The organism is Kluyvera genomosp. 3 (assembly GCF_011765685.1).
Taxonomy (GTDB): domain Bacteria; phylum Pseudomonadota; class Gammaproteobacteria; order Enterobacterales; family Enterobacteriaceae; genus Kluyvera; species Kluyvera georgiana_A.
Map to the genome: position 1 here is coordinate 3,659,030 of NZ_CP050321.1, position 57,671 is coordinate 3,716,700.

Annotated in this window: 49 protein-coding genes, 1 tRNA gene and 2 pseudogenes (2 of these 52 running past the window's edge); 23 read left to right on the forward strand and 29 right to left on the reverse strand. The window is 58.0% G+C overall.

The features are described from left to right. The 5 genes in view from entH to entC are tightly spaced (at most 13 nt apart) and all read right to left on the reverse strand, a layout consistent with a single transcriptional unit that may run on beyond the window. Positions 1-260, reverse strand: partial view of a proofreading thioesterase EntH gene (entH, locus tag GY169_RS17190; RefSeq protein WP_064548199.1) — the 5' portion only. 154 nt of this gene lie to the left of the window's left edge; only the first 260 of its 414 coding nucleotides appear in the window; it begins with the start codon at positions 258-260; its stop codon lies off the left edge, out of view. Between the two features lies 1 nt (position 261). Further along, the gene (gene entA / locus GY169_RS17195) at positions 262-1,017 is read right to left on the reverse strand and encodes a 2,3-dihydro-2,3-dihydroxybenzoate dehydrogenase EntA (RefSeq protein ID WP_167576416.1); all 756 of its coding nucleotides are present in this window, start codon (positions 1,015-1,017) and stop codon (positions 262-264) included. Next, positions 1,017-1,871: an isochorismatase gene (locus tag GY169_RS17200; protein WP_167576417.1), complete on the reverse strand. Its 855-nt coding sequence runs from the start codon at positions 1,869-1,871 to the stop codon at positions 1,017-1,019. Before GY169_RS17200 ends, entA begins: the two co-directional genes overlap by 1 nt. Positions 1,872-1,884: 13 nt before the next feature. Next, on the reverse strand, positions 1,885-3,495 hold the full coding sequence (gene entE, locus GY169_RS17205) for a (2,3-dihydroxybenzoyl)adenylate synthase EntE (protein ID WP_167576418.1): 1,611 nt from the start codon (positions 3,493-3,495) through the stop codon (positions 1,885-1,887). Positions 3,496-3,504: 9 nt separating this feature from the next. Next, positions 3,505-4,686, reverse strand: coding sequence for an isochorismate synthase EntC (gene entC, locus GY169_RS17210; protein ID WP_167576419.1), 1,182 nt, complete (start codon positions 4,684-4,686; stop codon positions 3,505-3,507). A 233-nt stretch (positions 4,687-4,919) separates the two neighbouring features. Between entC and fepB the strand changes: the two genes are divergently transcribed. Next, positions 4,920-5,879, forward strand: a complete 960-nt coding sequence (gene fepB / locus GY169_RS17215; RefSeq protein ID WP_167576420.1) for a Fe2+-enterobactin ABC transporter substrate-binding protein — start codon at positions 4,920-4,922, stop codon at positions 5,877-5,879. Between the two features lie 164 nt (positions 5,880-6,043). Then, complete coding sequence (locus GY169_RS17220) at positions 6,044-8,152, forward strand: glycosyl hydrolase family 18 protein (protein ID WP_167576421.1); 2,109 nt, start codon at positions 6,044-6,046, stop codon at positions 8,150-8,152. Positions 8,153-8,201: 49 nt separating this feature from the next. On the opposite strand, the gene entS is transcribed toward GY169_RS17220, so the two are convergent. Continuing rightward, positions 8,202-9,443 (reverse strand): enterobactin transporter EntS, encoded by a 1,242-nt coding sequence (gene entS, locus GY169_RS17225; RefSeq protein WP_167576422.1) that lies wholly within the window; start codon positions 9,441-9,443, stop codon positions 8,202-8,204. Positions 9,444-9,554: 111 nt separating this feature from the next. Here entS and fepD point away from each other — a divergent pair, with 111 nt between their 5' ends. The 3 genes from fepD to fepC are packed head-to-tail and all read left to right on the forward strand — an operon-like array spanning position 9,555 to position 12,342. Continuing rightward, positions 9,555-10,562, forward strand: a complete 1,008-nt coding sequence (fepD, locus tag GY169_RS17230; RefSeq protein WP_167576423.1) for a Fe(3+)-siderophore ABC transporter permease — start codon at positions 9,555-9,557, stop codon at positions 10,560-10,562. Then, positions 10,559-11,551: an iron-enterobactin ABC transporter permease gene (fepG, locus tag GY169_RS17235; RefSeq protein WP_167576424.1), complete on the forward strand. Its 993-nt coding sequence runs from the start codon at positions 10,559-10,561 to the stop codon at positions 11,549-11,551. The genes fepD and fepG overlap by 4 nt, the downstream gene beginning before the upstream one ends. Continuing rightward, positions 11,548-12,342 carry an iron-enterobactin ABC transporter ATP-binding protein gene (fepC, locus tag GY169_RS17240; RefSeq protein ID WP_065355488.1) on the forward strand — a complete coding sequence of 265 codons (795 nt, stop codon included), beginning with the start codon at positions 11,548-11,550 and terminating at the stop codon, positions 12,340-12,342. The genes fepG and fepC overlap by 4 nt, the downstream gene beginning before the upstream one ends. 138 nt (positions 12,343-12,480) lie before the next feature. Here the strand turns inward: fepC and entF are convergent, their stop codons facing one another. Genes entF through fes form a run of 3 tightly spaced genes read right to left on the reverse strand, consistent with a single transcriptional unit; the run spans position 12,481 to position 17,780 of the window. Then, the gene (entF, locus tag GY169_RS17245; RefSeq protein ID WP_167576425.1) at positions 12,481-16,344 is read right to left on the reverse strand and encodes an enterobactin non-ribosomal peptide synthetase EntF; all 3,864 of its coding nucleotides are present in this window, start codon (positions 16,342-16,344) and stop codon (positions 12,481-12,483) included. Beyond that, positions 16,341-16,559 carry an MbtH family protein gene (locus tag GY169_RS17250; RefSeq protein WP_163447694.1) on the reverse strand — a complete coding sequence of 73 codons (219 nt, stop codon included), beginning with the start codon at positions 16,557-16,559 and terminating at the stop codon, positions 16,341-16,343. The genes entF and GY169_RS17250 overlap by 4 nt, the downstream gene beginning before the upstream one ends. A 15-nt stretch (positions 16,560-16,574) precedes the next feature. Continuing rightward, on the reverse strand, positions 16,575-17,780 hold the full coding sequence (fes, locus tag GY169_RS17255; RefSeq protein ID WP_167577328.1) for an enterochelin esterase: 1,206 nt from the start codon (positions 17,778-17,780) through the stop codon (positions 16,575-16,577). A 195-nt stretch (positions 17,781-17,975) separates the two neighbouring features. Here fes and GY169_RS17260 point away from each other — a divergent pair, with 195 nt between their 5' ends. The 3 genes from GY169_RS17260 to GY169_RS17270 all read left to right on the forward strand — a co-directional run bounded on the left by GY169_RS17260 (position 17,976) and on the right by GY169_RS17270 (position 22,683). After that, the gene (locus GY169_RS17260; RefSeq protein ID WP_167576426.1) at positions 17,976-20,252 is read left to right on the forward strand and encodes a TonB-dependent siderophore receptor; all 2,277 of its coding nucleotides are present in this window, start codon (positions 17,976-17,978) and stop codon (positions 20,250-20,252) included. 52 nt (positions 20,253-20,304) lie between these two features. After that, the gene (entD, locus tag GY169_RS17265) at positions 20,305-20,928 is read left to right on the forward strand and encodes an enterobactin synthase subunit EntD (protein WP_167576427.1); all 624 of its coding nucleotides are present in this window, start codon (positions 20,305-20,307) and stop codon (positions 20,926-20,928) included. A 192-nt stretch (positions 20,929-21,120) separates the two neighbouring features. Next, positions 21,121-22,683 (forward strand): AbgT family transporter, encoded by a 1,563-nt coding sequence (locus GY169_RS17270; protein ID WP_167576428.1) that lies wholly within the window; start codon positions 21,121-21,123, stop codon positions 22,681-22,683. 78 nt (positions 22,684-22,761) lie between these two features. Here GY169_RS17270 and GY169_RS17275 read toward each other — a convergent pair whose 3' ends face one another. Continuing rightward, positions 22,762-24,078, reverse strand: a complete 1,317-nt coding sequence (locus GY169_RS17275; protein WP_411908100.1) for an aspartate aminotransferase family protein — start codon at positions 24,076-24,078, stop codon at positions 22,762-22,764. A 179-nt stretch (positions 24,079-24,257) separates the two neighbouring features. Here GY169_RS17275 and GY169_RS17280 point away from each other — a divergent pair, with 179 nt between their 5' ends. Continuing rightward, the gene (locus GY169_RS17280; protein WP_167576430.1) at positions 24,258-25,022 is read left to right on the forward strand and encodes an SDR family NAD(P)-dependent oxidoreductase; all 765 of its coding nucleotides are present in this window, start codon (positions 24,258-24,260) and stop codon (positions 25,020-25,022) included. Positions 25,023-25,242: 220 nt separating this feature from the next. On the opposite strand, the gene GY169_RS17285 is transcribed toward GY169_RS17280, so the two are convergent. From GY169_RS17285 to GY169_RS17300, 4 genes are all read right to left on the reverse strand, one after another. After that, the gene (locus GY169_RS17285) at positions 25,243-26,004 is read right to left on the reverse strand and encodes an amino acid ABC transporter ATP-binding protein (protein WP_163447700.1); all 762 of its coding nucleotides are present in this window, start codon (positions 26,002-26,004) and stop codon (positions 25,243-25,245) included. After that, positions 25,997-26,662, reverse strand: a complete 666-nt coding sequence (locus GY169_RS17290) for an amino acid ABC transporter permease (protein ID WP_167576431.1) — start codon at positions 26,660-26,662, stop codon at positions 25,997-25,999. Before GY169_RS17290 ends, GY169_RS17285 begins: the two co-directional genes overlap by 8 nt. Positions 26,663-26,676: 14 nt before the next feature. Then, on the reverse strand, positions 26,677-27,318 hold the full coding sequence (locus GY169_RS17295; protein WP_163447702.1) for an amino acid ABC transporter permease: 642 nt from the start codon (positions 27,316-27,318) through the stop codon (positions 26,677-26,679). 63 nt (positions 27,319-27,381) lie between these two features. After that, the gene (locus tag GY169_RS17300) at positions 27,382-28,233 is read right to left on the reverse strand and encodes a transporter substrate-binding domain-containing protein (protein ID WP_064548113.1); all 852 of its coding nucleotides are present in this window, start codon (positions 28,231-28,233) and stop codon (positions 27,382-27,384) included. Between the two features lie 221 nt (positions 28,234-28,454). On the opposite strand from GY169_RS17300, the gene GY169_RS17305 reads away from it, so the two are divergent. Beyond that, the gene (locus GY169_RS17305) at positions 28,455-29,918 is read left to right on the forward strand and encodes a PLP-dependent aminotransferase family protein (RefSeq protein WP_167576432.1); all 1,464 of its coding nucleotides are present in this window, start codon (positions 28,455-28,457) and stop codon (positions 29,916-29,918) included. Here GY169_RS17305 and GY169_RS17310 read toward each other — a convergent pair. The 3 genes from GY169_RS17310 to GY169_RS17320 are packed head-to-tail and all read right to left on the reverse strand — an operon-like array spanning position 29,915 to position 36,872. After that, positions 29,915-33,010, reverse strand: a complete 3,096-nt coding sequence (locus GY169_RS17310) for an efflux RND transporter permease subunit (protein ID WP_167576433.1) — start codon at positions 33,008-33,010, stop codon at positions 29,915-29,917. The genes GY169_RS17305 and GY169_RS17310 overlap by 4 nt on opposite strands. A 10-nt stretch (positions 33,011-33,020) precedes the next feature. Beyond that, on the reverse strand, positions 33,021-34,091 hold the full coding sequence (locus GY169_RS17315) for an efflux RND transporter periplasmic adaptor subunit (RefSeq protein WP_167576434.1): 1,071 nt from the start codon (positions 34,089-34,091) through the stop codon (positions 33,021-33,023). Positions 34,092-34,151: 60 nt separating this feature from the next. Further along, on the reverse strand, positions 34,152-36,872 hold the full coding sequence (locus tag GY169_RS17320; RefSeq protein WP_411908101.1) for a cation-transporting P-type ATPase: 2,721 nt from the start codon (positions 36,870-36,872) through the stop codon (positions 34,152-34,154). A gap of 504 nt (positions 36,873-37,376) precedes the next feature. Here GY169_RS17320 and GY169_RS17325 point away from each other — a divergent pair. Beyond that, positions 37,377-37,625, forward strand: coding sequence for a DUF1158 domain-containing protein (locus tag GY169_RS17325; protein WP_163447707.1), 249 nt, complete (start codon positions 37,377-37,379; stop codon positions 37,623-37,625). Positions 37,626-37,665: 40 nt separating this feature from the next. Here the strand turns inward: GY169_RS17325 and GY169_RS17330 are convergent, their stop codons facing one another. Both GY169_RS17330 and GY169_RS17335 read right to left on the reverse strand, forming a co-directional pair. Beyond that, the gene (locus GY169_RS17330) at positions 37,666-38,013 is read right to left on the reverse strand and encodes a RamA family antibiotic efflux transcriptional regulator (RefSeq protein WP_167576436.1); all 348 of its coding nucleotides are present in this window, start codon (positions 38,011-38,013) and stop codon (positions 37,666-37,668) included. A gap of 33 nt (positions 38,014-38,046) precedes the next feature. Continuing rightward, the gene (locus GY169_RS17335) at positions 38,047-39,147 is read right to left on the reverse strand and encodes an MBL fold metallo-hydrolase (RefSeq protein WP_411908102.1); all 1,101 of its coding nucleotides are present in this window, start codon (positions 39,145-39,147) and stop codon (positions 38,047-38,049) included. Positions 39,148-39,335: 188 nt separating this feature from the next. On the opposite strand from GY169_RS17335, the gene GY169_RS17340 reads away from it, so the two are divergent. The 3 genes from GY169_RS17340 (at position 39,336) to nfsB (ending at position 41,055) form a co-directional block, all read left to right on the forward strand. Then, on the forward strand, positions 39,336-39,911 hold the full coding sequence (locus tag GY169_RS17340; RefSeq protein ID WP_163447710.1) for a TetR/AcrR family transcriptional regulator: 576 nt from the start codon (positions 39,336-39,338) through the stop codon (positions 39,909-39,911). Continuing rightward, the gene (locus GY169_RS17345) at positions 39,911-40,279 is read left to right on the forward strand and encodes an MmcQ/YjbR family DNA-binding protein (RefSeq protein WP_167576438.1); all 369 of its coding nucleotides are present in this window, start codon (positions 39,911-39,913) and stop codon (positions 40,277-40,279) included. The genes GY169_RS17340 and GY169_RS17345 overlap by 1 nt, the downstream gene beginning before the upstream one ends. Before the next feature lie 122 nt (positions 40,280-40,401). Continuing rightward, a complete protein-coding gene (gene nfsB / locus GY169_RS17350) occupies positions 40,402-41,055 on the forward strand; it encodes an oxygen-insensitive NAD(P)H nitroreductase (protein ID WP_167576439.1) in 654 nt (217 codons plus the stop codon). A gap of 45 nt (positions 41,056-41,100) precedes the next feature. Here nfsB and GY169_RS17355 read toward each other — a convergent pair whose 3' ends face one another. Then, entirely contained in the window at positions 41,101-41,316 is a 216-nt protein-coding gene (locus GY169_RS17355) for an XRE family transcriptional regulator (RefSeq protein WP_191091030.1), read from the reverse strand. Positions 41,317-41,414: 98 nt separating this feature from the next. Between GY169_RS17355 and GY169_RS17360 the strand changes: the two genes are divergently transcribed. Beyond that, positions 41,415-41,879 carry a hypothetical protein gene (locus GY169_RS17360; RefSeq protein ID WP_167576440.1) on the forward strand — a complete coding sequence of 155 codons (465 nt, stop codon included), beginning with the start codon at positions 41,415-41,417 and terminating at the stop codon, positions 41,877-41,879. Between the two features lie 59 nt (positions 41,880-41,938). On the opposite strand, the pseudogene GY169_RS17365 reads toward GY169_RS17360, so the two are convergent. Next, positions 41,939-42,178, reverse strand: a pseudogene (locus tag GY169_RS17365) (recombinase family protein); the annotation flags it as partial. Between the two features lie 23 nt (positions 42,179-42,201). Between GY169_RS17365 and GY169_RS17370 the strand changes: the two are divergent. Next, positions 42,202-42,366 (forward strand): annotated as a pseudogene (locus GY169_RS17370) (Tn3 family transposase); the annotation flags it as partial. Between the two features lie 10 nt (positions 42,367-42,376). On the opposite strand, the gene GY169_RS17375 reads toward GY169_RS17370, so the two are convergent. Next, complete coding sequence (locus GY169_RS17375; protein WP_167577330.1) at positions 42,377-43,216, reverse strand: helix-turn-helix transcriptional regulator; 840 nt, start codon at positions 43,214-43,216, stop codon at positions 42,377-42,379. Between the two features lie 131 nt (positions 43,217-43,347). Between GY169_RS17375 and GY169_RS17380 the strand changes: the two genes are divergently transcribed. Further along, positions 43,348-44,775, forward strand: coding sequence for an MFS transporter (locus GY169_RS17380; protein ID WP_167576441.1), 1,428 nt, complete (start codon positions 43,348-43,350; stop codon positions 44,773-44,775). 77 nt (positions 44,776-44,852) lie between these two features. Beyond that, positions 44,853-46,100: a mechanosensitive ion channel family protein gene (locus GY169_RS17385; protein WP_163447715.1), complete on the forward strand. Its 1,248-nt coding sequence runs from the start codon at positions 44,853-44,855 to the stop codon at positions 46,098-46,100. On the opposite strand, the gene GY169_RS17390 is transcribed toward GY169_RS17385, so the two are convergent. The 5 genes from GY169_RS17390 to pheP all read right to left on the reverse strand — a co-directional run bounded on the left by GY169_RS17390 (position 46,101) and on the right by pheP (position 52,173). Further along, a complete protein-coding gene (locus tag GY169_RS17390; protein ID WP_163447716.1) occupies positions 46,101-47,081 on the reverse strand; it encodes a LacI family DNA-binding transcriptional regulator in 981 nt (326 codons plus the stop codon). Between the two features lie 76 nt (positions 47,082-47,157). Continuing rightward, on the reverse strand, positions 47,158-48,309 hold the full coding sequence (locus tag GY169_RS17395) for a Gfo/Idh/MocA family protein (protein ID WP_167576442.1): 1,152 nt from the start codon (positions 48,307-48,309) through the stop codon (positions 47,158-47,160). Then, positions 48,306-49,334, reverse strand: a complete 1,029-nt coding sequence (locus GY169_RS17400) for a sugar phosphate isomerase/epimerase family protein (protein ID WP_167576443.1) — start codon at positions 49,332-49,334, stop codon at positions 48,306-48,308. The genes GY169_RS17395 and GY169_RS17400 overlap by 4 nt, the downstream gene beginning before the upstream one ends. A gap of 17 nt (positions 49,335-49,351) precedes the next feature. Next, complete coding sequence (locus GY169_RS17405; RefSeq protein ID WP_167576444.1) at positions 49,352-50,593, reverse strand: MFS transporter; 1,242 nt, start codon at positions 50,591-50,593, stop codon at positions 49,352-49,354. A gap of 188 nt (positions 50,594-50,781) precedes the next feature. After that, positions 50,782-52,173, reverse strand: coding sequence for a phenylalanine transporter (gene pheP, locus GY169_RS17410; RefSeq protein ID WP_163447720.1), 1,392 nt, complete (start codon positions 52,171-52,173; stop codon positions 50,782-50,784). Positions 52,174-52,478: 305 nt separating this feature from the next. On the opposite strand from pheP, the gene GY169_RS17415 reads away from it, so the two are divergent. Further along, positions 52,479-53,312, forward strand: coding sequence for a DMT family transporter (locus GY169_RS17415; protein WP_223882114.1), 834 nt, complete (start codon positions 52,479-52,481; stop codon positions 53,310-53,312). Between the two features lie 52 nt (positions 53,313-53,364). Here GY169_RS17415 and sbmC read toward each other — a convergent pair whose 3' ends face one another. After that, on the reverse strand, positions 53,365-53,835 hold the full coding sequence (gene sbmC / locus GY169_RS17420; protein WP_163447721.1) for a DNA gyrase inhibitor SbmC: 471 nt from the start codon (positions 53,833-53,835) through the stop codon (positions 53,365-53,367). 134 nt (positions 53,836-53,969) lie between these two features. Then, positions 53,970-54,046, reverse strand: a tRNA-Arg gene (locus GY169_RS17425). Between the two features lie 253 nt (positions 54,047-54,299). Between GY169_RS17425 and folD the strand changes: the two genes are divergently transcribed. The 4 genes from folD to tsgA all read left to right on the forward strand — a co-directional run. Continuing rightward, positions 54,300-55,166 (forward strand): bifunctional methylenetetrahydrofolate dehydrogenase/methenyltetrahydrofolate cyclohydrolase FolD, encoded by an 867-nt coding sequence (gene folD / locus GY169_RS17430; RefSeq protein ID WP_163445986.1) that lies wholly within the window; start codon positions 54,300-54,302, stop codon positions 55,164-55,166. 1 nt (position 55,167) lies between these two features. Beyond that, complete coding sequence (gene ybcJ, locus GY169_RS17435; protein ID WP_004143016.1) at positions 55,168-55,380, forward strand: ribosome-associated protein YbcJ; 213 nt, start codon at positions 55,168-55,170, stop codon at positions 55,378-55,380. A 366-nt stretch (positions 55,381-55,746) separates the two neighbouring features. Then, positions 55,747-56,580, forward strand: coding sequence for a xanthosine phosphorylase (gene xapA, locus GY169_RS17440; protein ID WP_167576445.1), 834 nt, complete (start codon positions 55,747-55,749; stop codon positions 56,578-56,580). Between the two features lie 48 nt (positions 56,581-56,628). Next, positions 56,629-57,671, forward strand: the 5' portion of a protein-coding gene (tsgA, locus tag GY169_RS17445) for an MFS transporter TsgA (RefSeq protein WP_167576446.1). It continues 163 nt past the right edge of the window; only the first 1,043 of its 1,206 coding nucleotides appear in the window; the start codon lies at positions 56,629-56,631; its stop codon lies beyond the right edge, outside the window.

The window sequence follows — 57,671 nt, forward strand, 5'->3', positions numbered from 1 at the left end:
GCATTCAGCTCGGTGCCCACCACGCACTGACCCTCGCGAGTCATCAGAAAACCGGCCATCGAGCCTAGCGTCTCCGCCAGTGCCGCCGACGCGCCGCCGTGCAGCAGTCCAAAAGGCTGATGGGTACGGCTATCCACCGGCATCACCGCTTCCAGGCTATCGTCGCCGATATGGGTATAAATAATCCCTAAATGCGCCACCAGGGTGTTATCACTGGTCGCGTTCAGCTCATCAAGCGTTAAATGACGTTTCCAGATCATCCTATGCCCCCAGCGTCGAACCGCCGTCCACCACGATATCCTGCAACGTAATATGGCTGGCGCTGCGGGAGGCGAGGAACAGAATGGTACTGGCAATTTCCTGCGGGCGGGCAATTTTGCCCAGCGGAATGCCCAGCTTAAACTGCTCGGCAAACCCGCGGATACGTTGCTGCTCCGCATCGTCACTGACCCACAGCGTACGCTGCATGTCGGTATCAGTCGAACCCGGTGAGACGATATTACAGCGCACCCCCGCGCTCGCCAGCTCTAACCCCACGGTCAGCGCCAGGCTTTTCAGCGCCGCCTTGGAGGCACCGTAGGCGCTCATGCCGATGCGCGGCGTGTGTGCGGCGTCCGACGCCACGGTGACAATCGCCCCGCCCTGCTGACGGCGAAACTGCGCCATCGTATTCTGGAATAAATTAAACGCACCGCCGACGTTGACCGCAAAGGTCTGCTGCCAGTCAGCCAGACTAAGCGCATCCGTCGCCCCCATGCGCAAAATCCCCGCCGCGTTCACCAGCACATCCAGACGCTCAGTGCCAGCCAACAGGCGTTCACACACCTGCTCCACCTGCTGCGCATCGGCCACATCCAGCACCTCGGTCGCAAACGGGTAATCTGCGCCGTCGAAGGCTAAATCGAAGCCCGTCACCTGCGCGCCGGCTTCCACGAAGGCCAGCGCGGTGCTATAGCCAATGCCTTTCCCTGCCCCGGTCACCCACACGGTCTGGCCGCGAAAATCGAAGCCAACCATTATTTCACCTCACGGGAAAGCAGCGCCCACCAGGCGTCAATGCTCGGATTTTTCGCCAGCATCACGAAGTCGATGTCGCCGTGTACTTTACGCCAGCGTGCCGCCAGCGCCATCATGCGTACGGAGTCGAGCCCGTAATCAATCAGGTTATCGTCGTCGAACGGCTCGTCAGACTCATCCAGCAGCGGCAGCACCAACGCGCGTAGCGCCTCTTTGCTGACGGGAACCGAGGGCAGCAATTCGTCGGTCATCACCACGCGACCGCTGCGCCCGGCGACATATTTCAGCGACATCAGATGCTCATCGCGGCTGAAGTCCGCCAGCGCGTCGGCGACGAAGAAAGGCTTAATATCGCGCATAAAGGCGTCGGTGGCGGTGGTCATACAGCCGATGTGCGCGTACACGCCGGTGATGATCAACTGGTTACGGCCAGTCTCTTTGAGCATCTGCTCCAGCGGCGAGCGATGGAAAGCGCTGTAGCGCCACTTCACCAGCACGGTGTCCTGGTCGTCCGGCGCCAGCGCGGCAATCACTCGCTGCTGTTCCGGTGAGCGGGTCAGGCCCGGCCCCCACATGTCGTTAAGCAGCGCGCGGTCCTCGTCGCTCTGCTCTTTTGGCTGCGCAGTGTAATAGACCGGAATCCCGTTTTTCTTGCAGAAGTCGCGTAGCGCGGCGATGTTCGCCACCACCGTGTCCATCATTTCGCTGTCTTCACCCCAGAAGTTGAGGAAATACTCCTGCATATCGTGAATCAGCAGCGCCGCACGCGCGGGTTCAAACGCCCAGCTCACCTTGTTTTCAGGGATGTCCATCGCGGTTGGCAGCGCGTAGCCCTGCAGTTTTGGAATTGCCATGTTGTTCTCTCCTTCAGGCCTGCGAGCGGCTAGCCAGCCACTGACGCAATTGTTTTTTATCCACTTTGCCGACGTGGGTCAGCGGCAGTTCATCCACACACTCCACGCGATCCGGCAGCTTAAATTCAGCCACGCCCTGTTCGCGCAGGAAGCGACGGACCTGCACCGCGCGCAGCGGTTCTTTCACCACCAGATACGCGCAGCTTTTCTCGCCCAGCAGGGTGTCTTCCATGCTGACCAGCGCCGCATGGACCACCGCCTCATGACGCAGCAGCAGGTTTTCAATCTCTTCCGCGGCAATCTTCTCGCCGCCGCGGTTAATCTGATCTTTTTCACGCCCCTGCACGGTGATGTAGCCATCCTCATCAATCGAAATCAGGTCGCCGGAACAGTAGAAACCGTCGGCATCAAACGCGCTGGCGTTATGCTGAGGACTTTTGTAGTAGCCGCGGAAGGTGTAAGGGCCGCGCGTCATCAGGCGCCCCACTTCACCGCGCGGCAGCGGGTTACCCTCTTCGTCCGCCACCCACACTTCATCGTCAGGGCACATCGGGTACCCCTGGGTGTTGAGGATTTTTTCTGGCGTATCATCAAGACGGGTGTAGTTCACCAGCCCTTCCGCCATGCCGAACACCTGCTGGAGCTGGCAGCCAATCTCTGCCGGAATCCGCGCCGCCAGCGTGGCGGACAGGCGCGCACCGCCCACCTGCAGCAACGTCAGCGAACGTAGCTGAGCGTTACCGGCCCCCTCGGCAATCGCCTGTAGCCACAGGCTGACCGCCGGGGGTACCAGCGCCGCGACGTTCACCTGGTGTTTTTCAATCAGCGGGAAGCACAGCGTCGCGCTCGGGTCCGCCGCCAGCACCACCGTTCCTCCCGCCAGGAACACGCCCAGCGCGCCTGGTGAACTCATGGCGTAGTTGTGCGCCGACGGAATGGCGCACAGATAGCGCGTCGTGGCATCGAAGCGACACACTTCATTACTGCGGCGAATACTGTAGTAATAGTCGTTATGCGTGCGGGGGATAAGCTTCGGCGTGCCGGTACTGCCGCCGGAAAGCTGAAAAAAGGCCACCTCATCCGCGGCGGTTGGCGTCGGCGTGAAGCCCATCGCCGGGCGAGCCATCGCCGCTTCCAGCGCATGTTCACCTTCACCATTGCGTAGCAGTACGACGCGTAAAGCACGGTGCTGAGCGCAGAAATGATTGAGGAAGGTCTCATCAGCAAACAGCGCGTGACCGCGATCGGCAATCAGGGCTGCGGGGGATATCTGCTCGGCGTAGGCATTCAGCTCACTACGCTGATGGCTGAACAGCGCGTTGACTGGCGCAACGCCAATCTTCAGCAATGCGAAAAAGGTGATATAAAACTCGACGATATTGCCCAGCTGCACCAGCGCCGTTTCACCACGTTTCAGTCCCTGGCTTTGCAGCGTCGCGGCCAGATTGTCGATGGCCTGATTCAGCGCGCGATAGCTTATCTGACGTTCGCCGTCGATAACCGCAATCGCATCACTTTCGGCATGACGCGTCACCATGTCGGTGAGCAGCAGATCCTGCCAGTAGCCTTTTTCACGATAGCGCGCCGCAAGCGCATCCGGCCAGCGGGTAAATTCTACGGTCATTCTGATTCCTTAATGCAGGCCGAACACGTTCAGCATGGTCGAGAGTTTGACGCCGGTTTCGCGCCATTCGGACTCCGGCGATGAGGCGGGCACGATGCCCGCGCCGGCGAACAGGCGCACGCGGTTGGCCTTCACGCGCGCGCAGCGAATCGTCACCACCCACTCGCCGTTCCCTTCGGCATCACACCAGCCCACAATGCCGCCAAACAGCTCGCGGTCAAACGGTTCCAGTTCGGCAATCACCTGTTTCGCCGCCTGATGCGGGAAACCGCTCAACGCGGGCGTCGGGTGCAGCAGGCAAGCCAGCGTCAGGGCGTTTTCCGCCGCTTTCGCCTGCCCTTCAATCGGCGTCGCCAGATGCCACAGCGTCGGCGTGGTAATCAGCTGCGGCGTCTGCGGCAACGTCAGTTGCAGGCTGCGCGGCGCCAGCGTACGTTGCATCGACTGGGTCACCAGCTCGTGTTCATGACGGTCTTTTTCCGATGCCAGCAGACGGTTACCCGCTTCACGATCCAGCAGGTCATCCGGCTGACGACGCGCCGATCCCGCCAGCGGCAGCGAACTGAAACGATCGCCCTCTTTACGCAGCAGCAGTTCCGGGCTCGCCCCCAGCAGCACCCCGCCGTCCGGCAGCGGGACATGGAAGTTAAAGCTTGCCGGGTTTTGCGCGACCAGTCGTTCCAGCAGCACACCGCTGTCCAACGGCTGCCCGGCGGTAATATCAATCAGGCGGGAGAGCACCACCTTATCGACCTGCGGGGTCGCCGTCAGCGCCGCCGCGCGGGCAACCATATCGAGGAAAACGGGGTGTTGCGGAATTTCCTGACGCGCGGTCACTCGCATCGGTTCGCGAGACGCGTGGTAGCGCGAGGAGTGCTGTTTTGCAGTGCGTGAGAAGGACTCACAGCGCTCAGGAATGAACAACGCAGACGGCTGGCGGGTATCAAACGGAATCGCCCCCACCATCACCGGATTGGCGATCCCGGCGGCTTTGGCTGCAGCGAACGCCGAGGCTAAACCTTGCTGAAAGGCGCTATCGGGCGCATCGCCCCCTTCTGCGGGGCAGGTAAAGCGCTGGAAGCAACCCGAGGTCGTAAAACTGCGGAACGGCGACATAAAGAAAAAGCGGTCGGCCGAAAGCGTGGCCCGATGCTGCTGTTCTTGTTCATCCGCAGCCAGTGACGTTTCCATATCATCCTCCAAAAACGATAAAGATATTACGAATAATTATCATTTATATTTTGGTTTGGTAACCTAAAAGTAAACGCTTCATATGTCAACAGCGCAACGCAGCATCTTGTGCTTAATCGCGATGTCGCCGCCCCGATATGGCGCTTGCAACAGTTCAGCGCCGTGCTTGCATCCGGGGTGGACAATAGTTGAAAATGAGAAGCATTAACCAACTGCAACCGGGATGCATTTCTGTGAAACTCTCCGCTTTATGGCGCACAGCCGCGCTGATCGCTGGCTTCAGCGTTTTAGGACTCTCCTCAGCGCAGGCCGCCGACTGGCCGCGCCAGATTACCGACAGCCATGGCGTACACACGCTGGAACAAAAGCCCACGCGTATTGTATCCACCAGCGTCACCCTCACCGGCTCGCTGCTGGCCATTGACGCGCCGGTGATCGCCAGCGGCGCCACCACCCCCAATAACCGGGTAGCCGATGCTCAGGGTTTCCTGCGCCAATGGGGCGACGTCGCCAAAGCCCGTAAAGTGACCCGTCTGTATATCGGTGAACCCAGCGCTGAAGCGGTGGCTGCGCAGATGCCTGATCTGATTCTGATTAGCGCCACCGGCGGCGACTCGGCGCTGGCGCTGTACGATCAGCTATCCACCATCGCCCCCACGCTTATCATCAACTACGACGATAAAAGCTGGCAGGCGCTGCTGACCCAACTGGGCGGGATTACCGGCAACGAGCAGCAAGCGGCGGCGCGTATTGCCGAGTTTGATAAACAGCTGGCGACGGTGAAGCAGCAAATCAAACTGCCGCCGCAGCCGGTCAGCGCGCTGGTGTACACCGCAGCAGCCCATAGCGCTAACCTGTGGACCAGCGAATCCGCGCAGGGGCAGTTCCTGCAACAGCTCGGCTTTGCCCTCGCGACGTTGCCGTCTGGCTTGCATGCCAGCCAGAGTCAAGGTAAACGCCACGACATCATCCAGCTTGGCGGTGAGAGCCTGGCTTCCGGCCTGAACGGCGAAAGCCTGTTCCTGTTTGCCGGCGACGAGAAAGACGCCGACGCGATTTACGCCAACCCGCTGCTGGCGCATCTTCCGGCCGTCAAAAATAAACACGTTTATGCGCTGGGCAGCGAGACGTTCCGCCTTGATTACTACAGCGCGACGCGGGTATTAGCGCGCCTGTCGGCGCTGTTTGGCTAAACGCCACTCCGGCATCATCATCCGATGCCGGATTTTACCTCATCAACATCACGCCAAACCTCATCGCTCCTGATGTTGTGTTGTGATTAGCCATTGTCATTACGCTACCGGATTATTTGCTCACGCCACTTACGGCGACGCCTTTACACCGAGAGGAGATGAACATGGCGAAGAGTAAATTGATCCAAAACGATACACTGACCGAAACCAGTAATGCGGCCGATGGTTTTTACCCCGCAACCGAAGACAGCATGCTGAGCTACACCTCCGCGCGTGTGGCAAAACCGGTCTATAACGAATACAGTGCCAACGCGGCCAAACCGAAAGTCTTCGGCTACTTCACCGACTGGTCTCAGTATGATTCTCGTCTGCAGTCAATTGATACGCCCCTGGAGCGTGGCCGTGGCTATGATGTCACCAACGTCTCCCCGCTGGCCTATGACAAAATCATCGCGGGTTTTGTCGGTATCGTCGGTTTTCATAAAATGGACGGTCAGGAGCGTGATGTCGTGGCCGAAGCCGCGGAACTGTGCGGCAAAGTGAAATACGAACCGACCTTCCTCGACCCATGGGGCGATTTCCAGAGCTACATCAACGTGGGCTATGATGTGAGCGGTTGGGACGTTGACCCGAAAACCGTGACCCAGGCTAATACCAAAGGCTTCCTCGGCGCGCTGCGCGATCTGCAGGCCAAAGCAAAAGCTCTGGGCCATAACCTTGAGCTCTCCATGAGCATCGGCGGCTGGACCATGAGCAACGGCTTCCATGAAACCGCCGCCAGCGATGCCTCGCGTAAAATCTTCGCCAAAGGTCTGGTGAAGCTGTTCAAGCAGTTCCCGATGTTCAGCGGCGTCGATCTCGACTGGGAATACCCGAACGTTGAAGCGGCTGGCAACCCGTACGGCGAAGAAGACGGCGCGAACTTTGCGCTGCTGATTGCCGAAGTTCGCAAGCAGCTGGATGCCGCTAACCGCAAAGACGTCAAAATTTCGATTGCGGCTTCCGCCGTCGTTGAAAAACTGCAGTTTATCGACCTCAACACGATGATGAATGCCGGTATGGATTACATTAACGTCATGAGCTACGACTTCTTCGGCACCCCGTGGGCGGAAACGCTGGCGCACCACACTAACCTGAAGGCCACCACGCCGGGCGGCTGGTCAGTGGAAACCATCGTTGACTATCTGCTGGAGCAAGGCTTCCCGGCTGAACGTATCAACATCGGCTACGCGGGCTACACCCGAAACAGCCGGAATACCGAAATCACCAGTTTCTCACCGCTGGAAGGCTCCTACATGCCTGGCGGCGGCACCACGACCGGCACCTTTGAGTCCGGCACCAGCGAATGGTACGACGTGATGTACAACTACCTGGATCTGGAAAACCAGAAAGGTCGCAACGGCTTCAACGTCTATACCGACCAGGTTTCCAACGCGGATTATCTGTATAACCCGCAGTCCAAACTGTTTATGTCTCTGGATACCCCGCGCACCATTAAAGCCAAGGGCGAATATGCGGCAAAATTGGGACTAGGCGGCGTCTTTACCTGGACGGTGGACCATGATAACGGCGTGCTGGTTAACGCTGTACGCGAAGGTCTGGGTTATGAAATCAGCAAGCAAGTCATCGACATGGAACCGTTCTATTTCGAAGGCATCAACATCACTCAAGCGGATGAAGAAGCGCAGGACACACCGGTAAAACCGGAAATCAACCATGCGCCAAACGCGCTGATTGAACTGATGATCGTCGGCGGCTCGCGCATTCGTCTTTCCGGCGCAAAATCTTCTGATGAAGATAGCGACATGCTGAGCTACAGCTGGGGTGTGCCGTCGGATATTGTTGTCGATGATAAAACTACGGCTGACATTGAGTTTGATGTCCCCAAAGTGGAAACGGAGACAACATACACCTTCACGCTGTTTGTGCGTGATATCTGGGGCGAACCATCCAGCCAGCAGCGCTTTGTCCTCTCAGTCGTTCCCGCGCCGTCAAAAGCGCAGCCTGACGAAGAAGAAGAGGACGATGCCGGGTACGATTCTGACGATGATAACGCGGAGACGGACGAGACGCCGGAAGAGAAGATCGATGCCGATGAAAATGCGCCGTACCCGTGGTGGGACGCCAGTACCATTTATGGCGCAACCTGGGGCGCTTTCGAAACCGTGAGCTGGAAAGGACATAACTATCAGGTCAAGTGGTGGTGCTGCGGTCAGCAGCCGGATCTTAACTGTTCGCAGGGCGACGTCTGGATCGACCTTGGCGCTTATTAACGCTAACCAGCATGATAGCGGGCTCCGGAGCAATCCGGAGCCTTTACGCTTATGTTTTTTCTGCCGGGAGTGGTCGCTGGAAACAACGCAGTTCCCTCAACAATCCCAGTAGCATCACCCCGACAATCGCCAGCCCCCAGCCGCTTACGCTTGCCGACGCCACCGGCGTCAACACCGCCCCCAATCCACCGAGCAGCGCCGCGCCAATCGCGTCGCCAGTGACGTTCTGCGCAGTCCACAGCCCGTTAATCCGCCCCAGCATCGCCTCCGGCGTCTGGGTCTGAATCAAGGTATATTGCAGCAGCGAGCTGATCGCGCTCAGCCAGCCGAACAACGCCAGGCACACGAAGCCCAGCGTCCAGTGCGGCATCATGGCGAACAGGCCAATGGCGACAAATGCGCCGACGGTGGCCAACAGCATGATCCAGCCGGGTCGCTCGTTCTGCGCCAGCCTGCCGCTGGTTAATGCGCCGCAGGCCGCCCCCAGCGGGATCGCCGCGTACAACAAGCCAATCTGCGCTGCCGACATCTGCCAGCCCAGCGCCAGCGCCGGATAAAGCACGCGTACCGCGCTCGCCATGGTGAGCAACCCGCCCAGCAGCGCGATGCCGCCAATCAGCGGGCTACCGAGCAAGAAGCGGAACCCGGCCGCCAGAGACGACAATGGATGTTCGCGCGGTTGCGGTGGCGGTGGCAACTGCGGTAAACGCAGCAGCGTCAGCGTGGTGATAAAGGTGCCGAGCGCCGCCAGCAGGTAGTTCCACGACACGCCGCCGGAAGCCAGCAGCAGGCCGCCGACCATCGGTGAAATCACCGAGCCCAAGCGCACCGTCAGCATGGTAATCGCCCCGGCCTGCATCAGGTTTTCGCGCCCCACCAGCGCCGGCGTCGCCGCCAGCAGCGCCGTAACGCCAAGCGAGGCAAAGAAACCATCCCACAGCCCCAGCAGGTAGATAGCCAATAGCGACGGCTCCGGCAGCAGCGCGTTTAGCCACAGGCCGATAAAACCGACGCCGCAGGTGCCGCGCGCCAGCAAAATCAGTTTGCGGCGCTCATAGCGGTCAGCCAGCACGCCCCCCACCATCAGCCCAACGAACATCGCCCCGCCGGTGAGCGTCACCGACAGCCCCACCTGCCAGGTGGAGTGGGTCATCATCTGGATTTGCACCGGAACGGCGACCCCAAGCAGGCCAAGCGACAAAATGGAGATAAAGCGGGCAATAAAGACGGCGCGGAAGGCCGGATGTGTTTTTAGCAGGCTCAGATTCAGCAGCCAGGATTGTCGGTTCATTACAAGACCTTGAGCTTTTTTTTCGTACCCTTTTCGAGGTCGCTCATGCTAACATAAACGAATAAGATAGATAACGATAATCACTATCATTATCAAATCAGGGATGTTGCTATGTCGTTTTCCACCACCGCGTTGCGCGCCGTTGCGCTGCCCGGTCTGCTATTGCTGCTGGTTCTCGCCGCGACGCTAAGCTTGTTGATCGGCGCAACGCCACTGCCGGTTTCCGTTGTCGTCGATGCGCTGAGCGGCACCTGCCACAGCGCCGATTGCACTATCGTTCTCGATGCCCGTCTGCCGCGCACTCTCGCCGGCCTGCTGGCCGGTGGCGCGCTGGGCCTTGCCGGTGCGCTCATGCAAACCCTCACCCGCAACCCGCTGGCCGACCCCGGCATTCTTGGCGTTAACGCCGGCGCCAGCTTTGCCATCGTGCTGGGCGCGGCGCTGTTGGGTATTACCTCACCACAGGAACAGCTGGCGATGGCCTTTTGCGGCGCGCTGGTGGCGTCACTGATCGTGGCGTTCACCGGTAGCCAGGGCGGCGGCCAGCTCAGCCCGGTACGCTTAACGCTGGCGGGCGTTGCGCTGGCTGCGGTGCTGGAAGGGTTCTCCAGCGGTATCGCCCTGCTCAACCAGGACGTCTACGATCAGCTTCGCTTCTGGCAGGCCGGTTCACTGGATATCCGTACGCTGCAAACGCTCAAAACGGTGCTGATTCCGGTGCTGGTTGCCGGCGCGGTGGCGCTGATGATGAGCCGCTCGCTGAACAGTTTGAGCCTGGGCACCGATACCGCCACCGCGCTCGGCAGTAAAGTGGCGCGCACGCAAATTCTGGGGCTGCTGGTGATTACCATCCTCTGCGCCAGCGCGACCTCGGTGGTCGGCCCTATCGCCTTTATCGGTCTGATGATGCCGCACATCGCCCGCTGGTTGGTGGGCTCGGATCACCGCTGGTCGCTGCCGGTCACCCTACTGGCGACCCCGTCGCTGCTGCTGTTCGCCGATATTGCGGGCCGCCTGCTGGTTCCCGGCGAACTGCGCGTGTCGGTGGTCAGCGCTTTTATCGGCGCGCCGGTGCTGATTTTCCTCGTCCGCCGTAAATCTTCCGGAGGTGGCCGATGAACGCCCCTTCCCGTCGTCTGCTCGCCAGCTGCCTGCTGCTGGTCATTGGCTGTTTACTGCTAACGCTCCTGAGTCTACGCAGCGGCGCAGTGACGCTGGAATTTTCCCAGGTCTTCAGCGCGTTATTCGGCGATGCGCCGCGCGCCGTCACCATGGTGGTGACCGAATGGCGTCTGCCGCGGGTGCTGATGGCGCTGTTGATCGGCGCCGCGCTGGGCGTCAGCGGCGCGATTTTTCAGTCGTTGATGCGCAACCCGCTGGGTAGCCCGGACGTAATGGGCTTTAACACCGGGGCATGGAGCGGCGTGCTGGTGGCGCTGGTCTTCTTCGGCCAGAACCTGACCACCATTACCCTCGCCGCGATGGCGGGCGGCATTGCCACCTCACTGCTGGTGTGGGCGCTGGCGTGGCGCAATGGCATCGAAACCTTCCGCCTGATTATTATCGGCATCGGTATCCGCGCGATGCTGATGGCCTTCAACACCTGGCTGCTGCTGCGCGCCTCGCTGGAAACCGCCGTCTCTGCGGGGCTGTGGTTTGCCGGGTCACTCAACGGCCTGACCTGGGCCAAAATCTGGCCCGCCGCACCGCTGATGATTGTCGCGCTGGCCTGTGCGGCACTGCTGGTGCGCCGCCTGCGTCTGCTGGAGATGGGCGATGACAGCGCCTGCGCGTTGGGGGTGCGTGTCGAATATTCTCGCCTGCTGCTGATGCTGGTCGCCGTGGTGCTCACCGCCGCCGCCACCGCGCTGGCCGGGCCGATTTCCTTTATTGCGCTGGTCGCTCCGCATATCGCCCGCCGCCTGAGCGGCACCGTGCGCTGGGGATTGACCCAAGCCGCGCTCTGTGGGGCGCTGCTGCTCACCGCCGCCGATTTCTGCGCACAACAACTGTTCTTGCCTTACCAGCTTCAGGTGGGCGTGGTGACCGTCAGTCTTGGCGGTATCTATCTCATCGTGCTGCTTATTCAGGAGTCTCGTAAAAAATGACCGACACCGTCGCCCGTCTGCGCGGCGAGGCGTTAACCCTCGCCTACGGTAAAAAAACCATCGCCGAGTCGCTGAATGTCACCATTCCGGACGGTCATTTCACCGCCATTATCGGCCCTAACGGCTGCGGTAAATCGACGCTGCTGCGCACGCTCAGCCGCCTGATGACGCCGACTCACGGTCACGTCTATCTCGACGGCGAAGAGATTCAGCGCTATGCCAGTAAAGAGGTGGCGCGACGTATCGGTCTGCTGGCGCAAAACGCCACCACGCCCAGCGATATTTCAGTACAGGAACTGGTAGCGCGAGGGCGCTATCCGCACCAGCCGCTATTTACCCGCTGGCGTCAGGAAGATGAGGATGCCGTCCAGCGCGCGATGCAGGCGACCGGGATCGTTGAACTGGCGAATCAGAGCGTGGACACCCTCTCCGGCGGCCAGCGTCAGCGTGCATGGATTGCGATGGTGCTGGCGCAGGATACCGCCATCATGCTGCTCGACGAGCCGACGACCTGGTTGGATATCAGCCATCAAATTGATTTGCTGGAATTGTTAAGCGAACTGAACCGCGAACGCGGTTTTACGCTCGCTGCCGTGCTGCATGATTTAAACCAGGCATGCCGCTACGCCACGCATCTGATTGCGCTGCGCGAGGGGAAAATTGTCGCCGAGGGCGCGCCGCAAGAAATTGTGACAGCGGAATTGATTGAAGCGGTGTACGGGCTACGCTGCATGATCATTGACGATCCGGTGGCCCATACGCCGCTGGTGGTGCCGCTGGGTCGGCGGTAGCGCTTACTCCCTCTCCCTTCCAGGGAGAGGGCCGGGGTGAGGGTACATCGCGCACATTTCCCCTCACCCTAACCCTCTCCCCAAAGGGGCGAGGGGATCAAACCGAACGCGCTTTCCGGACAGAGAAAAACCGAATCCCTACCCCAATATCTCCCGAATCACCGGCCCTATCGTCTCAAACGCCGCGGGCGTGATGATATCCACGTGCGCGCAGTCCTGGCTGTAAACCTCCAGTTCCCCCACCCATGGCCCCCATGCCGTCTGCGGGTCCGCCTGCCGGGTTTTCTCCGCCACAAACAGCGTCGCTTTCCCGTCAAACGTGGCGCTGTGCGCGGTGGTCAGCAGCCGTACCGCATCGGCATAGTTGCCTTCAATCGCGCTGAACAGCGCGCTGGACCCTTGCCCCTGCTGCGCGGCGATAAATGCTTCGCGTTCGCGGTTTATCTCCGCTAACACTGCCGGGTCGAGGCCGTTAGCCTCTTTTTCCGCCCAGTTTTGTGTCTCCGGCGGCCAGGTATCCAGCAGGCCGAGGAACGCCACCGTTTCACCGCGCTGGCGTAACCGGGCGGCGATGCCCTGCGCCAGCGTCCCACCGAGGGAATAGCCCAGCAGATAGTACGGCCCGTGTGGCTGCTGTGCCAAAAGCGTCGCCAGATGCTGCTCGCAGACTTCGTCCAGCGTCTGCGCCGTTTGCATTGGCCCTTCCGGGCGTGGCGACTGAATGCCGGTGATTGACCAGCGCGGCGACAGATAGCGCGACAGCACGCTGAACTGCCAGGCGAAGCCCGATGCCGGATGGAAGCAGTACAACGTCGGACCGTCGCCAGTGCGCAGCGGCAGCAGCGGCTCATAGCCCAGACGCATTACCTGCTCCTCATCGTCGCTCTCCAGCAACGCACTCAGTTTAGCCACCGTCGAGGAGACCATCACCTGCCCCGGCGTCACCTGACGCCCGCTACGCTGGCTGAGTATTGCCGCCAGACGCATCGCCAGCAGCGAGTGTCCGCCGAGGGCGAAGAAGTCGGCGTCGATATCCTGGATCTCACAGCCTAACAGCTGGCTGAACGCCTCGGCCACCTGCGTCTCTGTCGCCGACTGCGGCGCACGCCCGGCGGTTTTCTGCGTCAGCGACGGCAACGGCAGCGCCTTGCGATCCAACTTACCGTTGGCGCTGAGCGGCAGCGCGCTAAGCTGCAGCAACACCACCGGCACCATATGCGGCGGCAGTCGATCGCGCAATTGCGCCAGCAGCGCATCGGTATCCAGCGGCAGACCCGAAGTCGAGACCACATAGCCCACCAGTTGACGCGCATCGCCGCCGGTGGCAGCGGCCTGGTTAATAACGCAGGCGTGAGTGACCGCTTGCTCCACGTCTTCCAGCGTCTGCATCACCCGATCGATTTCACCCAGCTCAATGCGCTGGCCGCGAATTTTCAGCTGATCGTCGCTGCGGCCTAAATACTCCACCGCACCGCTATCCAGCCAACGCGCCACATCGCCGGTGCGATACATACGCTCGCCGGGAGCAAACGGGTCGGCGATAAAGCGGCTGGCGGTCAGGTCCGGACGCCCCAGATAGCCCTGCGCCAGTTGAATGCCGGTGAGATAGAGATCGCCTGCGACGCCAAACGGCACCGGGCGCATCATCGCATCAAGGATCCGCAGCCCGGTATTCCATACCGGGAAACCAATCGGCACGCTGTTGCCCGTTACCGCCGCCAGCGCTTCGCCATAGGCCGGGTACCAGCTCACATCAACGGCGGCTTCCGTCGGCCCATAAAGGTTGTGCAGCGGCACGTGAGTGAGCACTTCCCATTCCCGGCACAGCGCGGTCGGCAGCGCTTCTCCGCTGCAAAAGACTCGTTGCAGCGAACAGCAGCTGGCCGCCGTTTCCGGCGTCAGTGAGGCGACAAACGCCGCCAGCATCGACGGCACGAAGTGGGTCGTGGTGACGCCATATTGCGCAAAGAAGCGCTGCATCGCCAGCGGGTCACGGTGCGCCTCCGGCTCGGCCATCACCAGGCTCGCCCCAGCGATAAACGGCCACCAGAACTCCCACACCGAGACATCAAAACTGCACGGCGTTTTCTGCGCCACCACGTCGGCGGCGGTCAGCGGATAGTGGTTCTGCATCCACAGCAGGCGGTTAACAATCGCCTCATGACCCACCATGACCCCTTTCGGGCGGCCGGTCGAGCCAGAGGTAAAGATGATATAAGCAGTCTGTTCCGGCATCGCCAGCGCTAACGGCTGGTCATCGCTCGTCGCCAGCGGCGCGTTCAGGCACAGGCTGGAGATATTCGGGAAACGGTGCAGCTGATCGTCGGCGGTGATCAGCAGCGATGGCCGAGCGTCTTCCAGCATCATCTGCAGGCGGTCGTCGGGGTAACCGGTGTCCAGCGGCAGCCAGGCGGCTCCGGCCTCAACGATGGCATGCAGCGCCAGCGTCAGGAAGACGGAACGCGGTAACGCCACGGCCACACTGTCGCCGGGCTTCACGCCGCGCTGACGCAACACGTTTGCCAGCGCCACTACCTGCTGGCGCATTTCGCGGTAGGTAAAGCGGTAATGGGCGTCAACCAGCGCCACGGCATCCGGCGTTTTTGCCGCCTGAGCGGCAACCAGCGAACTCAGCGTTTCACGCGGCAGCGTTTTGCCCGTAGCGTTAATCTGCGCCAGACGATGATATTCATCACCGGAAAGCAGCTCGGCGTCGGCACAGCTTAAGGCTGGATTATCAGCAAACTGCTGCAATAATGCGGTTAAACGCGCGATATGTTGCTGCAACGTCGCTTTATCATAACGTTGTTGATTCGCCAGCACTTCCAGCGTCAGGCCGCCCTCTTCATCCGGGAACAACGCCAGCTCCAGATCGTTCACCGGTCCGGTCGCCAGCGTATGGGTGATGGCCGTCACGTCGTCGAAAGCCAGACGATAATCGAACATTTTGACGTTAAATACCGGGCCGAACAGCGCTTCATCACCGGCGGCTTTACCCGCATCACGGACAATCTGCTCGGCGTCATAGCGCTGATGGCGACGCATTTTTTTCAGCTGTGCTGAGAGACGTATCGCCAGCTCGGCCAGCGTCTCCTGCCCATTGAGGGTGACCGCCAGCGGCAGCACGTTCAGCACCGGGCCGGTGGCAGTTAACGCCGCGGAACCCAGGCGGCGCATAAAAATAAATCCTGCGGCGTATTCACTGCGCCCGCACAGACGTCCCAGCCACAGCGCCGTTAGCGCCAGCGCCAGATCGGCTGGCTGGCAGTTCGGCGCAGCCGCGCTCAGGCGGCTAAACGCCCGACGATCGGCGGTCAGCTTTAATCGCCAGATGGCGCTGCTTTGCGCCCGCCCCGGCAGCGGCGCGGGTGAGAATGAAGCGGGAGACGGCAGCGCTTTTCGCTGCTCGGCCCAGAAGGTTTTATCGCGCAAGTACGCGTCGCTATCGCGATAGCGCTGATATTCCTCCACCACTTCCGCAAACGGCGTGAACGCCGGTTCGGGCATCGCGTCACCGCGCTGCCAGGCCTGGTAAATGAGGCTTATCTGGCGGGTAATGGCCGGGAAGCTGAAACCGTCGACCAGCAGGTGGTGATAACGCTGATACCAGAACCAGCGCTTGTCGCCCACCCGGTAAAGGCGGTGGCAAAACAGCGGATTGCCGCTGTCGACGCGGCTGTTTTGCGCCAGGTCGGCCTGCATCCGCGCCAGCGCTTCCTGCGGCGGGTCGTCAAACGTACGTAAATCGTCGATCGACGGTTCGGCGATAACCAGGCTGTCGTCAACCCACTGCCACACTTCACCGTTATCTTCGCCAAAGCGCAAACGCAGCGTATCGGCCTGCATCATGCCAGCAGCAATCGCCCGCGCCAACAGCTCACCGTCTATTTCACCTTGTAATTCAACGTAATGCGCCACGCTCCAGGCGTTTGGCAGCGTCGAGAGCGCCTCCGCCATCCAGATACCCGGCTGGGCGGCAATCAGCGGTAAACGCGGGCTCATGGGCGGCCTCCGGTGGTGGCAAAATGGTCGGGGGTTAGCGTGGTCCAGTGCGCGCTTAACCAGGCGTTGCACGCCTCAAGCGGCTGCGGTTGGCAGACCACCGTCCAGCCCGCGGGTAGCGTGCACTGCTGAGGCCAAAGGCTAAACTGTCGCTGCGGGTTTTGCAGAAGGTAAAACAGCCCTTGCGCCACATCGAAGGGGTTACTGACTTGCATACCAAACTCCTGTCGTTAATCGCGCTCGCGGCCCCATAGGGTCATCAGCCCGGCGGTCAGCCCGCCGCGCCAGCAAAGCGCATCATGTCCGCCGTCAACCTGACGCCAGAAAATCGGCAGCTGCGTGTGCTGTAATTGGGCAAAAAGCGCCTGATTGGCGCGAAAAATGAGCGGCTCACGAACACCGGCTTCGAGCACGATGCGTAACCCCTGAGGCTGAACTTCGCCGCGCTGAAGCTGTTCCAGAATCAGGCCGCACTGGTGTCCTCCGCGGTGCGGCCACCAGTAAGAACCGGACTGGCTTAGCACGCAGCCAAATCGCGCCGGCCAGTGTAAGGCGGCGTACAGCGCCGACAGGCCGCCAAAACTCTGGCCAGCCACCACGGTGCGATCGGCACGTTCGCTGAAGGGCGCAATCGCCTGCACCTGCGGTAGCAGCTCTTGCTGTACCGCCAGCCAGAAGTCAGGGTTACACGGCAGCTCAATGCTGCGATGGGCGTTGTCGATGACATCAATCAACAGGTACACCGCCGGAGGCAGTTTGCCTTCGTCGGTTAACGCGGTCAGCGCGGGCCATACCGGCATGCTTTCAGCCCAGAACTGGCCGTCAAGCAGCACCGCCAGCGGACGCTCTTCGTCGCCCGCATCGCCGGTGGAAAAAATCCATGCCCGGCGCCGGTTACCCAGCCGTTCGCTGTGCCAGGTGATGCACTGCGGCGGGTTCCAGCGCGCGGCGGGCGTTGACCAGCCAGGCTGTTCCGGCGCCTGCGGCATCTCCAGCGCCGACACTGCGTGCCCGCGCCCGCCCTTCCAGCTCTGCGGATTGAGCGGGTCGGCGATTGCCTGCGGCAGCACCTTGCGCCAGCCTTCACGCAGCAGCATGCGGTCCGGTTCGGGTGTCGTGAAAATATCCGGGGAAAAATCATCTTCGCGCGCTGACGGCGCGAAGCAATAGCTGCCGCGCCAGGTCGACGGCAGCGAGGTGGTCCAGCACCACGCATCGGTGTGGTCAATGCGTCGCAGGGTTTGCGGCACAGAATTGTGGTGGTGATCGGTGACGCCGGTAATGTAAATCCACACCCGCCGAATCGGCGAAGTAGCCTCGCTTCCCGCCGGATCGCGCCACCAGAACGTCACCTGACATTCACCGTTAACACATTGATACGTTGGCCCTTTTATCGTCGCCCACCAGGCATCACTTCCTGTCGCTAACTTCCCCACCACGTTAACCCCATGTTTATTGTGGAATTTATTGTTACAGACTAAAATTTATTGATAATATTATTGATAACTATTTGCATTTGCAATAGCGTATTGGCGCGCAACTTTCACATGCTTTACGCATATAACCATGCCGGGGCTTGCCCTTTGGGACGGAGCTGTACGAGCCCCCGGCGACGAAAAGCAGGATACAAAATGAATAATAAAATCAAATCCCTGACCTTCCTGGTCAATTTGGGTATCTATGGCATGGCCGCTCCGGCCTTCGCCGCAGAAACAGACAGCAGCAAAACCGACGTCAATGGCGAAACCATGGTGGTAACCGCCGCCGAGCAGAACCTGCAGGCACCGGGCGTTTCCACCATCACCGCCGATGAAATCCGCAAACGCCCGCCAGCGCGCGATGTTTCTGAGATCATCCGAACCATGCCTGGCGTGAACCTGACCGGCAACTCCACCAGCGGCCAGCGCGGTAACAACCGTCAGATCGACATTCGCGGGATGGGCCCGGAAAACACCCTGATTCTGATCGACGGTAAGCCGGTCACCAGCCGTAGTTCAGTACGTCAAGGCTGGCGAGGTGAGCGTGATACCCGCGGTGATACCGGCTGGGTTCCGCCGGAAATGATTGAGCGTATTGAAGTCCTGCGTGGCCCAGCGGCTGCCCGTTACGGTAATGGCGCTGCGGGTGGCGTGGTGAACATCATCACCAAGAAAGGTGGCGATGAGTGGCACGGCTCCTGGAACACCTATTTCAATGCTCCAGAACACAAAGAAGAAGGTTCCACCAAGCGTACTAACTTCAGCCTCACCGGCCCGATGGGCGATGGTTTCAGCTTCCGTCTGTACGGTAACCTGGATAAAACTCAGGCTGATGCCTGGAACATCAACGATGGACATCAGTCAACGCGTACTGGTACCTATGCCGATACCATGCCTGCCGGGCGTGAAGGGGTAGAAAATAAAGACATCAACGGTCAGCTCCGTTGGGACTTTGCCCCAATGCAGTCGTTGGAATTAGAAGCAGGCTACAGCCGCCAAGGCAACCTGTACGCCGGCGATACCCAGAATACCAACAATGATAACGCTGGTAGTGGTCTGGTGAAAAAATACTACGGTAAAGAAACCAACCGTATGTATCGCCAGAACTATGCACTCACCTGGAACGGCGGCTGGGATAATGGCATCACCACCAGCAACTGGGCACAGTACGAACACACCCGTAACTCTCGTCTGGGCGAAGGTCTGGCCGGGGGACTGGAAGGACTGTTTAACAGCAACCAGTTCAGCGATACAGATCTGGCTGATGTTACGCTGCACAGCGAAATCAACATTCCGTTGGATTTTGTCGTTAATCAGAATCTGACGCTGGGTACAGAATGGAACCAGCAGAAGATGAAGGACTCCAGCTCCAACACTCAGACGTTCCTCGGTGGTAATATTCCTGGCTATAGCAGCACGGACCGCAGTCCATATTCTCAGGCTGAGATCTTCTCACTGTTTGCTGAGAACAACATGGAAGTCACCGACAGCACGATGCTGACCCCAGCGCTACGCTTCGATCACCACAGCGTTGTTGGTGAAAACTGGAGCCCATCGCTAAACCTGTCCCAGGGCTTAGGCGATGACTTCACGCTGAAAATGGGCATTGCCCGCGCCTATAAAGCACCGAGTCTGTACCAGCTCAACCCGAACTACATTTTGTACAGTAAAGGTCAAGGCTGCTATGCCACCGGTTCAGCCTCCGGTATTGGTTGTTACATGATGGGTAATGACGATCTGAAAGCGGAGACCAGCATCAACAAAGAGATTGGTCTAGAGTTCAAGCATGAGGGCTGGCTCGCCGGTGTGACCTGGTTCCGCAACGATTACCGCAACAAGATTGAAGCAGGTACCGTGCCGCTGAGCAGAACGTCAATCACCAAAGGTAAGACCACCACCTACACCGATATCTACCAGTGGGAAAACATTCCTAAGGCCGTTGTCGAAGGGCTGGAAGGGACACTAAATGTTCCGGTCAGCGAGACGGTGAGCTGGACCAACAACATCACGTACATGTTACAGAGTAAGAACAAAGAGACTGGCGAACGTCTGTCTATCATTCCTGAATACACTCTGAATTCAACTCTGAGCTGGCAGGTTCGTCAGGATGTGTCAGTACAATCCACCTTTACCTGGTACGGCAAGCAGCAGCCGAAGAAGTACGATTACCAAGGTAAACCTGTTACCGGTACTTCAGCCGATGAAGTCAGCCCGTACAGCATCGTGGGCCTGAGCGCAACATGGGATGTCAACAAAAACGTTAGCCTGACCGGCGGCGTAGATAACGTCTTCGACAAACGCCTGTGGCGTGCGGGTAACGCCCAGACAACTGGTGATATCACCAGCGCCAACTACATGGCAGGCGCAGGGGCTAACACCTACAACGAGCCTGGTCGTACTTGGTACATGAGCATCAACACGCACTTCTGATAATCTATCCCCTCACCCTCTCCCACGCGGGAGAGGGTTTTTCAGGAGCCGCATGAAGACACATCACAGTACCCTTCATACCTTACAGCGTATCGATTTTGACCCCGACAGCTTCACCCCTGGTGATTTACTGTGGCTGCCCCATCACGCGAAGCTTGCCCGCTCGGGAAAAAAACGCCAGACCGAGCACCTCGCCGGACGGATTGCCGCCGTGCACGCGCTGCGTGCATTCGGTGAAAAATCGGTGCCGGGAATCGGCAAGCACCGTCAGCCGATTTGGCCTGAGGGTCTGTACGGCAGCATCAGCCACTGCGGTAACACAGCCATCGCCATCGTCGCTCGTACCCCGGTTGGTATTGATATTGAAGCGGTCTTTTCGCCTCAGCTTGCCGATGAGCTGGCGAGCCATATTGCAAGCGAAGAGGAACTTGCCGTCCTGCGCCACAGCACGCTGCCCTTCCCGTTGGCGTTGACGCTGGCGTTCTCGGCCAAGGAGAGTCTGTACAAAGCGTTCTCCTCACAGTGCCCCGAACTTCAGGGTTTTCATGATGCCGTTACCATCAGTCTTAACGCGGAAACACTCGCCGTTGAGCTTCCCGCCCTTTCCCTCACTGCGTCACTACGCTGGCACGCCGTTGATGCGCAGCGAATCATCACCCTCTTCTCTCAGCGATAAATATGACCGGAAATCGAAAATAACGAATCAATAACCAGATAAAAACTGATAAACAAAACAAAAAATCAATAAACAGGTCACATATCAGTTTTAATACCTGAAAACATATAGTTTCCTTGCGTAATTACCCCTATGATTCCTCCGAAACATTCACACAAACAATGAAACAATTGTGCGAAATTAAGGAATCCAATGAATACGCAAACACGGACACGGAAAGAAGTGAGCGAAAGCCGACTGATGAGCGGCTTTCTCAATGCCATTGAAAAAGCAGGCAACCGTCTGCCAGAACCGGCGCTGATCTTTTTCTACTTTTTACTGGCGGTCATGGGCCTCTCGGCGGTGCTGTCGATGATGACCTTTGACGTGATCAACCCGATGACCCAGGAAGCCGTCAAGGTCAACAACCTGCTCTCCGCCGAAGCGCTGACCAACACGCTGGCCAATATGGTCACCACCTTTACCGGCTTCGCGCCGCTGGGGATTGTGCTGGTCGCCATGCTCGGCGTGGGCGTGGCGGAAAGCTCCGGCTTTATCAACGTAGCGCTGAAAAAGATGCTGCGCGTGACGCCGAAAAAACTGCTGACGCCAATGCTGATTTTCGTCGCCATGTTCAGCCACGTGGCGGCGGATGCGGGCTATGTGCTGGTGATCCCGCTGGGGGCAATTATCTTTATGTCCGCCGGACGCCACCCGCTGGTGGGGATTGCCGCCGCATTCTCCGGCGTGTCCGGCGGTTTCGCCGCCAACATGGTGCCAACCGGTAACGACGCGCTGCTGCAAGGGTTTACTCAGGCCGCGGCCCAGCTGCTCGACAGCACCTACATCGTCAATACCCTGTGTAACCTGATCTTTGGCATCGCCTCGTCTATCGTCATTACGCTGGTCGGCTGGTGGGTCACCGAGCGCATCGTCGAACCGCGCGTCAGCAAAATGACCATTGACGGCGACTTTAAGCACGATGAAGACATGTCCAACGTCACGCCGCAGGAAAGCCGCGCCTTTAACCGCGCGTCGCTGGTGATGCTGCTGGGCCTCGCCGCGCTGGCCGCCGCCGCCTGGCCGGAGGGCTCAATGCTGCGTGGGAGCGACGGCTCTCTGACCTCGTATAGCGCGCCGATCATGAAATCTATCGTGCCGCTGATTTTCCTGATCTTTATCCTGCCAGGTATCGTATACGGCTTTGCCTCCAGCACCTTTAAAACCGGCAAAGACGTCATTGGCGCGATGAATGACTCGATGAGTAAAATGGGCTCATACATGGTGATGGCCTTCTTCTGCGCCATGTTTATCAAAGCGTTCAGCGACTCCAACATCGGCACGCTGGTGGCGCTGGTGGGCGCGGACGGCCTGAAAGCGCTGGCGCTGCCAGGGCAGGCAACCATTATCGGGATGATTGTCCTGACGGCAGTGGTCAACCTGCTGATTGGTTCAGCGTCGGCAAAATGGGCGCTGCTGTCGCCGATTATGGTGCCGATGCTGATGGCGGTAGGGATTTCGCCGGAGCTGACGCAGGCGGCGTTCCGTATCGGTGACTCCTGCACCAACATCATTACCCCGCTGATGGTCTTCTTCCCGCTGATTGTGATCTACTGCCAGCGCTACGTGAAAGGTGCGGGCGTAGGCACGCTGGTCTCGATGATGATGCCGTACTCCATCGCCTTCTTCGTGGCGTGGAGCGCGCTGCTACTGCTGTGGTGGGGACTGGGTCTGCCGTTAGGGATCGCGGCGCCATATACCTGGAGCCCGAGTTAAGCATCAGGTTCAACGCAGCCCCCTCACCCTAACCCTCTCCCCAATGGGGAGAGGGAACCGCTTGTAGCCCGAACGAGGCTACACGGCTAAATGGGCAAAACGGCCCAGCACATCCTGCAATATCCCCAGCCCTTTTTTCACCTGTTCAGCGCTGATGGTACACGGCGGCACCACGTGAATGCGGTTTTCCACCACGAAACTCAGCAGCCCCGCTTCGGTTAACGCGCCTTTAATCTCCGCCATGTTCCCCGCCGCCAGCGGCGTTTTCTTCACCCGATCGCTGACCAGTTCCAGCGCCTGGAAGACGCCACGACCGCGAACGTCGCCCACCAGCGGCGAGCGCTCCGCCAGCGCTTCCAGCCCCTGGCGCAGCACACCGTTGCCGATCAGCGCCGCGTTTTCCACAATCCCTTCGTCTTTCATCGCGTCCAGCGTCGCCACGATCGCCGCCATCGCCAGCGGGTGGCCGGAGTAGGTCAAGCCACCAGCAAAGAAGCGATCGTCAAAATAGTGGGCGATCCGATCGCTGATGATCACCCCGCCTGCTGGTACGTATCCGGCGTTCACCCCTTTGGCAAAGGTGATCAGATCCGGCACGATGCCGTCCTGCTCAAAGGCAAACCAGCTGCCGGTGCGGCCAAATCCCGCCATCACTTCGTCAAGAATCAGGATGATGTTGAACTCGTCCGCCAGCGCACGAACGCCTTTCATATAGCCTTCCGGCGGCACCAGAATGCCCGCCGTACCCGGAATCGACTCCAGCAAAATGGCCGCGATAGAGGATGGGCCTTCGCACTCGATCATCCGCCGCAGATGGGCCAGCGCGCGGCGGCACTCTTCCTGCTCGCTGGTGGCGTTAAATTCGCTGCGGTACAGATACGGGTTAAAGAAGTGAACGTGGCCGCGCGAATATTCGTTCGGCACCCGACGCCAGTCGCCGGTGGCAGCAATCGCGCTGCCGGTGTTGCCGTGATAGGACCGGTAGGCCGACAGCACTTTGTCACGTCCGGTATACATGCGCGCCATGCGGATGGCGTTCTCGTTAGCGTCGGCTCCGGCGTTGGTGAAGAACACTTTGCTAAACCCTTCCGGCGCGAGGCCAATAATACGCTTCGCCGCCTCGCCGCGCGCCAGGTTGGCGGTTGCGGGCGCAATCGTCACCAGCGTCTCCAGTTGCTCCTTCATCGCCGCCAGCACGCGGGGGTGCTGATAGCCCAGGTTAACGTTTACCAGCTGGCTGCTGAAATCCAGATAAGTTTTGCCGTCGTAATCCCACAACTCACAGCCTTTCGCCCCGGCAATCACCAGCGGGTTGAGGTTGCCCTGCATTGACCAGGAATGAAAAACATACTCTCTGTCCAGTTGGCGGACGGCCTGATTGTTTAACTCTGTCATCGTCGTTCCTCGCATAGCGTTGGCGTTGATTCATCATGTCGTCGACAGAAAAAAAAGTGATAGAGCCAGTGTAGACCGACGGCTGTGACAACGTGTCACATCGCCGCGCCGCGACTGTCTCTCGGCAGGTCTCGCCGGGGTTTTTATAGTGACCGGAACAACCTGCACAGGAGAGCACAATGCAACAACGTAACGTGGTGTTTATTACCGGGGCGACCTCCGGCTTTGGGCAAGCGGCAGCGCACGTGTTTGCGCGGGCGGGCTGGGCACTGGTATTAAGCGGCCGCCGACTGGCGCGGTTACAGGCGCTACAAAACGAACTGGCATCGCGGGTGCCGGTGCATGTTATCGAACTGGACGTGCGGGATAGCGCGGCGGTGGCGTCAGCCGTCGCCGCCCTGCCGCTCGAATTTGCCGACGTCACCACGCTCATCAACAATGCCGGTCTCGCGCTGTCGCCGCAGCCCGCGCAGAAGGTGGATCTCGCGGACTGGCACACCATGATTGATACCAATGTCACCGGGCTGGTCAACGTCACGCACGCGCTGCTGCCCACGCTGGTTCGCCACGGCGCAGGGGCAAGCATTATCAACATTGGTTCGATAGCCGGGCAGTGGCCGTATCCGGGTAGCCATGTGTATGGCGCCAGCAAGGCGTTTGTGAAGCAGTTCAGCTATAACCTGCGCTGTGATCTCTTAGGCACCGGCGTGCGCGTCACCGATCTGGCGCCGGGTATTGCGGAGACGGAGTTTACGCTGGTGCGCACTAAGGGCGACCAGGCGGCATCCGACGCGCTGTATCGCGGTACCACGCCGCTGTCGGCGCTGGATATCGCCGAGCAGATGTTGTACATCGCGACGCTGCCGGATCATATGAATATTAACCGCGTGGAGGTGATGCCGGTGCGTCAGGCCTGGCAGCCGTTTGCCATTGACCGGGATTAGCGCGGTGCACGTTCCCCCTCACCCTAACCCTCTCCCCCAATGGGGAGAGGGGACTGTGCGGTGCGGTTTATGGGTTAGTTGCAGGTTTGCAAGGGCCTGGTTTTCTCCCTCTCCCTTACAGGGAGAGGGGACTGTGCGGTGCGGTTTATCGGTTAGTTGCGGGTTTGCAAGGGCACGCTTTTCTCCCTCTCCCTTCCAGGGAGAGGGCCGGGGTGAGGGTTTAGCGGCTGCTTTGCAAAAATTGTCGCACACGCTCCGATTTTGGCTGGCTAAAGAAAACTTCCGGCGGCGCCTTCTCAATCAATATCCCCTTCTCCAGAAACACCACTTCATTCGATACCTGACGCGCAAACTCCATTTCATGCGTCACCACCACCATGGTGTAACCTTCCGCCGCCAGCGACTTCATGACGCTGAGTACTTCGTTAACGCGCTCCGGATCCAGCGCTGAAGTGGGTTCATCAAACAGCAGCACCTCCGGCGACATCGCCAGCGAGCGGGCGATGGCCACGCGCTGTTTCTGCCCACCGGAGAGCGTGATGGGGTAGGCATCCGCCTTATGATCCATACCCACCTTTTTAAGCTGTTGGTCGGCAATCGCGCGCGCTTCCTCGCGCTTCATCCCCTTCACGTGCAGCAGCGCCTCCATCACGTTTTGCTGCACGGTGAGATGCGGCCACAGGTTAAAGCTCTGAAAAACCATCCCCACCCGCTCGCGAATCTTCGACAGATCGCGGTGCGACATCGCTTTCCCGGTCTGTTCATTCACGCCGATGCGCTGACCGCCGATACGAATTTCACCGCGGTCCGGCTGTTCCAGCCAGTTCATACAGCGCAGCAGCGTGGATTTACCCGAACCGGACGAGCCGAGAATACTGACCACCGTCCCCTTCTCCACCGTCAGATTGATGTCGCGCAGCACCTCGACGTTATCAAACTGTTTGGAGACATTTTTGACGCTGACCGCCGTGGTATCAGACATGGCTCATTCCTCTTCTTTCGCTATAAACAGTCAACCGTTTCACCAGCAGCTCCAGCACGATACTGATGGCCCAATACAGGGCAATGGCCACAATAAAGGCATTAAACGGAATAAAATAGGTCGCCTGCACGCTATTGGCGGCAGCGGTAATCTCCTGAACGGTAATAATGCTGAGAAACGCGGTATCTTTCAGGCAAATAATGAGCTGATTACCCAGCAGCGGCAGTGCGGAGGAGAAAATGTTGGGCATCACGATGCGACGAAAGATCGTGTAGCGAGAGAATCCTTGCACCACGGCGGCTTCAATATAGCCATGGGAAAATACCCGTCTCTGGCTACGCAGAATCTCAAAAAAATAAGCACCGTGATAGATAATTAATGCCACTAACCCTGCCGTCCAGGCGTCAAGACTCAACCCCAGTTCTGGTAATCCGTAATACAGCAAATAGGCCAGAATCAGGAATGGAATCGCCCGCATCAGGTTTACAAACCCCATAATCACGTTGTTCAAAACCCGCTTCTGGTATTCCGTGACGTAGCACAGGACGGTACCAATCAATAATCCGCAGACGGCGGCGATAATAAACAGTTCCAGTGTCGCCAGTAGCCCGGTAATAAACTTGTCGTGCTCGGCCCAAATAATTGCCCATTGATTCATCAGTCCTCCCGGGCTTAGCGCGCCAGTCGTTTTGCTTTACGTTCTGCCAGGCTCTGGAGTTTCAGCAGCAGGCCAATAATCACCACATACAGCAGCCCGGCGGCCAGAATGGGGGAAAGCGGTTCATAGGTAACGGAAGCGATACGGTTAGTGACACGGGTGAGATCGACCACGCCAATCACCGCAATCGCCGGGCTGCCTTTGATTAAGAAAGACATTTCGTTGACCAGCGCAGGCAGGCTCTCCAGCCACATCTGCGGCAGCATGATGTAGCGAAAATAGGCCCAGCGGCGCATGCCCACCGACTCCGCCGCTTCACGCTGTTCACGCGGGAAGGTGCGAAAAGCGTTGCGCCAGATTTCCGCGTTAAACGCCGAGGTGTTCAGCGTCAACGCGACGATGGCGGCGAGCGTTTTATCGAGGTTAATCCCTACCGTCGGCAACGATAAAAACAGAAACAACACCAGCGTCACCAGCGGCGTCGCCCGCGCCAGGCTGATATAGATGACCAGGATCTGGTCTATGACCGGAATTTTCATCATGCGCACAAAGGCGATAACCAGCCCAATCGCCACCCCAAAGGCGATGGCGATGGCGGAAATCCAGAGGGTCGTCCATGCGCCTTCGATCAGTAACTGCCATGCTATTACGTCCATGGTGCCCTCCTGAAGTGAATCGGGTGTCGCTCCCGGCGTCGCGCGGCTTAGCCGGGTAGCGATTTACTGTCCGGCAAGTTTGTGGAACTGAGCGGCGCTGGTAATCGGTTCGGTCGGCAAATCATCGTAGGTTTCGCCAAACCATTTTTTCTGCAGTTCGGCCAGCTTGCCGGTCTCTCGCATATGATTGATAAATTTGGTCATATAGGCCAAAAGCTCCGGCGAGTTTTTCGGGATGGGCCACGCCATATAACCCGGGCCGGAGACCGCCAGTCCCTTAGCAAACACTTTCGGTTTGGCTTTCACCAGGTCATTGACGGAAATCACCACGTTAATCACGTAATCGAGACGCTTATTAGCTAAATCGGCGTACGCTTCCGGGTAAGACGGATATTCCACCACCGGCCCGAGTTTGCCGCCGCTTTTCTCAATCATCGCCTTCAGTTCCGGTAAACGCGCTAATAACGCGCTGCCTGCCTGGAGGCCCACTTTTTTCCCGCTCAGATCGGCAATGGTATTTAATGAATTATCACCCGCGCGCTTAACAAAATAGTGTTGCGCGGAGGCCCACGGCGGCGTGAAATTAAATACATTGAGGCGTTCATCGGTGACCACAGCGCCGGTTAACGCCATATCATATTGCCCGGTAGAAACCGCCGCTAATAACCCGGTCCACGGTAAAATACTTTGCGTAACATTAAATTTGGCGTATTCACGCAGCGCCGCCAGCATATCTTTATTAAATCCATCGGCATTGCCGTTATTCATAAAGTTAAACGGTGCGTAGTCATCCTCGGTCGCCACTTTTAACGTACCGGATTTTTCAATTTCCGGTAAATCAGCGGCGGCCACCTGCAAAGAAAAGGTCATCGCCATCATGGCGGCCAGATAATACGAACCCATCGTTTTTTTCATCGTGTGACCCCTACTCAAATATGCCAGAGACGTTTATTCCGGCGTTGCAAGATGTGTGCCGACAGCGGCATTTTCAGACGCTGGCTGAAGACGTTTTTACTGTAAGGAGACTTTTTGCATTCTGAATAGAGCCAGTTTTCGTGTGCGCTTGTGGCAGACGATTTCAGGCTGGTACAGAAATTGCTGCGCTGGAGGAAAGCGAACAATCGGGAGGGGAGCGCATGATTCGGCACTTATTGCATGTGGATTTTGAGGCGCAACGCGGGTTGCAGGAACAGGTTCGCGAATCACTGATCAACGCGATTCTCGGCGGCATTTTTGCCGCCGACACGCCCCTGCCCTCGTGTCGGCAACTGGCCCAGCAGCTACAGGTTTCCCGTAACACCACCGCGCTGGTGTTCGAAAGCCTGGTCAACGAGGGCTACCTGATAAGCCGCCCGCGCAGCGGCTATTACCTGCACCCGGACTACCATGCGCCGCGCCTTTCCGCACCGACGCCTGCACCCAGCGCCGCCGACAATGCACCATCATGGGGCAAACGGCTGAATATCACCCCCAGTCAGCAGGAGTCAATCCTTAAACCCGCCGGCTGGATGCACTACCGCTATCCGTTTATCTACGGCCAGCCGGACACCCGCCAGTTTCCGCTCGCCAGCTGGCGTTCAGCGGCCAACTGGCTGCACGGTGGCATGCGCGACCCGGCGTGGGTGGTGGACCATATCGACCAGGACGTACCGATGCTGATTGAGCAAATTCGCACCCGCGTGCTGCCCAAGCGCGGCATCGTTGCCGCGCCGGATGAAATACTGATTACCCTCGGCTCACAGAACGCGCTGTACCTGCTCACCCGGTTGCTGATGTCTCGCCAGACCCGCGTCGGCGTCGAGAATCCCGGCTTTCGCGAAGCAATTAACACCTTTTTACTCGGGGAAAGCCAGATTGTCCCGCACGCCGTCGATGCCGAAGGTATCGTGCTGAACGACACGCCGTGCGACTACTACTACGTCACGCCGGGACATCAGGTGCCCACCGGCGTCACCATGAGCAAGGCGCGGCGCAGCCAACTACTGGCGCACGCAACGCAGCACGATGCGGTGATTATTGAAGATGATTATGATTCAGAGAGTAACTTCCAGGCCAACCCGCTGCCGGCGCTGAAGGCCAGCGATCGCAGCGGGCGAGTCATTTACGTCAGCAGCCTGTCGAAGGCGCTGTCGCCGGGGCTGCGGCTAGGCTTTATGGTCGCCGACCCGGATTTGATCGATGAGGCCCGCGCGCTGCGCCGCCTGGTGTATCGTCATCCGCCCACCAACATTCAGTATCAGATGGCGCATTTTCTTGCCCAGGGTCATTACGAAACGCATCTGCGCCGCTATCGCGATGACTCCGCGCGGCGTTGGGAGATGCTCAACACGGCGCTATCAACCCTGCTACCGGAGTGCCAGCCGCTGCCCGGTAGTGAACATGCCAACGCCTTCTGGCTGCGCACGCCCGGCAATATCAGCACCCAGCAGTTGACCTGGCGTGCCGCGCATACTGGCGTATTGATTGAACCCGGCGCGCGCCATTTTCTCGACGCCGCGCCGCCGGATAACTTCTTCCGCATGGGATTTCACGCCATCAACCCCGACGCCATTGCGCCGGGGGTGGATGTGCTGCGCAGCCAACTGGCGCAGATGGGCTAGTCCGCCCGGCGATGCGCCCACTCGCGCAGGCGCTGGAACAGCACGTACAGCGACGGGATAAACAGAATGCCGATCACCGTCGCCACCAGCATACCGCTGAACACCGTGGTGCCGATGATCCGGCGGCTCTGCGCCCCTGCGCCAGTGGCGAACATCATCGGCATGATGCCGATAATAAACGACACCGCCGTCATCATCACCGCGCGGAAGCGGCGGGTTGCCCCCTCGCGGGCCGCCGCGACGATCGATAAACCGGACTGCCGCCGCTCGCGGGCAAATTCGACGATCAGTATCGCGTTCTTCGCCGCGAGGGCGATTAAGAGTACCAGCCCAATCTGCACGTACACATCGTTGGCGTAACCGGCGACCCAGAGCCACAGCAGCGCGCCGCCGATAGCAAACAATACCGACAGCATCACACTCGCCGGCAGCGTCCAGCTTTCGTACTGCGCCACCAGGAACAGCCACGCCATCGCCACCGCCGCCAGCACAATCCAGATGGCCTGGTTGCCGGTCTGCTGCTCCTGCCAGGACAGTCCGCTCCAGGCGTAGTCATATCCCTCCGGCAGGTGCATCGCCAGCAGCCTTTCCATTTCATTCATCGCCGTGCGGCTGCTGACCCCTTCCGCCGCCGAGCCGCTCACCGACACCGACGGGAACTGGTTAAACTGCTGGATAAACGGCGCGCCCACGGTTGGTGTGATGGTCACGAGGTTACTCAGGCGCACCCGCTCGCCGTGGTTGCTGCGCACGAACAGCTCGCTAATCTGCCCGGCGCGCTCACGCCACTGCATCTCGTTTTGCAGCACCACGTGATAAACGCGATTGTTGATGCTGAAATCACCGGCTCGCGTGCCGCCGAACGCGGTTTGCAGACTGTTAAAAATACGCGATACCGGCACATCGAGACGCGCGGCCTGGTCACGATCAACGGTTAACGTCAGCTGCGGGACGTTGCTGCTCCAGGTGGTGAATACGCGGTTCAGCTGCGGATGCTGGTTGGCTTTCATCAGGATCTGACGCGTGACCTGCTCCAGCTCGGCGGGCGTTTGCCCGGCCTGGGCCAGAATGCGCAGGTCGAAGCCCGCGGCGCTGCCGAGGCCCGGCAGCGTGGGCGGCGCAAACAGCATAATATTGGCTTCCGGTAGCGCATGCAGCTGGCGCTGAAGTTCGCCCATCACCGTATCCAGCGGCGCGCGCTGCGACCAGTCTTTGAGCATCAGCGAGATAAACCCGCCGTTAGAGGCGCTGGTGCCGCTGAGAATGCTGAAGCCGGAGACCTGAATCACATCCTCGACTGCCGGATGCGCCCCCAGCAATGCGCGAGCCTGCGCCATCACCGCTTCGGTCCGCTCCAGCGAGGCCGACTCCGGCAGCTGCACGTTGGCGAAGACATAACCCTGATCTTCCTGCGGCAGAAAGCCCTTCGGCATGGTGGAGAAGCTCAACGCCACCAGCAGCGCGGCGATTAGTGTAGCCCCCACCGCTACCAGCGGGCGACGGTTCATCCATGCCACCAGGCGACCGTAGCCATCGCGGGTGGTGTTCAGACCCAGGTTAAACCACTGGAATAAGCGGACGGGCTGCTTCAGACGCGGACGCAGCAGTAGCGCGCACAGCGCGGGCGTCAAGGTAAGCGCAACAATGCTCGACAGCGTGACCGCCGTGGAGAGCGTGACCGCAAACTGACGATACAATTCGCCGACAATTCCCGGCAGCATCGCCACCGGCACAAATACCGCCAGCAGCACCAGCGTGGTGGCGATGACCGGCCCGGCAATCTGTCGCAGCGCCAGCGCGGTCGCTTCTTTACGCCCCAGCCCTTCGGCCATATGCCCTTCCACGCTTTCCACCACGACGATGGCATCGTCAACCACCATGGTCAGCGCCAGAATAATGGCAAACAGGCTGAGGGTGTTGGCGCTGTAGCCCAGCAGGTAAAGCACCGCAAAGGTGCCAATCAGCGACACGGGGATCGCCAGCGCGACAATGAGCGTCGCGCGCAGGCTTTGCAGGAACAGCGAAACCACCGCGACAACCGCCAGCAGCGTCAGCGCCAGCGACGTACCAATCTCTTTGATGGTCGCGGCGACAAACCGGGTGGTATCAAACTTCACTTCCCATTTCAGGTCCGCCGGGAAGCGGTTTTGCAGGCGCGTCAATTCGCTACGCACCACGTTTGCAACCTGTAAGGCATTGGCGGTTGGCGTCGGGTAAATCCCCATATAGGCCGAGTCCACGCCGTTAAGCTGTGCGCTGGAGCTGTAGCTACGTGCGCCAAGCTCAATGTTGGCCACGTCCGCAAGGCGCACCAGTTGCCCCTGCTCGCCGCTGCGCACCACGATGTTGCGGAACTCATCGGCGTCGCTCAGTCGACCCAGACCGTTAATGGTCAGCGTTTGCTGCTGGCCGTTAAACACCGGCGGCGTACCAATTTGCCCGGCGGCCCCCTGCACGTGCTGCTCGTTCAGCGCCTGGGCGATATCTTCGCTGGTGATGTTCAGCGCGTTCATGCGGTCTGGCCGCAGCCAGATGCGCATGCTGTAATCGCGCGCACCGAACATTTGCACCTGGCCGACGCCGGGCAGACGCGCCAGCGCTTCGCGTACCTGGGTACTGGCGTAGTTACTGATCTGAAGCGGCGACAGGCTGCCGTTCGGAGAATAGAGGCTCACCCCCATCAGCAGGTTGCTGGCGCGCTTGCGCACCTGTACACCGTTCTGCTGCGCTTCCGTCGGCAGCTGCGCCACCGCCTGCGCCACGCGGTTTTGCACATCGATGGCCGCCATATCCGGATCGGTGCCCGCGGCAAAAGTCAGGTTCAGGCTATAGCCGCCGTCATCAGCGCTGGTCGACTCCATATAGAGCATGTGATCAACGCCGTTGAGCTGTGTCTCCAGCGGCGCGGCGATGGCCTCCGCCACATCCTGCGCGCTGGCGCCCGGCCAGCTGGCGCTGACGTTCACCACGGGCGGCGTGATTTGCGGGTACTGCTCCACCGGAATGAGCTTCAGCGCGACCGCACCGCCAAAGACCATCAGCAGAGCAATCACCATCGCGAAACGCGGACGACGGATAAAAAACGTCAGCATCCTGTACTCCTTAATTCAACAGCTGCACGGCCGCGCCGTCCGTCAGACGCTGCGCGCCATCGGTGACCACGCGCTCGCCTGGGTTAAGCCCCTTCGCCACGGCGAAGGACTGCCCCTGCTGGCCGCCTAACTCCAGACGGCGCTGCCCGGCTGTATTCTCTGCCGTCAGTACCCAACTGAAATAACCGTTGGCATCCTGCTGTACCGCCGCAGCGGGAATCATCACGCTCTCATTGAGCGTCTGCGGTCGCAGGGTTACGGTGACGTTGCCGCCGGGCAGCAATCGATGTTGCGGGTTGGCGAATTCGGCGCGAACCGCCACGCTGGCGGTGCGGGCGTCGATACGGTTATCCACCGAAGTCAGTACGCCATTTTCGCGTTTACCGTCGAGGGTAATCTGCGCTAGCCACGCGGCCTTCAACGCGCGGATATCCGCATGCTGCCCGGCTTTGCTGTAAAACGCGGCTTCATCGAGCGCAAAACTCACGCGGACAGGATCGAGCTGCGCAATATCCACCAGCACGCCGCTGGCGGCGTTCACCAACGTGCCTACATGAAAAGCGCTGTGGCCGACGCGGCCGCTGATTGGCGAGGTAATGCGGGTGTAATCGAGCGTAATTTGTTGCGCCGTCACTCGCGCCTTCGCCTGTTCCACGGCGGCGGCGGCGACGTCACGCTGCATCTGCGCGGTGTCGACATCATTACGGCTGATCGAGTGGTTGGTTTTAAGACTCTGGTAGCGCGTCAGCAGTTGCTGCGCCTGACGCAACGAGGCCTGCGCGCTTTTCAGCTCCGCCTGCGCCAGCGCTAACGCCGCGCGCGGCTGGGCGTCATCCAGCGTGAACAGCAGGTCGCCTTGCTTGACGTCCTGCCCGTCCTGAAAGTGGCGCTGCACGATAGTGCCCTCGGTACGTGCGCGAATTTCAACGGCGTGAATAGCCTCAACGCGCCCCGGCAGCTGGCGCTCAACCGCGTGCGGCGCGCGCTCGACGGTGGCGACGCGCACCGGTACCGAGGCAAACGCCAGCGTGCAGCTGGCCAGGCCACAGGCCAGCAGGGCGAGGCGGAAAGTGTTTTTCATGTCGGGGATCCTTGCGTGGCAAGCGCCCCTCTCCGACCGGAGAGGGGCAAGTCATCACGACTACGTGGTCTTGTGGAAACGGCGGGTCAGACGCTTTTCAACTTCCACCACCAGGAACATCGCGGCGCCAATCGCCAAAGTGATGCCCCAGTAGCGCAGCGGCAGCGCTTCGGTGCCGAACAGCGTCTGCATCAGCGGCAGGTAGATAATCGCCAGCTGTAGCAGAAGCAGCACGCCAGTCACCAGCCAGATGCCTTTGTTCTTCAGCAGCCCACGGTTCAGGGAGAAGCCATTGCTGCGGCAGTTAATCATGTAGACCCACTGCGCGGTTACCAGCATCTGCAACAGCACGGTGCGGGTAAACTCGGCGCTGTGGCCACGCGGCGCCAGCCATGCCTCAAGAATGAAGGCGGCGATGGCAATCATCGAGCCGACGAAGGCGACGCGCCACACGGCAAACGCATCCATCACATGCTGACCGGTTTTACGCGGCGGGCGGTTCATCACGTTACGCTCGGCGGCTTCAAACGCGAGGCCGAACGAGAGCGTGGCGGACGTCGCCATGTTCATCCACAAAATCAGCACCGGCGTCAGCGGAATAATATTCCCCGCCAGCAGCGCGATAATAATCAGCAGCCCCTGCGCCAGGTTGGTGGGCATGATGAACAGAATGGTTTTCTTCAGGTTGTCGTAAACGCGACGACCCTCTTTGACCGAACTGGCGATGGTGGCAAAGTTGTCATCGGTCAGCACCATGTCGGCGGCCTCTTTGGTCACCTCGGTGCCTTTGATACCCATGGCGATACCGACATCCGCCTGGCGCAGGGCCGGAGCGTCGTTGACGCCGTCGCCGGTCATGCCGACAATTTCACCGCTCTCCTGCAACGCTTTCACCAGGCGCAGCTTATGCTCCGGGCTGGTACGGGCGAAGATGTCATACTCCACCGCCGCTTTCGCCAGTTCTGCGTCATCCATGTGCTCCAGCTGGTAGCCGGTCATTGCTTCGCTGCTGTTGCGGATCCCCAGCATCTGGCCAATACTCATCGCCGTTTGCGGGTGATCGCCGGTGATCATCTTCACGCGGATCCCCGCGTTCTGGCAGGTGTGAATCGCATCGACCGCTTCCGGGCGCGGCGGGTCCATCATCCCGGCAATACCGAGGAACACCAGGCCGTCCTGCAGGTCGCTGTGGTCGAGGGTTTTCTGCCCGACATTGGCGGGCTTGGTCGCCGCCGCCACCATACGCAGACCCTGGCTGGCGAAACGCGCCATTTCTGCTTCCCAGTAGCTACGCACGAACGGCTCCACGCCGCGCGCGGTCTGCTGCTGCTGACACAGGGCGAAGAGGACGTCCGGCGCACCGGTTACCATCACAATCTCTTCGTCCGCCAGCTGGAAGTGGGTGGCCATGTACTTATACTGCGAGTCAAACGGGATCTTGGCGATCAGCTGCGTGTGTACCGGCTCCAGGCTGACTTTCGCCGCCAGCACCTTCAGCGCCCCCTCGGTTGGGCCACCGGTAATGCCCCAATGCCCCTGCGCGTCTTTTACCAGCTGGCTGTCGTTACACAGATCGATAGTCCGCAGGTATTTTTCCAGCACGGTGCGCGGCTGCACTTTCACCGGCTCGTTGCTGCCTTCAAGGTAGATATTACCGTGCGGCTCATAGCTGTCGCCGTCTACGCGGTAGCAGCTGTCGGCGGTAATCACCGCCTTCACGGTCATTTCATTCATGGTCAGGGTGCCGGTTTTATCCGAGCAGACCACAGTCATTGCCCCCAGCGTTTCCACGGTCGGCAGCTTGCGGATAATCGCCCGCTTGCGCGCCATCGCCTGAACGCCCAGTGACAGAATAATCGAGATAATCGCCGGCAAACCTTCCGGTACGGCGGCAACCGCGAGGCTAATCAGCGACAGCAGCAGCTCGCCCAGCGGAATATCGCGCAGCAGCATGCTGAACACGAACAGCGCGACCATCATCGCCAGGATGATGGCGAAAATGGCTTTACCCAGCTTGTCCATCTGCACCAGCAGCGGCGTGCGGTGTTTTTCAATCCCCGCCATCATCTGGTTGATGTGGCCGAGTTCGGTCTCCTGGCCGGTGCCCACCACCACGCCAGTGCCGCCACCTGCGCTCACGGTAGTGCCGGAGAACACCATATTGGTACGGTCGCCCAGCGGCAGTTCGCCGTGCAGCACGTCAGTGTGCTTATCCACCACGGTAGATTCGCCGGTGAGAATCGCCTCTTCAACCCGCAGGTTATGCGCTTCAATCAGACGCATATCCGCTGGAATACGGTCGCCCGCACGCAGCACCACGATATCGCCCGGCACCAGTTCGGTGGTCGCGACCGTTTTATGGCTGCCTTCACGAATGACCTGCGCGTCGCTGGAGAGCATATTGCGAATGCTTTTCAGCGACTTTTCTGCGTTGCTTTCCTGAATGTGACCAATCAGGGCATTGATCACCGTGACGCCGAGAATAACAAAAGTATCGACCCAGTGGCCCATCACGGCGGTCAGCGCCGCCGCGGCCAGCAGGACGTAGATCAGGACATCATTAAAGTGGGCGAGGAAGCGCAGCCACGCAGGCTTGCCTTTTTTCTCCGGCAGCGCATTCGGCCCCCAGGTGTTCAGACGATCGGCGGCATCTGCCCCGCTCAGCCCTTCTGGCTGGCTGTTGAGCTGGGATAACACGCGCTCGGTAGACTGCTGGTAGGCGTGCTCTTGCGGGTCGTAACCCGCGAGCGGCACATTTTTAGTATTCATCATTTTCGACACGATAAATTTTCCTTTTAAATTCCTGCAAACGGAAAGCCTGAAATCATTTCTGGCCAAGGCGACATCGTTGGATATTTTCTTAAGGCGAAGGAATATTATTTAACTCACAATATTTTCGCTTTTTAAATTTCAAAACGACATTCAGTTGATTTACTGATATTAATATTACAGAATATTCCTAAACCCCATCTAAACGAGGTCATTATGTTCGGAATCTACAGAGGACGCCGTCTGGCGCTATACATTGCACTGGCTATCGTGATTGCGACGCTGGTGGGATACAGTACCTATACTTTTGTAAAAATATTATCGTGAGCATGACGTTAATTTACGATTACATTATTTAATTTAAACCAAATCGTTATTTAACGACCTTTCCTGCGAATATATTCGTAGGCTTCATCATTTGTTTTAAATATTCAAAAAGGGTCTGTTAACATAGAAACATTGCGTTCCTGTAAAAATTACCGGACAATAATATTTTTAACTAAAGATTAACACCGCATGAAACATCCTCTTGAATCCCTGATGACCGCCGCAGGTATTTTGCTTATGGCGTTCCTTTCCTGTCTGTTACTTCCAGCGCCCTCGCTGGGGTTAACGCTGGCGCAAAAGCTGGTGGATACCTTCCACTTTATGGACCTGAACCAGTTTTACACCGTGCTGTTCTGCGTGTGGTTTTTGGTATTAGGGACGATTGAATATCTGGTGATTCGCTTCGTGTGGCGACGCTGGTTTTCGCTGGCGGATTAACTGATACGCGAACGCCCTCCCCGAAGGGAGGGCGCTGGTGTCAATGTGCCCGTGGACGGTGATGGACTTTACGGTAGGCACCCGGCGACTGGTTAAACGTGCGGGTGAAAATGCGTGTAAAGGTCTGCTGGGAATCAAACCCGTACTTCAGGCAGATGTCATAGACCTTTTGATCGGTCGTGCACAATTCATCCGCCGCCAGATTCAGCTTACGCTGGCGGATGTAGCGCCCAAGGCTCTCCCCTTTATGCTGTAAAAACAGACGCTGCAGGTGCCATTTTGAATACCCCGCCCGGCGGGCGATCTCATCAATACGCAATGGCTGATGCAGATTTTCGTCAATCCATTCGACCAGTGTGTCAATCACCTGAGTGGCTAATTCAGTCATACACCCCTCCCCTCGTTTTATGACAGCCGGTGTTTATTCCCACCAGGCACGAAATGTTTGTGTTGGATTCGCCAGCCAAACCGGCTCGCCCTGCATCGGCGTTAACAACCGATACGCTTTATCTTTGCTGGCCTGCGCCAGCCGCTTGTACGGATCATCCCATGTATGCTTCGCCAGCACGAAACGTCCGGCGTGCCCCGGCAGCACCCGCTGTGCATTCAGGTCCACCGCCGCCTGAGCGGTCTGCTCCGGCATCATGTGGATATAGCGCCAGTCCTGGTCGTACTGGCCATCTTCCAGAATGGCGACGTCCACCTTGCCAAACTGTTCGCCAATCGCCTTGAAGTGCGGGCCGTAGCCGCTGTCGCCGCTGTAATAAATCTTTTGCTCCGGCGTCACGAACATAAAGCTGGCCCACAGCGTCTGGTTTCGCTTAAGGCCACGGCCCGAGAAGTGGCGCGCGGGCAGTACGTGGACGGTCAGCGCATCGCTGATAGCAACGTTCTGCTGCCAATCGGCTTCGGTAATCACTTCACTCGCCATGCCCCAGTAGCGCAAGTGAGACCCCACGCCTAACGGCACCACGGCACGCTTAACCTTTGGCATCAGCGCCTTAATCGTGGCGTAGTCCAGATGGTCATAGTGGTCGTGAGAGATAATCAGCAGATCGATCTCCGGCATCGTCTCGGCACGCCACGGATAGTGGCCGTCAAACGCTTTATTCAGAAACGAAAACGGCGCGGCGTAGCTGCTGAATACCGGATCAATCAAAATACGTTTGCCCGCCAGCTGCAGATACCAGGATGAATGCCCCAGCCAGATCATCGTCTCCTGCTCGCTCGGCAGGCTGGCGAGATCGGTCGGCACCAACGGCAGTGGCTGCTGCGGGCGCGCATTCTCCCGCTTCGCAGTTAAAAACTCCCACCACGCCATCAGCATGTTCTTGTCGCCGGTAAACCCTGGCGTCGGCAAGGTGTTGTGAAACGCCCCGTCGCGGTAGTTTGGCGAGCGCTCAATCAGACTCTTTTCCGCCCCTTGCGGCGGCTGGCCGAAACCGGCATTCAAAACAAAAGGCAAGCTTGCTGCACTGGCGATAAGCATGATGGCAACCACACTGATGATGAACGGTTTCATTTCCTGACCCGTGACCGGCCTCATCCAGGAAGCCACACAAAAAAGTTGATTATGAGTGAGTAGGCACTCATTATAGAAAGGAGGGGAAAAAATCGTCAAGCAATTTTCAAATTTTGACAATCGGCGTTGAAGTCCCTGGGTTCGACATGTTTCAATCACCTTTTTAACCGTCAGAGAGGTAAAGTGTAGTGGCTCGTCCGAAGAGTGAAGATAAAAAACAAGCGTTACTGGAAGCGGCCACCTGCGCCATTGCCCAATCTGGCATCGGCGCGTCAACGGCGTTGATTGCGCGCAGCGCAGGTGTAGCGGAAGGTACCCTGTTTCGTTATTTCGCCACCAAAGACGATCTGCTTAATGCGCTTTATCTGCACCTGAAAACGGACTTATGCCAGACCATGCTGGCATGCCTGACCGACACAGAATCACCAAAAGCCTTCACCCACAGCATCTGGAACAGCTACATCGACTGGGGCATTCTCCACCCTGTTGGGCATCAAGCCATTCGGCGCATGGCCGTCAGTGGGAAAATCACCAACGAAACGATACTGCAGGCCAGAGCGCTATTTCCGGAGCTCAATAAACTCTGTCAGCGTTCCATGCGCCCGGTATTTATGTCTGACGACTTCCGTGCTTTTGGCGATGCGCTGTTCCTGTCGCTTGCAGAAACCACCATTGAGTTCGCCAGCCGCGAACCCGAACGTGCAGATAAACTTAAGGCGCTCGGCTTTGAAGCCATGTGGCGAGCGTTGTCAGAGGATGAATAATGGACGGTAAAACGCTGCATGAAAAAGCGCAGGAATTTGCGCTAACGCTCCCCTTTTCTGAACCGGCCTGGCCTTTTGGCCCCGAGTACGATGTGTTCACGGTTGAGGGAAAAATCTTTATGATCAAGATGTCGCTGCGCGGCGAGCACATCGTCAATCTGAAGGTTGACCCGGAGCAATCGTTGCTGCATCAGGCCATCTACCCGCACATTAAGCCGGGCTACCACATGAACAAAAAACACTGGATTTCAGTCTATCCTGGCGATGAAATCACCGTTGAACTGCTCAACAGCCTGATTGAAGACTCGTGGAATCTGGTGGTGAACAAACTGCCAAAACGCGTTCAACAGCGCGTGCGTCCCGTTTGATTTTGCGTTAAATGCGATAAGTGTTATCGCATTTTCCACCCTTCTCATTTGTTAAATCGCACGGTACCCTGCTGTGATACAACGCACCGATTTGCGGTGCCTTTTATCATTCAGGAGTATTTATGGACATCGTTTCCGTTGCTAAAGCGCGCTATTCCACTAAAGCCTTTGATGGCAGCAAAAAGCTGACCGCCGAGCAGGCCGCCAATCTGAAAACCCTGCTGCGCTATAGCCCATCCAGCACCAACTCCCAGCCGTGGCACTTTATCGTCGCCAGCACCGACGAAGGAAAAGCGCGCGTCGCGAAATCCGCCGCTGGCGGCTACGTGTTCAACGAACGCAAAATGCTGGATGCTTCCCACGTCGTGGTGTTCTGCGCCAAAACGGCAATCGATGATGCCTGGCTGGAAAAAGTGGTCGATCAAGAAGACGCCGATGGCCGTTTCGCCACGCCGGAAGCCAAAGCCGCTAACCACAAAGGCCGCACCTTCTTCGCCGACCTGCACCGTAAAGAGCGTCACGATGACGCGCAGTGGGCTGCCAACCAAACCTACCTGAACGTCGGCAACTTCCTGCTGGCCATGGGCGCCATGGGTCTGGACGCGGTGCCGATTGAAGGCTTCGACGCCGAGATTCTGGACGCCGAATTCGGCCTGAAAGAAAAAGGCTACACCAGCCTGGTCGTGGTGCCGGTTGGCCACCACAGCGTAGAAGACTTCAACAAAGCGCTGCCAAAATCTCGTCTGCCGGAAGAGACGGTGATTACCGAGATCTAATTTAATCGGCCACTCCCCGGCCTGGCGCTGCCTGGCCGGGAAATTTCAATACAGTAAAATTTGCGGATGTTTTACGCCACAAGCCAGTGCGTAGCGCGTCAGCGTATCGAGGCTCGCCCGCGTCAGCCCTGCATAACCACGCCACTGCGCGAGCATGTCACGCAACTTCTCCTGCCGTTCCTGCGTATCAAACGCCGCCATCACATCTGACCGTTCCAGCATTTCCTCTCTGACATCGGCATGAACAAGAATTCTGAACACGATTATCGTCCCTGAGTATTAGCATATAAGGCAAATTGCATTAAAGGCTAATTCACCCTACCCCGGCAAATATCAAAATTCAGACTCCTGCTTCAAACATGGCTAACGGGATCTCACCACCGTCGTTTTTTGAAAGACAAAAAAATATTGATATGTTCTCATCTTTCTTTTGTCATATAGGATATATAAAAATGAACATTTTGAGACTTTTCTGTTCTGCACCAGTTGCAAAGCTTCCTTCTTATACCAGTTCGGAAATTAGTCATTCTGCGAAAAAGTTTATTAATGAACTGCAAAGCATTAGGAATACGGCGGAGACTAAAGGGAGTAAAGTTTCATCCATGTACCATAAAACAGAACATTATGCTGGAAAGTTAGCCAGTAGCGCCGAAAAAGGAAATATTAAAGATACTCTGAAATATGTAGGCAAATTACAAAAACATTCAGATGATTTATTTTCCGCAACGGGTAGTCCATTTACGCGAAGTGCCATTACGGCCGCAAAAGTGGAACGTTCAAATATTGCATCTGAATTGTTGCGGAACAAACTCAGTTTACGGTAACTGGAGCACTATTCTGCAAAGCTAACGAGGCTAATTTTAGTGAACCTCAATGTCTGATATTAACCTTGCCTCATGGAGGCAAGGTTATTCCGCCAAATTGCATTGTTTGAGACGAATGTAAACGTTTCATCTTTCAAAATCCTGTATACCATGGAATGTACAATGTAGAGCTGTCTGCCTTCATTGGTACGTTCCAGTATCCTGCGCCATTCGGCCTGTGCCGCCGCTGACAGAACGGTGACTACCACTTTACCCATTTCACCATCGGTGCCGATCCCGTCATCAATAAACCGGACAGCCCCTCAGGGGATAAAACGCTTTCGGCCTGGAGTCCCTGACAAGGTCAAATGTTCCTGCCCTGACCCGGCAACGGCTGAACGGGACAAAAACAAACTACCTGCGGGGTGAAACGATCACCAGTGCGAATGCCAGGCTGGTTGATTTTCAGGCCACGCAGCCACTGGCACAGTTCTGGGGTATGTCTGAGCGGCCCTCTACTACAGCTTCGCCAGCACCGCCTCCCCCACTTCATCCACGGGTAAATAAACCAGCAGACGAGAGCCGTTGCGCGGCGCGGAGTACCAGTACATCTGCTGCAGCTGGAAATGGCCAAACTCAGGATGCTGGAAGTTTTTAATCTGGTTTTCGACGCCGCGAACTTCGTAACGCTGGTGCCATAGCGCCTCAAATTCGCTGGAAGCGGCAAAAAAGCGAGCCAGCTTGTTTTCCCATGCCGGATTGCCACGGTGCTCCGCCATCGCGGCACGGAAATAGGAGACAAAAGTGGCGAGCGTGCCGCGATTGGCCAGACGGCTACGCCAGCCGGGATGAGTCAGATACAGGTAGATACAATTTCGATCATCTTCCGGAATGGTCGAAAAATCGACGCCCATCAGCCGACAAAACGCGTCATTCCACGCCACGATATCGAAATCAGGCTTCTGAATACTGGCCGGTTGCGGCAGCAAACTGTCCAGCATACGCCGCGTGCCGGGGCTTATCCCCTCGCACGGGGGAACGTTAGCCGACTCCAGCGGTGTCAGCCCCGCCAGCACAAACAGATGACGAGTCTCAAGCGCGCTGCACTGGAGCGCTTCGGCGACCGCTTGCATTACCGCCGCCGACGGATTAACCTCGCGCCCCTGCTCAAGCCAGGTATACCAGGTCACGCCAACGTCCGCCAGCATCGCCACTTCTTCGCGACGCAGGCCCGGCGTGCGCCGCCGCCCGCTGCGCGGTAATCCCAACCGCTGCGGATCGAGACTTTCCCGTCGCGCCCGAAGAAATGCACCCAGTTGCTTACGGCTATCGTCCTGCCGTGACGGCAATACGTCCATTTCACTGTGGCTGATGAGGCTCATGGTATCTCCAGCATGGTAGTGCCAGTACCAGTATAACCAGGAACTGGTACCCGTTTATTGAATCAGCGATGCTACGTCCAATCGCTGAATGACGCAATGGAGTCACCATGAAAACGTCTGCTGTTTCACCCGGTCGCGCGGGGCTTTTCCTGCTGTTGACCGGCCTGATGTTGCCCCAGATCGATACCTCGATCACCAATGTCGCCCTCGACTCAATCACCGCATCGCTGCAAGCCAGCCCGACCCAGCTGGAGCTTATCGTCGCGCTGTACGGCGTGGCGTTTGCCGTCTGTCTGGCCATGGGCAGCAAGCTTGGCGACAACTACGGTCGCCGTCGGCTGTTTATGTGGGGCGTGGCGATTTTCAGCCTCGCTTCGCTGCTGTGCGGCCTGGCCAACTCGATCACCGCCCTGCTGGCCGCACGCACCCTACAGGGCGCAGGCGCGGCGCTGATCGTCCCGCAAATTCTCGCGACCCTGCACGTTACGCTAAAAGGAACGGCCCATGCCCGGGCTATCAGCCTGTATGGCGGCATTGGCGGCATCTCGTTTATCGTCGGGCAGATGTTCGGCGGCTGGCTGGTATCAGCGGACATCGCCGGCCTGGGCTGGCGTAACGCCTTTTTCATCAACGTGCCGATTGGCCTGCTGGTGCTGGCCTTCAGTCGCCGCTACGTGCCAGAAACCCGTCGCGATGAGCACGCGCGCATTGACTGGCAGGGTACCTTTAGTCTGGGCCTGATTCTCTGCTGCCTGCTGTTCCCGATGGCGCTGGGGCCGGAACTGCACTGGCCGTGGTCGATGCGTCTGATGTTGCTGGCGATTATCCCATTGTTGCTGTGGATGCGTGCCAGCGCGCTGGGTAAAGAGCAGCGCGGTGAACACCCGCTGCTGCCGCCTCGACTGCTGAAATTTGCCAGTATTCGCTTCGGCATGGTCATTGCGCTGCTGTTTTTCAGCGCCTGGTCCGGCTTTATGTTCTGCATGGCGCTCACTCTCCAGTCCGGCCTCGGCATGGCGCCGTGGCAGTCGGGCAACAGCTTTGTGGCGCTGGGCGTCGCCTATTTTCTTTCAGCGATGTATGCGCCGAAGCTGATCGCCCGCCACAGCATGGGGCGAATTTTAGTGGCTGGGCTGATAGTACAAATTAGTGGCCTGCTGCTGTTAATGGAGACTTTCCACCACTTCGGCCAGGCGACGTCCACCCTCACGCTGGTGCCCTCGACCGCGCTGATTGGCTATGGCCAGGCGCTGATCGTCAACTGCTTTTATCGGGTTGGGATGCGCGATATTACCGCCAACGATGCGGGTGCGGGCAGCGCGCTGCTCAGCACGCTACAGCAGGCCACGCTGGGCCTTGGCCCGGCGGTGTTTGGTTCACTGCTGCTGGTGCTGACGCGCGGGCATCATGGGAGCTATACCGATGCGATGACCGGCTTCCTCGGCGTAGAAGCGGTGATGATGCTGCTGCTGGCAATCATTGCCGTTAGCCTCCGTCATCACTTAAACCGTAGTCCGGCGATCGCGACGTCATAACCTTAAGTTCCTGTATAGCTGTTTGCATAATATAGCCAGCGCAGCCATTATAATTAGCTGGCTATACAGGAGACGTTATGCAGGAACTGATTTCACAGATCGAAGAGATGGGCATTGAAATAAACCATACCAATTCGCTGATCATCATATTTGGTATTATTTTTCTCACTGCCATCATTGTTCATCTGATTCTACATCGGGTGGTGCTGCGCGCGTTCGAAAAACGGGCGCAGGCCAGCAGTCATTTATGGCTGCAAATTATCACGCAAAATAAACTTTTCCACCGGTTGGCGTTTACCCTACAGGGGATTATTGTCAACGTGCAGGCCGTGCTGTGGTTGCAAAAAGGCAGTGATGCCGCGCAGATATTAACCACGGGCGCACAGCTATGGGTCATGCTCTACGCTCTGCTGTCATTCTTCTCGCTGCTGGACGTTATTTTCAACCTCTCACAAAAGCTATCTTTCTCTTCGCAGCTGCCGCTCAAAGGGATATTCCAGGGAGTTAAGCTGGTCAGCGCCATTCTGATTGGCATTCTGATGATCTCCCTGCTGCTGGGGCAATCACCGGCAATACTGATAAGTGGTCTGGGTGCGATGGCCGCGGTACTGATGCTGGTATTTAAGGACCCGATTCTCGGCCTGGTGGCAGGGATTCAGCTCTCGGCAAACGACATGTTAAAGCTCGGCGACTGGTTGGAAATGCCGAAATACGGCGCCGACGGTGCGGTGACCGATATTGGCTTAACCACCGTCAAAGTGCGTAACTGGGATAATACCATCACCACCATTCCGACCTGGTCGCTGGTGTCGGATTCGTTTAAAAACTGGAGCGGAATGTCTGCTTCAGGTGGCCGAAGAATTAAGCGCAGCATCAACGTGGATACCACCAGCGTGCATTTTCTCGATGAGCAAGAGCAGCAGCGGTTAATTCAGGCGAAGCTGCTGAAACCGTATATGGACTCTCGCCATGAGGAAATTAACCTGTGGAACCAGGAGCACGGCAGCGCCGATTCGGTGTTGAATCTGCGCAAGATGACCAATATTGGTACCTTCCGCGCTTACCTCAACGAATATTTGCGTAACCATCCGAAAATTCGCAAAGATATGACGCTGATGGTACGTCAGTTGGCACCCGATAATAACGGTCTGCCGATTGAAATATACGCCTTTACCAATACGGTGGTGTGGGCCGAATATGAAGGTATTCAGGCCGATATTTTTGACCATATTTTTGCCGTGGTCGAGGAATTTGGCTTACGTATTCATCAATCACCGACCGGCAATGATATTCGCGCCCTGGCGGGCGCGATCGGGCAAGAATAATCACGCGCTGGCGCGTGAAATAAAGCGCCAGTCCAGCATCACCCGCTCCGGCGGCACGTCCGGGTTATCGATTTTATTGAGCAGCAGTTCGACCGCTCTGGCGCCGATCTCCCGCGACGGCTGCTGGACGGTTGTCAGCTGCGGAGACACCATTTCGGCAAGTTCAGTGCCGTCAAACCCCACCACCGCAATCTCTTCCGGTACCTTTAGCCCTGCCTGTTCAATGGCGCGAATAGCCCCGGCGGCCAGCGAGTCAGAAACCGCAAACACCGCGTCCGGGCGCGGGTTCATCGCCAGCAACGTTTGCATCGCCAGTTTCCCCGCCGCCGCGCTCAGATCGCTGGCATACTCGACAGCATGAAACGCCAGCCCTTGAGATTGCAGTACATTTTTGTACCCCTGCTCGCGCAGGCGGGCGTACTTGTAGCTCAAGTCGTGGTTAATCAACGCAATCCGCTCACGCCCCTGCGCTGCAAGATAGCTTACCGCATGCTCTGCGGCATCTACATCGTGGATCCCCACGCAGGAGACCGCGCCCGCATCAGCATATTCCGCACATTGCACCCATGGCGCATCGCCAATCACCGTGGTTAACTCCGGCAGCTTGCTGAAGGCGTCCATGGTGATAATACCGTCGACCATTTTTCCGGTTAGCAGTCGCAGGCCTGATTTAGAACGTTCAATATCCGAGCCGGAGTTGCACAGTAAAATCCGATAGCCGTTCTTTTCCGCGGCCTCTTCAATTCCTTTTACCACTTCGGCGCAAAAAGGGTTGGCGATATTCGACACCATCACCAGAATCATGGAGCTTCGCGCCGTACGCAGCTGGCGCGCCAACAGATTAGGCTGATAGTTACTCTCTTTAATGGCCTGAAGCACCCGTTCGCGGTTTTTGGCTTTTACGGTATCGCTGTTGTTAAGCACCCGCGACACGGTCGCCACCGATACCCCCGCCAACTGGGCGATTTTCTGAATTGACATACTACGCCGTTCCCTGCAGTTAACGCTTTGCGTGCAGGCTACCATAAAAAGCGTGCCCGGCGTACCGGGCACAGGGTTATTGTTCGACGCTGACCCAGCGCCGCTGCTGATGGCTTTTTATAATTGCATCAATGATATACATGACATTCGCCCCATCACTAAACGAGGCAAAATGCGGCTCGCCAGCGGCGGGCATTTTTCCGCTCTGCACGGCGCGGTAGAAATTGCCCATCATGTTTTTAAACGCGTCTGGCCATCCCTCACTATGGCCGCCGGGGAAGTTCGCCTGTCCGGCGACATCGCGGTTAAGCAGGCTCGGGTCGTCACTCAGCAACTGATTGGGCTGACTGCGGTGACCAATCAACAGTTGCTGCGGCGTTTCCTGATCCCAGGCCAGCGAACAGGCGCTGGCATTGATATCAAAATGCAGCCGATTTTTACGCCCGGCGCAGACCTGCGAAACGCTAAAGCAGCCTTTACTGCCGTCGTCGAAGCGGAACAGAACCGAACCGGCATCTTCGGTTGTCACCGCGACGTCGCGATACTGCGTCGCGTCATCGTGTTCACTGAACGTCGCCTGCGCCCCAACGCTGGCCTTACGCGTTGGCCAGACGATAGCGAGGTCGGCCATCACCTCCACAATCCGCCGTCCGGTCACAAACTGCACCGTGTCGCACCAGTGCGAACCGATATCGGCCACCGCGCGCGATACGCCCCCCTGCGCCGCGTCCACCCGCCAGTTAAAGTCGTTTTCCAGCAGCATCCAGTCCTGATGGTAGCCGCCGTAGGCTGAGAACAAACGTCCGGCATGGCCCGCGCGCATCATGCTCGCCGCCTGCTGTACCATCGCAAACTGGCGATAGACGAAGCTCACCCCGTGAATCACGCCCGCATCCCGCACCATCAGTTCCAGCTCGCGAGCCTCCTCCGACGTCATGCACAGCGGTTTCTCGGAGAAAACGTGTTTTCCCGCGCGTAAAATCTGCCGGTTGACCGACGCGTGCAGAAAATTGGGCGTGCAGTTATGCACCACCTGTAGCCCAGGGTGCGCCAACAGCGCGTCAACATCAGCGTAAGCATGCGGAATATTGAGCTGCCGCGCTTTGGCCTGCGCCAGCTCCAGCGAGGCGTCGCACAGCGCGACCACCTCGACAAAACCCAGTCGACGCAGCGCCTCAATATGTGCCGGGCCAATAAAACCTGAGCCGATAATACCCACCTGAATCATCCGCGTACCTCGCTACCCGCGGCAAAGTCATCAAAGGCCCGCGCGGAGACGGGAATGATATGCCGTTTAATAAACTCACTGCCTTCGCGCGCGCCGATCTGCGCGTCCTTCAGGCAGCACTCCCATTCCATTACCGCCCAGCCGTCAAAATCGTACTGAGTCAGCTTGCTGAAAATCTTTTTGAAATCGATATCGCCGTCGCCCAACGAGCGGAAACGCCCGGCACGATCCGCCCAGTTCTGATAGCCGCCGTAAACGCCGCTACGTCCGTTGCGTTGGAACTCGGCGTCCTTAACGTGAAACGCGCGAATACGGGAGTGGTAGATATCGATATAGCTAAGATAATCAATATCCTGTAAATGCAGATGGCTCGGGTCATACAGCATATGGCAGCGCGGATGATTCTCAACCTGGTGTAGAAAACGCTCGAACGTGACGCCATCATGCAAATCCTCACCGGGGTGAATTTCGTAGCACAGGTCAACGCCGTGCTCGTCAAAACAGTCCAGGATGGGCCGCCAGCGGCTGGCGAGTTCACTAAACGCTTCATCCAGCAGCGCCGCATTGTGCGGTGGCCACGGATAGAAATAAGGCCAGGCCAGCGCGCCGGAAAAGGTCGCATGCGCCTTCAACCCCAGGCGCGCCGAAGCCTGCGCGGCCTTTTTCACGCTCTCGACGGCCCACTGCTGGCGGGCCGTCGGATTACCGCGCAGCGCCGCCGGCGCAAAAGCATCGAAAGCGCTGTCATAGGCCGGATTAACGGCGACAAGCTGCCCTTCGAGATGCGTTGACAGTTCACTAATCACCAGACCGTGCTCCGCCAGTCGCCCGGCAATATCATCGCAATAGGTCTGGCTCGCCGCTGCCTGCGCCAGGTCGAATATCGCCGGGTGATTGCAGGGCAGCTGTAGCGCCTTAAAGCCCAGCCCTGCCGCCCATTGCGCTACCCCATCGAGCGTATTAAACGGCGGCTCGCCGCCGATAAACTGCGCCAGAAAAATGCCCGGTCCCTTGATGGTTTTCATACCCCCCCCTTAAAAATTTACGCCTGCTTTTGCTCGTCGTATTTAAACGAGACAAGGAAAATCACCGCGATCACCACGGCAGCCACCGCCGGAATCCACCAGAAGTTTACCCACGCCGCCGGAACGGTTTGGCCAGCGACCAGGTGGTTATACAGGGCACCGGAAATCTGCGATCCCAGCAGCATGCCGATGCCGTAGGTAAACATCACCACCATGCTCTGCGCCTGCCCTTTCACCTTTTCGCCCGCCACACGGTCGGTATAGATAAAGCCCACCACGAAGAAAAAGTCGTAGCACACGCCGTGCAGCAGAATGCCGAGATACAGCAGGAAGCGGGTCTCTTCATTGATACCCAGCGCAAAGAACATATAGCGTACGAACCACGCCAGCATGCCGATCAGCAGCATGTACTTCACACCCAGACGGCGGAACAGCAGTGGGATAATCAGCATAAAGAAGATTTCTGACATCTGACCGAAGGACATCGCGGTGCTCACATCCGCGACGCCCGCGTCCGCCAGAAATGACGCGGTATAGGCATAGTAAGTACCGAGCGGTACGGAAATCAGCGTGGCGCAGACGGCAAACACCAGGAAGTGCCGGATTCTGAGCAATGCGAAAGCGTCGGCGCAGAACAGATCGCGCAGCTTCAGCGGCTGACCTTTCGCCGGGGCCGGCGTGTGCGGCAGCGTCAGGCTATATACCGCCAGCACCACCGAGCACAGCGCCGCCAGCGTAAAGATGCCGGTGGTATCCGAAATACCGGTTACACCGATAAAGATGCCCGCGACAATCCAACCGATGGTGCCGAACACACGCACCACCGGGAAGGTTTTGTCGATGTTGTTCAGGCTATGGAAGGCAATATTATTGGTCAGCGCCAGCGTCGGCATATAACAGAGCGTGTAGCCAAACAGCAGCGCAATTAACAACGCACCGTTTTCCGCGACCAGCGCCTGCGGTACGAACCACAGAATCACCGCGCCAAGCAGGTGCATCACCGCCATCACCTTCTGCGAGGCAAAAAAACGGTCAACCAACATTCCCAAAACAAAAGGGGAAAGAATTGAAGCGATCGGCCCCGCCGAGAACGCATCGCCAATCAGCAGCGACATGTTGTACTGCGTCATCACCAGTCCAAGCGTGACCGACCAGCTTCCCCAGATAAAAAACTGCATAAACATCATTAACGACAGGCGCGGGACTAACAGCCGGTGCTGTACGCCACTTTGTTCACGACTTTCCGTTGTAGACACCATGTTCTCACCCTCAAAAGTAATCGATTACAAAATACCACAAATGAAAAGTAATCGATTACAAAAATAAGATCGCGCGGATCGAAACGGATTTGGGAGAGCGATCACGATAAAAACGAGGAGGGAAATGCGTCGCAGCAACGAGCGGGAAACAGCGGAGGAGGCAAACCTGCCCCCTCCGGGCGATATTATCAGGCTTTACGACGCAGCGTTTTGAAGGCCGCAAACAGGAACAACACCCACACCGGCAGCAGAATCGCCGACAGGCGCATGCCGTCCATGGTGCACATCAGCCCAAGGATCATCAGCAAAAATGCGATACAGATATAGTTGCTGGCAGGCGCAAACAGCGCTTTGAATTTCGACTCACGCCCCTTGCGGCGCATGGCGGCGCGGAACTTAAGGTGGGCCATGCAGATCATGATCCAGTTCAGCAGCAGCGTTGCCACCACCAACGCCATCAGCAGGCCAAACGCTTTCTGCGGCAGCAGATAGTTAACCAGCACCACCAGCGAGGTGATCGCGCCAGAGAGCAGCAGCGAATTCACCGGCACGCCGCGACGGCTCACTTTGGTCAGGAAGCGCGGCGCGTTACCCTGCACGGAGAGGCCAAACAGCATGCGGCTGTTTGAATAGACGCCGCTGTTATAAACCGACAGCGAAGCCACCAGAATCACAAAGTTCAGCGCGGATGCCACTACGTTACTGTCCAGATTGTGGAAGATCATCACGAACGGACTGCTGTCTGACTTAATGCCCTGCCACGGATAGAGCGCCAGCAGCACAATCAGCGAGCCGATATAGAACAACAGGATACGGTAAACCACCTGGTTGACCGCTTTCGGAATAGTGGTTTCCGGGCTGCGTGCTTCCGCCGCCGTAATGCCAATAAGTTCCAGCCCGCCGAAGGAGAACATAATCACCGCCAGCGACAAAATCAGCCCCTTCCAGCCCGTGGCAAGGAAGCCGCCATCACGCCAGAGATTGTCGATGCTCGCATGCTCACCGCCACGCCCCGTCGCCAGCATCCAGATGCCAAAGCCGATCATGCCAATAATCGCCAGCACCTTAATCAGTGCAAACCAGAACTCCGTTTCGCCATACAGGCGCACGTTCACCAGGTTGACGGCGTTAATCAAAATGAAGAAACCGGCAGCCCAAATCCAGGTCGGTACGTGTGGCAGCCAATACTGCATATAAATTCCGGCGGCGGTCAGCTCGGCCATTCCCACCAGCACGAACATGACCCAATAGTTCCAGCCGGAAAGAAAACCGGCGAACGGCCCCCAGTATTTATAAGCAAAATGAGCAAATGAACCGGATACCGGCTCTTCCACCACCATCTCGCCAAGCTGGCGCATGATCAGAAACGCGATAATTCCGGCAATCGCATAGCCCAGCACCACTGCCGGGCCAGCCATTTGAATCGCCGGGCCGATACCAAGAAACAGGCCGGTGCCAATGGCGCCCCCAAGGGCGATGAGTTGAATATGACGGTTTTGTAACCCGCGGTGAAGCGTCGGCCCCTGCTCCGACGAAGCATCCGGTTGATTCTGGCTGGATGCTGAGGACGCGTTTTTCACGTCTAACCCCTGTAGCTTTTTTTTGGAAGGGGCACCTTTTAACACTTAGCGCGGCTTGCCGCAAGGCAATCAGTCGCAGGAACCCCGTGCCCAAAAGTGCCGGAAGATACGCGTTGCTGGGGTGATAACCTTATTCCTACAAGGGGTTAGCCGCGCTAGCCAGCCCTAACGTTCAATGTATGCGGCACACCCGCTGTGAAGCAAATACCATTGGATACGTTGCCGTATCGGCGGAGCACAAAACGATGACCCGGCATGCCGCGGCTTGCGGCATAATTCGCTGACCGCGTTTCGAGGAATCTTCCGTGCTGCTCAAAATCCTGCTGACTATGGCTGCGTTCGCCGCCAACTCGCTGCTCTGTCGGCTGGCGCTGAAGGGGATGCATATGGATGCCGTCTCTTTTAGTAGCATTCGCTTGCTAAGCGGTGCGGTGGCGCTGCTGATACTCCTGAGGCTACCCGCCATCAAAAAGAGGCCGGAATTCAATGTGCTGAACGCGGCACTACTGGCCATTTACGTCTTTGCCTTTTCCCTTGCCTACCTGTCCTTAACCACCGCCGCTGGCGCGTTGTTGCTGTTCGGTACGGTCCAGTGCGTGATGACCGGCTGGGGGTTGATTCGCGGCGAGCGTCTGACATGGCTAAAAAGCGTCGGTATGCTGGGCGCAGTGACCGGGCTAGCGTTGCTGCTATTACCGGGTGCCGGTCATCCTTCCGGCGGCGCCGCGCTGCTGATGATGGTCTCCGGCGCGGCCTGGGCCGCCTACTGTATTACTGGCAAGAAAGTGCAGAACGCGGCAGCGGCCACGGCGGGCAACTTTACGCTGGCGGTGCCGATAGCGCTGGTGGTGTTTGTGCTTAGCGGTATGCACATCCGCGCCGATGCCGTTGGGCTAGTGCTGGCAGTCTCCTCCGGGGCGCTGATGTCCGGCGGCGCGTACCTGCTCTGGTACTCCCTGCTGCCACGGCTTAGCCCAACCACCGCCAGCACGCTTCAACTGAGCGTGCCCTGTCTTGCGGCACTGGGCGGGCTAATTTTTATGGGCGAACCGTTGGGCCTGAGGATGGTGTTAGCTATCGCACTCACCCTCTCCGGTATTGGGCTAGTGATTATCGCCGATCGGCGACGAGAGCATTAACCGCCGGGCCGGAGTGTCGCCAGTCAGCAGCACGCGGCACGGCGTTTTTGCATTACCCCTTTGGCTCGAGGGCAACAAACATTTCAATATCCCAGTAGCCGTCTTCCGCACCGTTGTTATGGTAGATTTCAAAGCATGGCTTCGCAGCCAGGCGGTGGGTTTCATCTTTCAGGACGCTATCAAAAAACTGATACCATGGCGTGGAGAAATCGTGATCGATAACCCGCGCACGCGCTGCCGCGTAAAGGCCTCCCGCCACTTCCGCCATCATGACCCCTTCGCTGTTCGGCGGAATAACAAAGTCGTCATCGACAGAGACCACGGTGTCGCAACGCAGCTTTTCCGCCGGGACTTCATCCGGATTGTCGTAGTAAACGGCCAGCCACTCCCGAGCGGAAATTTGCTGGCCATCGACCCACATCATCAACTGCTCAAAACCCTGCTTGACCGTCTGCTCCCACGGCCCAACCATGTGAAAACCGGCAATTTTACGCGCTGCAATCTGCTTCACTTCGTATTCCATACCGCCTCCGCTAATACACTGTAATTACATACAGTGTAATGGGCGTTTTTTGTTTGCGCCAAACGGGTAGCGATCGATATGTGAGCAGATTCGCACTCTTGATAAGAGAGTTGGGGGAAGAGGAAACAGGAAAATGGTACGCCCTACAGGATTCGAACCTGTGACCCACGACTTAGAAGGTCGTTGCTCTATCCAACTGAGCTAAGGGCGCACTGGGGAAGTCAAAACTTCATGGTGGGGTGAAACGCGTGGAATTATACGGTCACTGACAGGTGAGTCAATCCATTTCCTTACGAAACCTGCGCGGTATGCAATGATGGATAAAGTGCGACCAACTATCGCTCAACTCTTCGGCAAAACCACTTTCCGATGAAAACTCGCAAACGAGACCTGACAGCAAGCCTCGCATCTGACAAAATATGTCCATCCCCCCTTCGTGAATGACAGATGGAATATTTTCCCTGATGGCAGCAAAGATTATTGACGGTAAAACGATTGCGCAGCAGGTGCGCTCTGAGGTTGCGGAAAAAGTGAAGGCGCGCGTTGCCGCAGGAAAACGCGCCCCTGGGCTTGCCGTTGTGCTGGTTGGCAGCAACCCGGCCTCACAAATTTATGTCGGCAGCAAGCGCAAAGCCTGCGAAGAGGTGGGCTTCGTCTCCCGCTCCTACGATCTGCCGGAAACCACGTCCGAAGCCGAACTGCTGACGCTGATTGACACCCTGAACGCCGACACCACCATCGACGGCATTCTGGTGCAGCTTCCGCTGCCGGCGGGTATTGATAACGTTAAGGTCCTTGAGCGCATCGCGCCGGACAAAGACGTCGACGGCTTCCATCCATACAACGTGGGTCGTCTGTGCCAGCGCGCGCCGCGCCTGCGTCCGTGTACCCCGCGCGGTATCGTTACCCTGCTGGAGCGCTACCATATCGACACCTATGGCCTGAACGCCGTGGTGATTGGCGCGTCCAACATCGTGGGCCGCCCGATGAGCATGGAGCTGCTGCTGGCTGGCTGTACCACCACTGTCACTCACCGCTTTACCAAAAACCTGCGCCACCATGTGGAGCACGCGGATCTGCTGATCGTCGCGGTCGGTAAACCGGGCTTTATTCCTGGCGAGTGGATTAAAGAAGGCGCAATTGTCATTGATGTCGGGATTAATCGCCTCGAAAACGGTAAAGTCGTCGGCGATGTGGTGTTTGAAGAGGCTGCCGCGCGCGCCTCTTACATCACCCCAGTACCGGGCGGCGTCGGTCCCATGACCGTAGCCACCCTGATTGAAAACACCTTACAGGCGTGTGAAGAGTATCACGACGTGGAGAAGGCATAAGATGGCAACATTTTCTTTGGGTAAGCATCCGCATGTGGAACTCTGTGACTTACTGAAGCTGGAAGGCTGGAGCGAAAGCGGCGCGCAGGCGAAAATCGCCATCGCCGACGGTCTGGTCAAAGTGGACGGCGCGGTGGAAACCCGCAAACGCTGCAAAATTGTCGCCGGTCAAACCGTGAGTTTTGAAGGCCAAAGCGTTACCGTTACCGCATAAATCCTGCCAGTCACCCGGCTTCGCCAGTCGACGCCGGGTTTTATTCCCCAAATAGCGTCCCACCGTATCTTCCCACTTCAGCAGTAATACGCTGTATGTCCATACCCGATGCCAACGATCGTGGCACGTCTATCGCCCGGTAGCGCTGCGTCAAAGTGAGGCGCATCACAAATCATCACGTCGAAGCCGTCTTCCCCGACGCGTTCAAACTTTCAGCCTACATTTAATACTTTGAATTTAAAGATTTTAAAATCACCACCGCCGCAATCAATTCAATAAAAATATCAATACGCGCATTAATTGAATTGGATTGCAAATCGACTGCTCCGCAGAATACCGCGAAACATCCCTGTTTCTGGAGTCTGTATGTCAACGTCAATTCTCAATAATGCCCCTTACGAAGCCGTCGAAATCCTGCGCGCAGCAAAGCCCGGGTTTACCCCGCGTATCGCCTTAATCCTCGGTTCCGGTCTCGGCGCGCTGGCCGACCGTATGGATAACAAAACCACCCTTTCCTACGAAGCGCTACCGGGTTTTCCGGTCAGCACCGTCATCGGCCACGCCGGGGAAATTGTAATGGGAACGCTGCACGGCGTGCCGCTGATTTGCATGAAAGGCCGCGGTCATTTCTATGAAGGCCTCGGCATGGGCATCATGACCCAGGCGGTACGCACCTTTAAGCTGCTCGGCTGTGAATTCATGTTCTGCACCAACGCCGCAGGCTCGCTGAACGCGGATATCCCCGCAGGCAGCCTGGTGGCGCTAAACGACCATATCAATACCATGCCGTCCACGCCGATGGTCGGCCCGAATGACGATCGCTTTGGCCCGCGCTTCTTCAGCCTGGCAAACGCCTACGACAAAGATCTGCGCGCCCAACTGCACCAGACCGCCAAAGGGCTGGATATCCCGCTGCACGAAGGCGTTTTTGTCTCCTATCCGGGGCCAAACTTCGAAACCGCCGCGGAAATCCGCATGATGCAGCGTATGGGCGGCGATGTGGTAGGAATGTCGGTGGTGCCAGAAGTGATCGCGGCGCGCCACTGTGGGCTAAAAGTGCTGGCCGTATCGGCCATCACCAATATGGCTGAAGGGTTGAGCGACGTGGAGCTGTCGCACGAACAAACGCTCAAATGCGCAGCTATGGTAACGGAAGACTTTATCCGTCTGATTGGTCAGTTCATTAAACAATACGCCTAATTTCTGATGCATCGGCGGGTAGACTGCTGCCCGCCTGGAGATACGTCTATGTCTGAGATGTCCTGGTCCCGCCCGAATTTAAACGCCGTCTCGTATCTAAGCTATTACTTCGTCGGCGCGTTAGTTTCCACCCTTGGCATCGTGCTCGGCCCGCTGTGCGCTGCCTTCCACAAAGACCCGAGTTTTATCGGCCAGGTGTTCACACTGATGAACATCGGCATGTTTATTCCCATCATGCTGGGCGGTATTCTGATGCGCAAATGGGGGCTGCAAAAGCCGCTGGTTATCGCAGCGGCGCTGACCGTTCTCATCAGCGCGATTCTGTTTGTGTCGCCTACTCTGACGATGTTCAGCTTTGCCGTCGCCGGCATTGGCGCCTGTGGCGGTATTTTCATGACCATCGGCAGCTATCTGGTGGTGCGAATCAATCCGGACGAAAAAAGCCGTTCCTCGAGCCTGATTTTTACCGATTTCTTCTTTAGCCTCGCCGGGGCGACGCTCTCCTTCTTGCTGGCCTGGCTGTTCCGCATGGGCGCGAGCTGGGTGGCGATGTACGGTATCATGGGTGGCTTAGGTGCGCTGATGCTGGCGTTAACGATTCGCTGCCGTTTCCCGCCCACCGAAGCGCCAGCACCCGCGCAGCAAAGCACAAACACCGCTCGTGAGCCCTGGGGTCCGTCGGTCTACCTGATTTGTTTCGCGCTGTTCGCCTTCCTGTTGGCTGAACCTATCTTCACCATGTGGACGCCGGGCTATTTACAGTTCCGCTTCCATATCGAGCCGCAGGAGGCTGCGCTGTACACCACCGTCTACTGGGTGGCGAAAGCTATCGGCCTGTTCCTCAACCAGTTCACCGTGAAGTGGATGAAGCTGCGCACCTTCCTGCTGGGTTGTACCGCGATCGGTCTTATCGCCATCATGCTGATTGCCAACAGCGGCAACACCACGCTGATTCTTGTCGCCTGCGCCGTTTTCGGCTTCTTTAACTCCGGTCTGTTCTCCGGGCTGATGAGCTACGGTTCGCTGCAGGTGAGCCAAAGCTCGCCAACGCTGATTTCCGCGTTACTGACCTGCGGTACGGTAGGCACACT

Bases quoted from the DNA above. Each gene is read 5' to 3' on its own strand.
- xapA (WP_167576445.1), top strand. From the start codon at position 55,747: ATGTCAACGTCAATTCTCAATAATGCCCCTTACGAAGCCGTCGAAATC.
- entA (WP_167576416.1), bottom strand. From the start codon at position 1,017: ATGGTTGGCTTCGATTTTCGCGGCCAGACCGTGTGGGTGACCGGGGCA.
- GY169_RS17285 (WP_163447700.1), bottom strand. From the start codon at position 26,004: ATGTCTGATACCACGGCGGTCAGCGTCAAAAATGTCTCCAAACAGTTT.
- nfsB (WP_167576439.1), top strand. From the start codon at position 40,402: ATGGACATCGTTTCCGTTGCTAAAGCGCGCTATTCCACTAAAGCCTTT.
- fepG (WP_167576424.1), top strand. From the start codon at position 10,559: ATGAACGCCCCTTCCCGTCGTCTGCTCGCCAGCTGCCTGCTGCTGGTC.
- GY169_RS17295 (WP_163447702.1), bottom strand. From the start codon at position 27,318: ATGGACGTAATAGCATGGCAGTTACTGATCGAAGGCGCATGGACGACC.
- ybcJ (WP_004143016.1), top strand. From the start codon at position 55,168: ATGGCAACATTTTCTTTGGGTAAGCATCCGCATGTGGAACTCTGTGAC.
- GY169_RS17330 (WP_167576436.1), bottom strand. From the start codon at position 38,013: ATGACTGAATTAGCCACTCAGGTGATTGACACACTGGTCGAATGGATT.
- GY169_RS17390 (WP_163447716.1), bottom strand. From the start codon at position 47,081: ATGTCAATTCAGAAAATCGCCCAGTTGGCGGGGGTATCGGTGGCGACC.
- entC (WP_167576419.1), bottom strand. From the start codon at position 4,686: ATGGAAACGTCACTGGCTGCGGATGAACAAGAACAGCAGCATCGGGCC.
- fepC (WP_065355488.1), top strand. From the start codon at position 11,548: ATGACCGACACCGTCGCCCGTCTGCGCGGCGAGGCGTTAACCCTCGCC.
- GY169_RS17395 (WP_167576442.1), bottom strand. From the start codon at position 48,309: ATGATTCAGGTGGGTATTATCGGCTCAGGTTTTATTGGCCCGGCACAT.
- GY169_RS17310 (WP_167576433.1), bottom strand. From the start codon at position 33,010: ATGCTGACGTTTTTTATCCGTCGTCCGCGTTTCGCGATGGTGATTGCT.
- GY169_RS17270 (WP_167576428.1), top strand. From the start codon at position 21,121: ATGAATACGCAAACACGGACACGGAAAGAAGTGAGCGAAAGCCGACTG.
- entD (WP_167576427.1), top strand. From the start codon at position 20,305: ATGAAGACACATCACAGTACCCTTCATACCTTACAGCGTATCGATTTT.
- fepD (WP_167576423.1), top strand. From the start codon at position 9,555: ATGTCGTTTTCCACCACCGCGTTGCGCGCCGTTGCGCTGCCCGGTCTG.
- GY169_RS17290 (WP_167576431.1), bottom strand. From the start codon at position 26,662: ATGAATCAATGGGCAATTATTTGGGCCGAGCACGACAAGTTTATTACC.
- entE (WP_167576418.1), bottom strand. From the start codon at position 3,495: ATGACCGTAGAATTTACCCGCTGGCCGGATGCGCTTGCGGCGCGCTAT.
- GY169_RS17305 (WP_167576432.1), top strand. From the start codon at position 28,455: ATGATTCGGCACTTATTGCATGTGGATTTTGAGGCGCAACGCGGGTTG.
- GY169_RS17335 (WP_411908102.1), bottom strand. From the start codon at position 39,147: ATGAAACCGTTCATCATCAGTGTGGTTGCCATCATGCTTATCGCCAGT.
- GY169_RS17385 (WP_163447715.1), top strand. From the start codon at position 44,853: ATGCAGGAACTGATTTCACAGATCGAAGAGATGGGCATTGAAATAAAC.
- GY169_RS17380 (WP_167576441.1), top strand. From the start codon at position 43,348: ATGAAAACGTCTGCTGTTTCACCCGGTCGCGCGGGGCTTTTCCTGCTG.
- GY169_RS17405 (WP_167576444.1), bottom strand. From the start codon at position 50,593: ATGGTGTCTACAACGGAAAGTCGTGAACAAAGTGGCGTACAGCACCGG.
- GY169_RS17275 (WP_411908100.1), bottom strand. From the start codon at position 24,078: ATGACAGAGTTAAACAATCAGGCCGTCCGCCAACTGGACAGAGAGTAT.
- GY169_RS17200 (WP_167576417.1), bottom strand. From the start codon at position 1,871: ATGGCAATTCCAAAACTGCAGGGCTACGCGCTGCCAACCGCGATGGAC.
- GY169_RS17220 (WP_167576421.1), top strand. From the start codon at position 6,044: ATGGCGAAGAGTAAATTGATCCAAAACGATACACTGACCGAAACCAGT.
- GY169_RS17345 (WP_167576438.1), top strand. From the start codon at position 39,911: ATGGACGGTAAAACGCTGCATGAAAAAGCGCAGGAATTTGCGCTAACG.
- GY169_RS17315 (WP_167576434.1), bottom strand. From the start codon at position 34,091: ATGAAAAACACTTTCCGCCTCGCCCTGCTGGCCTGTGGCCTGGCCAGC.
- GY169_RS17360 (WP_167576440.1), top strand. From the start codon at position 41,415: ATGGCTAACGGGATCTCACCACCGTCGTTTTTTGAAAGACAAAAAAAT.
- entS (WP_167576422.1), bottom strand. From the start codon at position 9,443: ATGAACCGACAATCCTGGCTGCTGAATCTGAGCCTGCTAAAAACACAT.
- GY169_RS17250 (WP_163447694.1), bottom strand. From the start codon at position 16,559: ATGCAAGTCAGTAACCCCTTCGATGTGGCGCAAGGGCTGTTTTACCTT.
- GY169_RS17300 (WP_064548113.1), bottom strand. From the start codon at position 28,233: ATGAAAAAAACGATGGGTTCGTATTATCTGGCCGCCATGATGGCGATG.
- GY169_RS17325 (WP_163447707.1), top strand. From the start codon at position 37,377: ATGAAACATCCTCTTGAATCCCTGATGACCGCCGCAGGTATTTTGCTT.
- GY169_RS17375 (WP_167577330.1), bottom strand. From the start codon at position 43,216: ATGGACGTATTGCCGTCACGGCAGGACGATAGCCGTAAGCAACTGGGT.
- entF (WP_167576425.1), bottom strand. From the start codon at position 16,344: ATGAGCCCGCGTTTACCGCTGATTGCCGCCCAGCCGGGTATCTGGATG.
- GY169_RS17280 (WP_167576430.1), top strand. From the start codon at position 24,258: ATGCAACAACGTAACGTGGTGTTTATTACCGGGGCGACCTCCGGCTTT.
- folD (WP_163445986.1), top strand. From the start codon at position 54,300: ATGGCAGCAAAGATTATTGACGGTAAAACGATTGCGCAGCAGGTGCGC.
- GY169_RS17260 (WP_167576426.1), top strand. From the start codon at position 17,976: ATGAATAATAAAATCAAATCCCTGACCTTCCTGGTCAATTTGGGTATC.
- sbmC (WP_163447721.1), bottom strand. From the start codon at position 53,835: ATGGAATACGAAGTGAAGCAGATTGCAGCGCGTAAAATTGCCGGTTTT.
- GY169_RS17400 (WP_167576443.1), bottom strand. From the start codon at position 49,334: ATGAAAACCATCAAGGGACCGGGCATTTTTCTGGCGCAGTTTATCGGC.